The following is a 56,647-nucleotide window of genomic DNA, read 5'->3' on the forward strand; positions in this document are numbered from 1 at the left end:
GGCGGCCCATGTGCTCGACACCACCGGCGATGACGGCGTCGTACGCGCCGAACGCGATCGAACCGGCCGTGGTGGTCACGGCGGTCAGCGCGCCGGCGCACATGCGGTCGATGGAGTAGCCGGGGACCGACTGGGGCAGACCGGCGAGGATGCCGGCGGTGCGGCCCAGGGTCAGGCCCTGGTCGCCGATCTGGGTGGTCGCGGCGATGGCGACCTCGTCGATCTTCTTCGGGTCGAGCCCGGGGTTGCGGCGCAGCAGCTCCCGGATCGCCTTCACGACGAGGTCGTCGGCACGGGTCTCGTGGTAGATGCCCTTCGGGCCCGCCTTGCCGAACGGGGTGCGGACGCCGTCTACGAAGACGACGTCCCTGATGGTACGAGGCACGATGGCTCTCCTCCAGGGTGCGGGATGGCACTGCTGCGGCACGCAAGCGCTGAGCGCGCGCTCAGCCCCCATGCTACTTATGGGTAACGTAGCTGCCCAGTCCCGTCGGCCCAAGCGGCGAAGGTCACACCGACGGTGGTGCCGTCGACCCCCTCGGCGTCAGCACCGGAGTCGGGACCGGATGGTGTCCCGGACCCTCGCCCGTGATCACCCCGAACAGCGTACGGGCCGCGTCCGCGCCGAAGCCGTGCACGTCATGGCTCATCGCGGAGAGGGTGGGATGGGTCAGCCGGCACAGCTGGGAGTCGTCCCAGGCCAGCAGGGACACGTCGGCGGGCACCTTCAGGCCCATCTCGGCGGCCACCGAGAGACCGGCCACCGCCATGATGTCGTTGTCGTAGACGATCGCGGTCGGCCGGTCCGGGGGCGCGGCGGTCAGCAGCGAGCGGGTCGCCCGGGCGCCGGCCTCGCCCGAGTAGTCGGTGGTGGCCTGCCAGGCACCGGCGAGGTCCAGGGCGCGGGCCGCCTCGTCGAAGGCGGCCGTGCGCATCGCGGTGTGCCCGAGGGCCGCCGCGCCGCCGACCCGGGCGATCCGCCGGTGCCCCAGCGCGGCGAGGTAGCGCACGGCCTCCTTGACGGCGGTGGCGTCGTCCGTCCACACGGAGGTGAGCCCGCCGGTCAGCGAGGGGTGCCCGACCGCCACCACCGGCAGGCCGAGCCGCTCGGCCACCGCCGGCCTCGGGTCGTCCGCCCCGAAGTCCACCAGGATCGACCCGCCGATCTGCCGCCCCTTCCACCAGGACTCCAGCAGACCGGCCTCCTCCCGTACGTTTCGTACGAGCCTGAGCAGCAGTGAGCAGGACCGCTCGGTCAGCACGCTCTCCACGCCCGAGATGAACTCCATGTAGAAGGGCTCGAGCCCCAGCATCTGCGCCGGCCGGCAGATCGCCAGCCCCACCACGTCCACCCGGGCCCCGGCGAGCGACCGCGCGGTGAGGTTCGGCGCCCAGCCCAGTTCCCGCGCGGCGGCGAAGATCCGGTCCCGGGTGGCCTCCGACAGCCCCGGCTTGTGGTTGACGGCCAGCGACACCGCGCCCTTGGACACCCCGGCGCGCGCGGCGACGTCCTTGATGGTGACGCGGGGCGTCGGCGTCGCTGTCATCAGGATGGCTCCACGCAGTACAGGGCGGCCCGGGCGGCGGCCGCGTCAGGAGTCTTCCAGCCCCGCACGCCGATCGTGACCCGTTCCCCGGGAAGCAGCGTGACCAGCCCGCGGTCCGCCCGCGCCGCAGGGTCCAGCCGGTCGGCCTGCAGCAGCAGGTCCCGTACGAGGGTACGGGCCGTCACCGTCACCGCACCCGGCGCCACCGACACCTCGAACTCCGGCCACGGGTAAGGGATTTCGCGGTCGGGGGCCGGGAAGTACAGGGCCCGCAGCCCTCCCCCGCTCTCGACTTCGCTCGAGCGGGGGGACCCCCATGCCTCGGCGACCAGGAACTCCTTCGGCCCGGCCGGCCTGAGTTCCCTCGGTACCCCGATCTCCGCCACCGCCCGCGCCCCGGCCGCCAGCGCCATGCTCGCCCCGCCGACCACCACGCCGTCGACGGTCATCCGGCGCAGCGTCACCGACCCCGTCCACTCCTCGGCGGCCTGGTTGACGGCGGCCAGCACCAGCCCGTCCGCCCGCGGCCGCAGCGTCAGCAGCCGGTCGGCGTACAGCCGCCGCAGCTCGTGGTACAGCGGCTTCTCCCGCCCGTCGCCGTCGATCGCCGCCCAGGAGGTCACCGGCCAGCAGTCGTTGAGCTGCCAGACGACCGTGCCCGCGCACACCGGCCAGTGCGACCGCCAGTGCTCGATCCCGGCGGCCACCGCCCGCGCCTGGTTGACCTGGGTGAGGTAGTGCCAGCGGTCGAAGTCCCCTTCGGGCAGGGTGAAATGACGGGCGAGGCCGCGCTCCAGCTTGCCGTTGCCGTCGTCCGCCTTCTGGTGGTGCAGCATGCCGGGGGAGTCCGATGCGAGGTCCTCACCGGGCAGCGCGCGCCGCAGCGTCGCGTATGCCGGCGGTGCCTGCCAGCCGAACTCGGCCACGAAACGCGGCACGTTCAGCCCGTAGTCCGCGTAGTCCTCCCGGTTCCACACCTCCCACGAGTGATGCGTGCCGTGCGCCGGGTCGTTCGGGTGGTGATCCCAGGACCCCGACCACGGGCTGCCCGCCGTGTACGGCCGCGTCGGGTCCAACTCGGCGACCACACGCGGCAGCAGCCCCAGGTAGTACCCCTCGCCCCAGGAGTCCCCGGCCAGCCGCCGCTCCCAGCCCCAGTCCCTGAAGCCCCACAGGTTCTCGTTGTTGCCGTTCCACAGCACCAGCGACGGATGCGGCATCAGCCGTACGACGTTCTCCCGGGCCTCCGCCTCCACCTCCCCGCGCAGCGGCTGCTCCTCCGGATAGGCCGCGCAGGCGAACGGGAAGTCCTGCCAGACCATGAGCCCCAGCTCGTCGCAGGCGTCGTAGAAGTCCTCGCTCTCGTAGATCCCGCCGCCCCACACCCGCACCAGGTCCACGCCCGCCGCGGCGGCCTGCCCGAGCCGCTCCCGGTAGCGCTCACGGGTGACGCGGGAGGGGAGGACGTCGTCCGGGATCCAGTTCACGCCTCGCGCGAACAGCGGCTCCCCGTTGACGACGAGCGTGAAGCCGGTGCCGTGCCGGTCGGGCCGGCGGTCCAGCCCGACCGTGCGGAAGCCGATCCGGCGATGCCAGGTGTCGAGCACCCCGTCATCGTGCGCCAGCGTCAACTCCAGGTCGTACAGCGGCTGTTCCCCGTATCCCCGAGGCCACCACAGCCGCACCTCCGGTACCCGGAGCCGTACGACCCCACGCGTACCGTCGACCTCGGCGCGCGCCGTCCGCCCGCCCACCCGGGCCTGAACGGCGAGCCGTGCCTCCACCCGGGTCCGCTCGACGTCCACCCGCAACTCGACGACACCCGTGCCCTGTTCGACGGTCACCAGGGGCCGCACCCGGCTGATCCGCGCGGTGGACCAGCGCTCCAGCCGCACCGGCCGCCAGATGCCCGCCGTGACCAGCGTGGGCCCCCAGTCCCAGCCGAAGGAGCAGGCCATCTTGCGGATGTACTGGTACGGCTCGGCATAGGCGGCGGGCCGCTCGCCCAGCCGTTCGCGGACGGCCTCGGCCTCGGTGTAGGCGGAGGCGAAACGCACCGCCAGCGGACCCGTTGCCCCCGTGACGTCGAAGCGGTGGGAGCGGTGCATGTTCCGCACCCGGCCGAGGAGTTGACCGCCGAGCGTGATCTCGGCAGCGGTGTCGAGGCCGTCGAAGACGAGATCGGTCTGCTCGTGCGCGGACGCCTCCCGCAACTCCCTCTCGTACGTCCACTCCCGCCGCCCGACCCAGGCCACCTCCACCTCGTTCCGCCCGAGGAACGGGTCCGGGATCACCCCGGCCGCGAGCAGATCGGTGTGCACGCACCCCGGCACCCGGGCGGGCAGCGCCTCCCCTTCGTGCCGCAGGATCCAGCCCTCGGTGAGCGGTGTGGCCTCCAGCATGCGCACTCCCTAAACCGGTCTACACACGGGATTGGACGTACTTCTGCAGCCTTGGCGGGATTGGGACTTTACCGGTTGAGGAAAGCGCTGTCAGAGTGCCGAATCAGCCAACTCGCACGTGCTCTTCCGTCCCGAGAACGGAGTTGACGCACATGAACCGCCGTACGCACCGAAGCCCCATCCTCGCCACGGCCGCGGGAGCCGCCCTGCTGCTGGCGGGCTGCACCGGTACGGGAGGCTCGACGAAGGGCGCCGACGCCAAGGCGCCCGACGACCCGGCGAAGGTGAGCGGGACCATCACGGTCCTCACCCAGCGGACCGACCTCGTGCAGGACGGCACGATGAAGAAGTACGCCGCCGAGTTCAACAAGACGTACCCGAAGGTGCAGGTCAAGTTCCAGGCCCTCACCAACTACGAGTCCGAAGTCAAGATCCGCATGAACACGGAGAACTACGGCGACGTCCTGATGATCCCCGCGGTGATCAAGAAGAGCGACTACCCGAAGTTCTTCGCCTCGCTCGGCACCCAGGCGGAGCGTGCCAAGAAGTACCGGTTCACCGACTTCACCACCGTCGGCGGCAAGGTATACGGCCAGAGCCCGATCGGCGTTACCCCCGGCTTCGTCTACAACAAGCGGGTCTGGAAGGAGGCCGGCGTCACCAAGTGGCCCACCACCCCGGCCGAGTTCCTCGACGACCTGAAGGCGATCAGGTCGAAGACCGGCGCGACCCCGTACTACACCAACTTCGCCGCCCAATGGCCGCTGACCTCCTGGACGTTCGTCAACGGCTCGGTGCACTGCGACACCGGGGCGACCACCAAGCTCGCCGAGGGCGACCCCTGGGCGGCGGGCGCCGATCTGCGCGTCGGGGACCGGCTCCTGTACGACATCGTGCACGACGGGCTCGCCGAGAAGGACCCGACGACCACCAACTGGGAGGCGTCCAAGCCCCAGTTGGCCAAGGGCAAGATCGCCACGGAATGGCTCGGCACCTGGGCGGTCATCCAGTTCCAGGACGCAGCGAAGAAGGCGGGCACCGACCCCGGCGACATCGGCTTCATGCCCTTCCCGGCCCAGGTGGGCGGCAAGTTCTGCGCGGTCGTCGGCCCCGACTACAACCAGGCCGTCAACGTCCACTCCGCGCACAAGGAGGCGGCCCGCGCCTGGATCGACTGGTTCACCGACAAGTCCGGCTACGACAAGGACAACCTGGCGATCTCCCCGCTGAAGGACGCGCCCCTGCCCACCGTCCTGAAGCCGTACGAGGACGCCGGCGTCAAGCTGATCGAACTCGACGACTCCGCGGGCGCCAAGCTCAAGCTCGTCGACGACCAGTCGGAGGTCGGCATCTACAAGCCCGACTACCGCCAGGACCTGGTCGACCTCGCGCGCGGCGCGAAGAGCGGCAGCCTCGACGACTTCCTGAACGGCCTCACCAAGAAGTGGACCGCAGCCCAGAAGACCGTGGGATCGGGCTCCTGATGACGGACACCACCCAGAAGGCGGACCGAGAGGTGAGCACGGCTCCCGCCGGCCCGGCCCCCGTCCCGCAACCCGCGCCCCGCCGGGCGCGGGTCTGGCGGACGGTGACCCCCTGGCTGTTCCTGCTCGCCCCGCTCGCCCTCCTGATCACCTTCACCTACGCGCCGATCGCCAACATGGTCGCCTACAGCTTCACCGACTGGGACGGCGTCAGCCCGGAACTGCACTACACGGGCACCGGGAACTACACCGAACTCTTCACCCGCCCCGACCTCTTCGAGGTCTTCTTCGTCAGCGGCTACTACCTGGCCGCATCCGCCGTCCAGATCGTCGCCGCCCTCTACTTCGCGACCGTCCTGAGCTTCGACGTCCGCTTCCGGAACTTCTTCAAGGGCGTGCTCTTCTTCCCGTACCTGATCAACGGGGTGGCGATCGGCTTCGTCTTCCTCTACTTCTTCCAGGACGGCGGCACCCTGGACTCGGTGCTGAGCCTGTTCGGCGCGCACTCCCACCACGCCTGGCTGGGCACGCCCGTCTCGGCGAACCTCTCCCTCGCGGGCGTCTCCGTCTGGCGCTACCTCGGCCTGAACTTCGTCCTCTTCCTCGGCGCGATCCAGTCCATCCCGGGGGAGCTGTACGAGGCGGCCGAGCTGGACGGCGCGAACCGCTGGCAGCAGTTCCGCCACATCATCGCGCCCGGCATCAAGCCGGTGGTGACCCTGACCGTGATCCTCTCGGTCTCCGGGTCGCTGTCCGCCTTCGACATCCCGTACATCATGACCGGCGGCGCGACCGGCACCGAGACCTTCGTGATCCAGACCGTGAAGCTGGCCTTCCAGTTCAACAAGACGGGGCTCGCCTCGGCTGCCGCGATCGTCCTGCTGCTGATCGTGCTGGCGGTGACCTGGCTGCAACGGCGGCTGGTCCCGGACGACAAGGTGGACCTCGTATGACGCGCCGTATCGTCGCCCGCACCCTGGTGTACCTGTCGCTGATCACCGCGACGGTGGTCGTCCTGCTCCCGCTGGGCGCCGTCCTCCTGACGTCCCTGAAGACCCCGGACGAGATGGCGGACGACAGCGGGGCCCTCGCCGCCCCCCACGACCTGTTCAACTTCCACAACTACGTGACGGCGTTCCAGGACGGCGGAATGCTCAGGGCCCTCGGCAACACGGCCTTCATCCTGGTCTTCGCCATCGGCGGCACCGTACTGATCGGCTCGATGACGGCCTACGCCATCGACCGCTTCACCTTCCGCTTCAAGAAGCTGGTGGTGGCCCTGTTCCTGCTGGCCGCGCTGGTCCCCGGTGTGACCACCCAGGTGGCCACCTTCCAGATCGTCAACAGCTTCGGCCTCTTCGACACCCGCTGGGCGCCGATCCTGCTCTACATGGGCACGGACATCGTCTCGATCTACATCTTCCTCCAGTTCGTCAGGTCGATCCCGGTCTCCCTGGACGAGGCCGCCCGCCTGGACGGCGCCAGTGCCTTCACGATCTACCGGAAGATCATCTTCCCGCTGCTGAAACCCGCGACGGCGACCGTGGTGATCGTGAAGGGGATCACCGTCTACAACGACTTCTACATCCCCTTCCTCTACATGCCGTCCCAGGATCTTGGCGTGATCTCGACGTCCCTGTTCCGCTTCCGCGGCCCCTTCGGCGCCCACTGGGAGACGATCTCGGCCGGAGCGGTACTGGTGATCCTCCCGACCCTGATCGCCTTCCTGGCCCTGCAGCGCTTCATCTACAACGGCTTCATGAGAGGCGCGACAAGATGACGCGCCCCGAGGTGACGCGCCCCAAAGGGGCGCGGGGCTGTATCGATATGCGGCTCCGCCGCGTGGGCGCGACCAGCCACGAACAACCCGCAGCCGCCGCACAACAGAACCCTCAACGGCGACTAGGGGCTGTCTGACAATTCCCGTCGTCCGCCCGAAGGGCGGGCCCCGCGGCGGCGATGGGGGTCCCCCCGCGCGAGCGCGTTCGAGCGTGGGGGAGCGTGCGATCGCAAGGCGCCGGAGCGCCCTCGTGGCGGAGCCACGTGGGCGGTTCGGCAACGCGGCATGGGGGTCCCCCCGCGCGAGCGAAGCCGAGCGTGGGGGAGTGCGTGCCAGGCGTCGCGGGGCAGGCGGGAATTGTCAGACAGCCCCTAGGCCTCCGCAGCAGCCAGCGCAGCGACAAGCACCGGAGTCACCAGCTCCACCTGCCAAGCCCGCGCCCCGTACCCGGCCAGCGCGGCCCCCACGGACTCCTCGTCCACACTCTTCGGCGGCTCCCAGCAGAGCCGCCGCACCGTGTCAGGGGTGATCAGATTCTCTTGGGGCATATTGAGCCGCTCGGCCAGCGAGGACACCCCGGCCCGAGCCGCCGAGAGGCGCGCCGCGGCGGCCGGGTCCTTGTCCGCCCACGCCCGAGGCGGCGGCGGCCCCGCGACCGGCTGCCCCGGCTGCGGCAGCTGTGCTTCGGAGAGCGCCTTGGCCCGATCCACGGCGGTCTGCCACTGCTCCAGCTGCCGCCGCCCCATCCGGTGACCGAAACCGTTCAGCCCGGCCAGGGCGTGCACATTGGCCGGCAGGGCGAGCGCCGCCTCCACGATGGCGGAGTCACTGAGCACCTTGCCCGGCGAAACGTCCCGCCGCTGGGCGAGCCGGTCCCTGGTCTCCCACAGCTCGCGAACGACGCCGAGCTGCCGGCGCCGCCGCACCTTGTGCATGCCGGACGTACGGCGCCAGGGGTCCTTGCGCGGCTCGGCGGGCGGCGCCGAGGCGATCGCGTCGAACTCCTGCCGGGCCCACTCCAGCTTGCCCTGCCGGTCCAGCTCCTTCTCCAGGGCGTCGCGCAGGTCGACGAGCAGCTCGACGTCCAGCGCGGCATACCTCAGCCACGGCTCGGGCAGCGGCCGGGTCGACCAGTCGACGGCGGAGTGGCCCTTCTCCAGTACGAAGCCCAGGACGCCCTCGACCATCGCGCCGAGGCCGACCCGCGGGAACCCGGCGAGCCGGCCGGCCAGCTCGGTGTCGAACAGGCGGCTGGGGATCATGCCTATCTCACGCAGGCAGGGCAGGTCCTGGGTGGCCGCGTGGAGCACCCACTCGGTGCCGGACAGCGCCTCGCCGAGTCCCGACAGGTCGGGGCAGGCGACGGGGTCGATCAGCGCGGTCCCGGCTCCCTCGCGGCGCAGCTGCACCAGGTAGGCGCGCTGTCCGTAGCGGTAACCGGATGCGCGCTCGGCGTCGACGGCGACGGGGCCGGTGCCCGCGGCGAAGGCGGCGACCGCCTCGGCCAGCGCGGCCTCGTCGGCGATCACCGGGGGAATGCCCTCGCGGGGCTCGAGCAAGGGGACCGGCGCCGCCGTCTCAGAGGATCCGCCGTCATCCGGAGGGGTCCCTCCGGTGGTGCGCAGTGGCATGTCTGCTGCGGTCTCTTGGGCGTCGGTCACATGTCAAGGGTATCTGTGTGTGGACAGCGCCCGTCGACGGAACGTTCCGTCGACGGGCGTCGGAGGGTCGTAAACCAGTCAGGAATCGGTCTGGCGGGTGAAATGCCTGGTTCACATGGGCGAACCGTTATGAGGTCAGTGGATGGCGGTGAGGGGGCGACGGTCAGCGGATGACGGTGAGTCGGTCACGGTGAGTGGGAGAGGGGCAGTGAGTCAGTGGATGATCCCGGTACGCAGGGCCACCGCCACCATTCCGGCCCGGTCGCCCGTGCCGAGCTTGCGGGCGATGCGGGCGAGGTGGCTCTTGACGGTGAGGGCGGACAGGCCCATCGAGACGCCGATCGCCTTGTTCGACTGCCCCTCGGCGACCAGGCGCAGCACCTCGACCTCGCGGCCGGACAGCTCGCGGTAGCCGCCCGGGTGGCTCGGGGCGCCCGGGGGGCGGCGGTGCATACGGGCGGCGGCGCCGATGGGGGCGGCGCCCGGTCGGGTGGGGAGCCCGATGTTGGTACGGGTGCCGGTGACGACGTAGCCCTTGACACCGCCGGCCAGGGCGTTGCGTACGGCGCCGATGTCGTCGGCGGCGGACAGCGCGAGGCCGTTGGGCCAGCCCGCGGCGCGGGTCTCGGACAGCAGGGTCAGGCCGGAGCCGTCGGGAAGGTGGACGTCGGCGACGCAGATGTCGCGGGGGTTGCCGATGCGGGGACGAGCCTCCGCGATGGACGAGGCCTCGATGACATCGCGCACACCGAGCGCCCACAGGTGGCGGGTGACGGTGGAGCGGACGCGCGGGTCGGCCACGACCACCATGGCGGTCGGCTTGTTCGGGCGGTAGGCGACCAGGCTTGCGGGCTGCTCGAGGAGAACGGACACCAGGCCTCCTGGGGTGGGGGGACGGGCCGGCTCGTGGGGATGAAGCCGGGACGAACCGTGATTGCAAGGTCACAGTCGTCTTCGGCACCAAACCCGTCCGCCTTTAGGGAATGATCACGATCCAGTGAGTAACAATCCGTGCAATTCGGACACGCGGTCGATCATTGAGGGATCGGGTGGGTTCGGGCGAGTGCGATTCGGGTTCTGAAAGTGGCCGTATCGACAAAGAGATGGTCAATGAAGGGTGAGTCGCGCGACTGCCGGGTGGACGAGAACGCCCCGCCGGCGACGCCGGCGGGGCGGAGGAACTGTCGGAGGAACTGTCGGAGGAACCGCGGGGCTCAGCGGGACTGGGGCCCCCTGCGCTGCGGCAGGGACACCACGGAGGCGTCGCCGGGGGCGGCCGGCGGCAGGCCTGCGACCTGGGCCAGCAGATCGCACCAGGAGGCCAGATGGGCGGCGGTGTCCGGGACCCCGCCCAGGCCCTCGCGGGGCGTCCAGGAGGCACGGATCTCGATCTGTGAGGCGGCTGGCCGCTCGGACAGCCCGCCGAAGTAGTGCGAACTCGCCCGGGTGACGGTGCCGCTCGGGTCGCCGTACGCGAGCCCCCGCGCCTGGAGGGCGCCGGTCAGCCACGACCAGCACACCTCGGGCAGCAGCGGATCGGCCGCCATCTCCGGCTCCAGCTCGGCCCGCACCAGCGTCACCAGCCGGAACGTGCCCCGCCAGGCGTCGTGCCCGGCCGGGTCGTGCAGCAGCACCAGGCGGCCGTCGGCGAGGTCCTGGTCGCCGTCGACGACCGCGGCCTCCACGGCGTACGCGAAGGGGGCGAGCCGCTGCGGGGCGGGCGTCGGCTCCGCCTCGATCTGCGGCCGCAGCCGGGCGGTCCGCAGCGCCTCGACCGCGGCCCGGAAGGCCGGTGGAGCCGTACTGCCCGTATGCCCCTCGGCCTCCTCCGTCTCCTTCGCGTCGTCCATTCCGCCAGCGCCGTCCGACAGTCGTCCCTGAGCCGCAGCCATGCGGGGAAGAGTAAGGGGAACGAGGGCATCGTGCGGGGCAGACACCCCGCACCGGCGGTCGCCGGACCCAGGCAGAGGCCCCGGCACCGCCGTGCGAGACTTTCCCCGTGAGTGCCAACGACACCGCCCACGGGACTTCCACGGGCCAGCAACCGACGCGGCCGTCCGCGACGTACGATTCCGCCTTCCTCAAGGCGTGCAGGCGCGAGCCCGTGCCGCACACGCCGGTGTGGTTCATGCGGCAGGCCGGGCGCTCCCTGCCGGAGTACCACAAGGTGCGTGAGGGCATCGGGATGCTGGAGTCCTGCACGCGACCCGAGCTGGTCGCGGAGATCACGCTGCAGCCGGTGCGCCGGCACGGCGTGGACGCGGCGATCTACTTCAGCGACATCGTCGTCCCGCTGAAGGCCATCGGTCTCGACCTCGACATCAAGCCCGGCGTCGGCCCGGTCGTCGAGCAACCGATCCGTACCCGTGCCGACCTCGCCCGGCTGCGCGACCTCACCCCCGAGGACGTCTCCTACGTCACCGAGGCGATCGGCCTGCTCACCCGCGAGCTGGGCGGCACCCCGCTGATCGGCTTCGCCGGCGCGCCGTTCACCCTCGCCAGCTATCTCGTCGAGGGCGGCCCGTCCCGTACGTTCGAGAACGCCAAGGCGATGATGTACGGCGACCCGGAGCTGTGGGCCGACCTGCTGGACCGCCTCGCGGACATCACCACCGCGTTCCTGAAGGTGCAGATCGAGGCGGGCGCCTCGGCGGTGCAGCTGTTCGACTCCTGGGCCGGAGCGCTGGCCCCCGCCGACTACCGCCACTCGGCGATGCCCGCCTCCGCGAAGGTCTTCGAGGCCGTCGCCGGGTACGGCGTCCCGCGCATCCACTTCGGCGTCGGCACCGGCGAGCTGCTGGGGCTCATGGGCGAGGCCGGCGCGGACGTCGTCGGTGTCGACTGGCGCGTCCCGCTGGACGAGGCCGCCCGCCGGGTCGGCCCCGGCAAGGCGCTCCAGGGCAACCTCGACCCGACCGTCCTGTTCGCCGGCACCGAGGCCGTCGAGGCCAAGACCCGCGAGGTCCTCGACTCGGCCGCGAAGCTGGAGGGCCACGTCTTCAACCTCGGCCACGGAGTCATGCCGTCCACCGACCCGGACGCGCTGACCCGGCTCGTGGAGTACGTGCACACGCGGACCGCCCGCTGACCTACCAGGTCTGCCAGGCCTGCCGGGGCCGGGCCCGCCTGCCGAACAGCAGGCCGCGCGGCTCCGGCGGGGGCGGGGTGCCGGGCTTGAGCGGCCAGGCGAGCAGCATGCCCGCGAGGAAGCCGACGACGTGCGCCGAGTAGGCCACCGTGCCCGCGCCGGACACGCCGTGCCCGGAGGAGTACACCGCCTGCAGCCCGAACCAGAAGCCCAGCACCAGCCATGCGGGCAGCCGCAGCGGCAGGAAGATCAGGAACGGCACCAGCACCCACACCCTGGCCCTCGGGTAGAGCACCAGATAGGCGCCGAGGACGCCGGCGATCGCCCCGGACGCGCCGATCAGCGGGTCGCCGCTGCCGGCGTTGAGCAGCGCGAAGCCGTACCCGGCCGCGTAGCCGCAGACGACGTAGAAGAGGAAGTACCGGACGTGGCCCATCCGGTCCTCGACGTTGTTGCCGAAGATCAGCAGGAACAGCATGTTGCCCAGCAGGTGCAGCCAGCTGCCGTGCAGGAACATCGCGGTGAACACCGACAGCGGCGGTGACTTGTCGTAGCCCGGCGCCCCCACCACACAGCCCGGGCCGTGCGGGCCCACGCCCACGCCGCCCGTCGGGACCATCGTCGGCAGCTGATGGTGGATCAGCTCCCTGGGGACGGCCGCGTAGCGGTCCATGAAGGCCTGGAGGTGGCACAGCTGGGCCAGATCGCTGCCCCCGGCCACGGATCCGGCTATGCCGGGCGTGGAGAGGAACACGAGGACGTTCGCGGCGATGAGCGCGTATGTCACCCAAGGGGTACGGCGCACCGGGTTCACGTCATGCACGGGGATGACCACACAAAAGTACTGCCCGCGATGGGCCGGACGAATCGGTGAACGCCGCCGAGCAGGTGTGCGTATCTCTCCTCAACCGACGTGAGGATCAGGCGATGAACGACCGAATCACCCCTCCGATGCACGCCACACCCGACGGCGAGGCGGAGCTCTCCCTCGTCGTGCGGCTCCCCTGGGAGGACGTCGCACGGCTCGGCCAGGAGGCGGGGCGGCTGGCCTCGCAGATGCAGCGGCCGGTGACGCTGGACGAGGCGGTGAGCCATCGGCTGCGGTCCACGAGGGCGTCGGCGGCCCATGCCAAGCCGGCGGGGGAGCAGCCCGCGGCCGTGTCGTCCAACACCTCGGTCACCTCACTCCCGAGGATCAGCGGCACGGCCTGAGACCCTGTCTCACACAGCGTCACGCAGGCTCTGACCGGCGCTCGCGCGCACCTTCGCCGCCGCCTTTCTCGCCGCCACCAGTACCGGGTCCCACACCGGTGAGAACGGCGGGGCGTAGCCCAGGTCCAGGGCTGTCATCTGCTCCACCGTCATACCGGCGGTGAGGGCCACGGCGGCGATGTCGACCCGCTTGCCCGCGCCCTCCCTGCCGACGATCTGCACGCCGAGCAGCCGTCCCGTGCGGTGCTCGGCGAGCATCTTGACCGTCATGGGGGAGGCGCCGGGGTAGTAGCCCGCGCGGCTGGTCGACTCGATGGTGACCGTCTCGAACCGCAGGCCGACCCGGCGGGCGTCCTTCTCACGCAGACCGGTGCGGGCGATCTCCAGATCGCAGACCTTGCTGACGGCCGTGCCGACCACGCCGGGGAAGGTGGCGTAACCGCCGCCGGCGTTGGTGCCGATGACCTGGCCGTGCTTGTTGGCATGGGTGCCGAGCGGGACGTACTGCTCCCGGCCGGAGACCAGGTTCAGCACCTCGACGCAGTCACCGCCGGCCCAGATGTTCTCGTGGCCGCGTACCCGCATGGCGAGGTCGGTGAGCAGGCCGCCATGGGCGCCGAGGGGGAGGCCCGCCGCGGCGGCGAGCGTGGTCTCCGGGCGGACCCCGATGCCCAGGACCACGATGTCCGCCGGGTACTCGGCCTCCTCCGTCACCACCGCGCGGATCCGGCCGTCCTCGCCGGTGAGCAGCTTCGTCACCTCGGCGTCGTCGACCATGGTGATGCCGAGGCCCTCCATGGCCCGGTGCACCAGGCGGCCCATGTCCGGGTCCAGGGTCGACATGGGCTCCGTGCCGCGGTTGACGACCGTCACCTCGAAGCCGCGGTCGATCAGCGCCTCGGCCATCTCCACACCGATGTATCCGGCACCCACGACCACCGCACGGCGGCCACGCGTGCCCGCCAGCGTGTCGATGAGGGCCTGCCCGTCGTCCAGGGTCTGCACTCCGTGCACACCGGGGGCGTCCACACCCGGCATGTCCGGGCGGACCGGGCGGGCACCCGTGGCGACGACGAGTTTGTCGTACGACGTCCAGGACTCGGCGCCGGAATCGACGTCACGCGCGCGTACCCGCTGCCCGGCCACGTCGACCTCCACGACCTCGGTGCGCATGCGCAGGTCGATCCCCCGCGCGCGGTGCTCCTCGGGAGTGCGCGCGATCAGCCGGTCGCGTTCGGGCACGGCACCGCCCACCCAGTACGGGATCCCGCACGCCGAGTAGGAGCTGAAGTGGCCGCGCTCGAAGGCCACGATCTCCAGTTCCTCCGGGCCCCGCATCCGGCGTGCCTGCGACGCCGCGGACATCCCCGCGGCGTCACCGCCGATCACGACCAGTCGTTCCGTCCCGCCCCGCCCACCGTTCATGCTCATGCGAACACGCTACGGGCACGCCGGATTTCGGACTCGCTCAGCCCTGCTCGTCCGGCTCGGCGGCGGGCTGGGGCGCCGGGTGGGCCGTCGGCAGCGGACCCAGCGCGGTCGCCATGGGCGCGGCGGGGGCACGGCGCGGCAGCCGGGGGCGTACGACCCGCAGCCACAGCAGCGTCAGCAGCGCGGCCAGGGCCGCGAACGGCAGCACCGCGCCGACGGCCAGGGCGATCCAGCGCAGCAGCGTGACGAACGCGTGCCAGCCGCCCGCCAGGGCGTCCGTGAAGCCGGGGGAGTCGTCCCCGGCCGCCGCCGCCCGCACCGGCGTCCGCGACAGCGACAGGGTGATGGTGGCCAGGCTCGTGCGGTCCTTCAGGGACGCCTGCTGGGCGAGCAGCGCCTCCAGGTCCGCCTCGCGGCCGCTCAACTCCCCTTCCAGGGTGACCACGTCACCGAGTTTGGTGGCCCGGCCCATCAGCTCCCGGATCCGGGCCACGCTGGCCCGCTGCGACTTGACGCGGCTGCCGACGTCCACCACCTGGTCGGTGACGTCCCGCGCCTTGGCCGTGCGGTGGATCAGTTTGCCCGAGCCCTCCAGGTCGGTGAGGACCGCGTCGTACTTGTCCGTGGGCACACGCAGCACCACCCGGGTGCGCTCCTGGCCCGCGGAATCCCGGCTGGTGCTCTCGTCGCCGACGTAGCCGCCCGCGTTCTCGGCGGTGGCGCGGGCCTCGTCCAGCGCCTTGGGCACGTCCTTGACCTGCACGGTGAGGGAGGCGGTGCGGATGATGCTGCTCGCGGTGAGTCTGGGGGCCTTGGTGGCGGCGTCGGCGCCGCGCGCCTTCGCGCCGGACGCGCCGGACGTGCCCTCCTGCGCGATACCTGCGGAGTCGGCCTTGCTGCCGGAGGAGCCGCCGCCGCTGTCGTCCGCACCGCTGCATCCGGCGAGGGCGAGGGACGCGGCGAGCAGGACGGCGGCCAGGGCCTGAACAGGCCGTGGCAGTGATCGTGGTGTGCGCATCTGGCGGTACCCCCGAGGGTTCGTGACGGCTGGGTTCGTGACGACTGGTTTCGCGACGACTGACGTTCCTTCGACGCCCGGATGGCGCGGCGCGTTGGGGGTGGACGGTTCCGATGAGGTCACGGTCACATCGCGCTGGGGCCACATGGCCCTGGCGCCGCTGTCAGTGGTGTCTGAGAGGGTGGGGCCATGAGCGGATCACCTGCGGGCACGGGTCACGTCGTCGTCATCGGAGCGGGCATCGCCGGGCTGGCCGCCGCGCACCGGCTGCTTCAGCGCGGGGCCCGGGTGACCGTGCTGGAGGCCTCCGACCGGGTCGGCGGCAAGCTGCTGCCCGGCGAGATCGCGGGTGTGCGCGTCGACCTGGGCGCCGAGTCGATGCTCGCGCGCCGCCCCGAGGCGGTGGACCTCGCCCGTGAGGCCGGCCTGGCCGACCGCCTCCAGCCGCCGGCCACCGCGACGGCCTCGATCTGGACCCGAGGCGCCCTGCGCCCCATGCCCAAGGGCCACGTCATGGGCGTCCCCGGCACCGCCGCCGCCCTGACCGGCGTCCTGTCCGACGAGGGCCTCGCCCGCATCGAGCGCGACGCCGACCTGCCCCGCACGGAGGTCGGCGAGGACGTGGCGGTGGGGGAGTACGTGGCGGCGCGGCTGGGCCGCGAGGTCGTCGACCGCCTGGTCGAACCGCTCCTGGGCGGGGTCTACGCGGGCGACGCGTACCGCATCTCGCTGCGCTCGGCCGTCCCCCAGCTCTTCCAGGCCGCCCGCACCCACACCTCCCTGACGGAGGCGGTCCGCGAGATCCAGGCGAAGGCCGCCGCCGGCCCGCAAGCGGGGCCGGTGTTCATGGGCATCGAGGGCGGCGTGGGCCAACTGCCGCTCGCGGTCGCGGAGTCGGTGCGCCGGCGGGGCGGTGAGATCGTCACGGGGGCCCCGGTGGGCGAGCTGCGCCGGGAACCCGGCGGCGGCTGGCGGGTGGCCGCCGGTGACCGGGTGCTGCGCGCCGACGCCGTGGTCGTCGCCGTCCCCGCCCCGGCCGCCGCCGGGCTGCTGGCCGCCGAGTCCCCGGAGGCCGCCGCCGAGCTGCGGACCGTCGAGTACGCCTCCATGGCCCTGGTCACCCTCGCCTACCGCCGCGCCGATACCGCCCTGCCGGACGGCAGCGGCTTCCTCGTCCCGCCCGTCGACGGGCACACCATCAAGGCCTCCACCTTCGCCTCCCGGAAGTGGGGCTGGATCGCAGACGAGGACCCGGACGTGGTGGTCCTGCGCACCTCCGTCGGGCGGTACGCCGAGACGGAGATCCTCCAGCGCGAGGACGCCGGCCTGGTGGAGGTCTCCCGCCGCGACCTGCGCGAGGCCGTCGGTCTCGACGCCACTCCCGTCGAGACCCGTGTCACCCGCTGGACCGACGGCCTGCCCCAGTACCCCGTCGGCCACCACGCGCGCGTGGCCCGTATCCGCGAGCACGTCGCGAAGCTGCCGGGCCTCGCCGTGTGCGGCGCGCAGTACGACGGCGTCGGCATCCCCGCGTGCATCGCGAGCGCGTACGCGGCCGTGGACCAGCTGGGCGGGGATCCGCGAGGTGTGGAGGAGCTCACCGCCGCCCCGGTGCAGAGCCTGCACGGCGGAGCGGGAGAATAGCGGCATGAGTGACGACGCCCCCACCACCGCCGCCGAGCGGATCCCGAACAAGGGCAAGCTGGCCAAGGACCTCAACGAGGTCATCCGCTACACCCTGTGGTCCGTCTTCAAGCTGAAGGACGTACTGCCCGAGGACCGCGCGGGCTACGCCGACGAGGTCCAGGAGCTGTTCGACCAGCTCGCCGCGAAGGACGTGACCATCCGCGGCACGTACGACCTCTCCGGGCTGCGCGCCGACGCCGACCTCATGATCTGGTGGCACGCCGAGACCAGCGACCAGCTCCAGGAGGCGTACAACCTCTTCCGCCGCACGAAGCTGGGCCGTGCCCTCGAGCCGGTCTGGTCGAACATGGCGCTGCACCGCCCGGCCGAGTTCAACCGGTCGCACATCCCGGCGTTCCTCGCCGACGAGACGCCGCGCAACTACGTCAGCGTCTACCCGTTCGTGCGGTCCTACGACTGGTACCTGCTGCCCGACGAGGACCGCCGCCGCATGCTCGCCGACCACGGCAAGATGGCCCGCGGCTACCCGGACGTGCGCGCCAACACGGTCGCGTCGTTCTCGCTCGGCGACTACGAGTGGGTCCTGGCCTTCGAGGCCGACGAGCTGTACCGCATCGTCGACCTCATGCGCCACCTCCGCGGCTCCGAGGCCCGCATGCACGTCCGCGAGGAAGTCCCGTTCTTCACCGGGCGTCGCAAGGAGATCGGCGAGCTGGTCGCGGGCCTGGCCTGATCAGAGGCGGCCGGTCTTGCCCTTCAGCTGGTCCCTCAGGGCCTGCCTGCGGGGGGTGCCCGGCTTCGGCTCCGGGTGCGGTGCGCAGGACGCGTGCCGCACCGGGAGGCGGCCCGCGAGCAGGTAGGCCTCGACGTGGGCGTTGACGCAGGCGTTCGGCCCGCCCGCGATGCCGTGCGTACCGGCGTCCCGCTCGGTCACCAGCACCGAGCCGGCCAGCCGCCGGCGCATCTCCAGCGCCCCGTCGTAGGGCGCGGCGGCGTCCCGTTCGGCGGCCAGGATCAGTGTGGGCGGCAGCTCACCCGGGCCGGTCCGGACGTCGACGGGCCGTTGCCGGGGCGCCGGCCAGTAGGCGCACGGCAGGTTCATCCAGACGTTCTCCCAGGTCTCGAAGGGCGCCACGCGCGCGAGCCGGGTGTTGTCGCGGTCCCACACCGCCCAGTCCGTCGGCCAGGGCGCGTCGTTGCACTCGACGGCGGTGTAGACCGCGTTCAGGTTCTCCGTCTCCGCGGCCGTCCCGGCGCCCGGCGTGGCCAGCTTGACCAGCGGTTTCGGATCGCCCTTCAGATACGCCGACAGCGCCCCGGCCCGGCTCGGCCAGAAGTCGTCGTAGTACCCGGCGGACAGGAACGCGCCCTGAAGCTGCCCGGGGCCGACCTTCCCGCCCGCCGGTGCGGCGGCCAGCCGCGTCCGTGCCGTCTCGTAGCTGCGGCGCACCTTCTCGGCCGTGTCGCCGAGGCCGTACACGTCGTCGTGCCGGGCGATCCACTCCCGGAAGTCCGCCCAGCGGTCCTCGAACGCGGCGGACTGACCGAGGTTGTCGCGGTACCAGATCTGCGCGGGGTCCGGGTTCACCGGCGCGTCCAGCACCATCCGGCGCACGTGCGAGGGGAACAGCGTGGCGTACAGCGCCCCGAAGTAGGTGCCGTACGACGCGCCCATGAACGTCAGCTTCTCCTCGCCCAGCGCGGCGCGCAGCACGTCCAGGTCGCGGGCGTTGTTCAGGGAGTTGTAGTACCGCAGCGCGCTTCCGGCCCGCAGGGCGCAGCCCCGCGCGTACGCCTTCGCCCCGGCGATGCGCTGCTTCTTGTACGCCGTCGAGGGGTGCGTCGGCGCCTGCGCGGGCCCGGCGAGGAGCTGCCCCGGGTCCTGGCAGGACAGCGGTGCCGAGCGGCCCACCCCGCGCGGGGCGTAGCCGACGAGGTCGTAGGCGGCGGCGACGCGCTTCCACTCGGGCAGCAGGCCGATCACCGGGAAGTACATGCCGGAGGCGCCCGGGCCGCCCGGGTTGAAGACGAGGGCGCCCTGGCGGGGCACCTTGCGCTTGCTGTTGTGCGGGTCCTTGTGGGTCGCCTGCGCCCGGCTGACGGTCAGCCTGATCTGCTTGCCGTCGGGGTGCGCGTAGTCCAGCGGGACGGTCACCGTGCCGCACTCCATGGCGTCCGTCGCCTCCTGGCCGGCGGAGCACTTGCCGAAGTCGATGCCGGCCGCAAGCGCGCGGGCGGCGGCCACCGCGGTGCCGCGCTGTTCCGCCGTCGTGTCCGGGGCGTGGGGTGCGCCGCCGGCGGGTGCGGCGGCGAGGGTGGTCAGGAGCAAGGACCCGGCGGCCGAGTAGAGGGCGGCGGCTCTCATCGCGTATCCCTTCGGTGGGGGTGGCGGCGCACCGCCACGGCAAAAGGGATATTTCGTTCGGTCGTCGACGAAGGCAAGCACCGCCCGGCCGGTGTCGGCCCCAATGCCCCCTATGCGCCCCCTGGGGCCTCACTCCCGCCAGGGCTGGTCGCGGTGCGCGAAGGCCGCGCGCAGTTCCGGTTCGCCGATCGCGCGGATGCCGCGTACCGCGACGGAGGTGAGGTAGCTCCGGTCGTCGCCCGTGCCGGGCGCCCGCCGGTTCAGCGCGCCGAGCAGCCGCTGCCCGGCCGGCGAGGCCCAGGGTGAGTACGGATGCACCTCGACCCGCGCCATGGCCAGGCAGCTCAGGGTGAGGGTGAGGGGCAGCGCGAACCACAGGGCGACCAGGTCGCGCGGCATCTCGGTCTCCGCGGGCGTCAGCAGCGCGGCCGCGCCCAGCGCGAGGACGGCGAGCGCGGCGGCCCGCACCTGGCGGACGCCGGCCGCGACGGTCGTACGCGCCCCGGCGGGCACCGCGAGCCCCGCGCGCACCAGGTCGTCGGCGAGGCTGCGCACCGCGTCGGCGCCCGCCGCCCGGGACCGTGCCGGCTCTATGCGGGACTGCCCCTCCGGGCCGATGGCGCCTATCACCGACCGCTCCATCTCGTCCCGGCCGCGCGGGTCGACGACGGTCGCCCAGCCGGTGTGCGCGAGCAGCAGTCGCCGCTGCCGGGCCATGGAGACCATGGTCAGATCGGCGACCCGCGCGGGCCCGCCGGACAGGAACGCCGCCTCGTACAGCGTCAGATCGTGCTCCCGGCCCGTGATCGCGTCCTGCCTCTCGGTGGTCGCCGCGCGTACGGCGGCCAGGCACAGCCGGGTGCAGGCCGTGCCGGCGACGGCCCAGGCCAGCAGCAGAAGGAGTACCCAGAACATGACAAGTTTCTATGCCAGAGGTCTGGGAAACTCCATGCCCTGTTCACCATCCGGACACAGTGTTCCCGGTATGTGACGTTCCGTTTGTCTCGCAGGTCAGGAGCCGTGCGACGGCAGCGGGCTCGACGCGGCGGGCGGGAGCGAGTAGGTCGGGGCCGGTGACGGCGTGACCGGGATCGGGGAGCCGGTGCCCGCGCTCGGCAGGGCGGAGCCCGGGGGAGTGGGCGTGCCGCTCGCGGCGAGGTCACGGGCCAGCGCGGCGAAGTCCACGTACCCGGTGGCCTCCAGGACCTTGATGTGGTCCAGGACGGTCGTGTTGGCGTCGTCGGCGAGGCCGCGCACCAGCGAGTTCTGCGTGGCCGCGCGTACCTGGGCGACCAGCGAGAACACCCTGCCGTGCGCGAGCCGCACGATGTTGGCGAACTGGCGGTCGAAGTCCTCGCCCCGCGCCGACTTCAGGGTGGTGAGCCACTGCTTCTGCTGGCCGGTGGGCTCGTCGGGCAGCCCGAGGTTCATCTTGGCGGCGACGTCCCGGACGCGCTGGTCCAGGAAGGTGTGGCCGTCGACCAGGTGCTTTCCGGCCGTCCGCACGGCCGGGGTGGTGCCCTTCTCCTCCGCCAGCTGACCGGCGGGCAGCTCCCACAGCCCGGCCAGCCGGACCTTCGTGATGAAGTCCCGGTCCTGTGCGGACAGCGGGCCGTACAGCGTCAGGGTCGTGTCCGCGCTCAGCACGTCCGCGCCGGTCGTGTCCGGCCGGTCGGTGTACGACCAGATCGGGAAGGCCAGCGCCACGAACGTCGCGGCCAGGCCCGAGATGATGATCCCGGTGCCGCTGAATATGCCTCGGCCCTTGGCGGGGCGTCGCCGTCGCATGGCGCCTCCTGTTGCGGCACCGCACGCCCGTGAGTCCTGGGGTGCGGAATTGGCATATTACTGCGGCTCTCGTCCAACTGCCGTACCGCATAAGGCAGTAAATGGCGCCAATTCGGACGTGAACCGGGTAACACCGCGGCCGTCACCCCCGTCGCAGCAGCACCCGCCGCGCCGCGCGGGCGGCCCGCACCACCGGCCGGCCCGACCGCGGCACCGGCCCCGACCGCTCCAGCCACCACTCCCGCAGCGCCCGCCGCGCTCCGCCGTCCGCGCACCGCCCGGTGAACAGCAGGTGCCCCGCGAAGTCCAGCGCGTCCTGCCGGTAGCCCCCGGTCATCGGCTGCCCCTGGGCATAGTCGAGGAACGCGGCCCGGTACCCCTCCCCGAGGATCTCCGGCAGCTCGGGCGCCACCTTCGCCACCACATCGGCCCGCTTCGCCGCGAGCGCCCGGGCCTGCACCCGCATCCGCGCCCGGTCGAAGCCCTCCGGCACCGGTGTCCCGGCGACGAGCGCGGACAGCGTCGCGGCCTGCGCGAGCCCGACGCGCCGGCGGACGGCGTCGGTGGGCGCCGGCCGCGGTGCCGTGGCCCCCTCGGGCACCGGTGACGGGGCGGCGCCCCCCGCCGGCAGCTCCTTGGCCCGCCCTTTCGCCCACCCCTTCGCTCAGGGCACGCCACTCGCGCTCGCACCGCTCGCGATCCGTGTTCCGGAAGCGCTTGATCACGCTGTCGGTGCCCATCTCGATCGTGTGGGTGCTCCATCGTCCAGAACTCATGGGAGGCGATCCTGCCAGGCGTGGGGCAGGGCTGCCCTTTTCCCTGGAGTATTTGGGGCGCAACCGGACTTCGCCGATGGGTGTCACCAGGATGGTTGCCTGGTCATGAGGTGGTCAGAGGCACGGGGTCACGTGCCTGGTCCCGGGCTGGCGATCTGTGCTTCGAGATCGGCGACGCGTCGGTCCTGGAAGCGGAGGTTGGAGCGGGCGGCTTTGAGGCGCTCGTCGAGGGTGCGGTTGTCGGTCGTGAGCTGGCGGACGCGTTGCTTGAGGGTGGTGTTCTCGGTGGTGATCCGCTGGATGGCCTCCTCGGTCCACTCGGCTTCCAAGTCCCGGATCTGGCCGAGGAGTTCGCCGATGCGGGTCCGCTGGGTGAGGATCTCGGCCTGGGCGGTCTTGAGGCCTTCCTCGGCGTTCAGGGCACGTTCGCGCCAGGTCGCCTCGCGCTCGTCGTCCTGGTCGGCGAGCAACTGGGTCCGCCGGTCTCCCGCCTCGGCCATCGCGTTGGCGACCGCGGCTCGGGCCTCGGCGTTGTCGTAGAGGAAGGTGCGCGAGACGTCCGCGCGACGGGCGACGGCAGCGACGCTGACCTGGGCTTTCTCGCGCTGGAGGCGGGTGATGGCTTCGCGGACCCGCTTCAGGGCGGTCTCGGTCTTGTGGCGGCGGGCAGCCAGGGCAGCGGCCGTGCGGGGTTCTGGAATGGCAGCGGTCTTCATGCGATGTCCTGTTCGAGATCGTCGCCGTCGGTTGTGCACGTATCGCTGTACTTGCCCTCCTGGGCGCTGCCTGTGTCGGCGAGGTCGGCGGCGCGGAAGGCGGTGGACCAGACGCGGTGGAAGTAGTCCTGGGGTTTGCGCAGGTCCAGGGCGAGGGCGTCGCCGAGAAGGCCGAGTCCTGCCAGGGCCTTCTCCAGGCCGTCGATGGCGCGGGCGGTGGGCTCGAAGTAGCGGTGGAGGTAGTCGGCGGTGGCGTCGTCCGGGGCGCCTTCGGCCAGCAGCCGCCACTGCTCGCGCTTGCGTCGCCAGTAGAGAAGGTCCGCGCCGGAGAGGACGAACTTGTCACAGTTGTGGCAGTCGAGGTTCCAGGGGCAGGCGCCGCCGTCGACGACAGGCTGGAAAGTGCAGAAGCCGCCTTCGGCGGGGGTGCTGCGGCGGGCGAGGTCGACGGCGATGGCCAGGGCGTGCTCCTTGGTGAGTGCCTCGGCCGAGTCCCCCGCGAGGAGTTCTCCGGGGGTGGTGGTGCCGGGGCCGGCGACCCAGACATGCTGGAGCACGTTCTCCAGATCGGTGTTGGAGAGGTGGACGTAGTGCTCGGCCATCCGGTCCGAGACGTGTCCGAGGTAGCGGCGGATGTGGGTGAGGGTCGCGCCTTGGCGCAGGAGGCTCGTGGCCAGGGTGTGGCGGGCCTGGTGAGGGACGCAGTGGCCGATGTCCATGGCGTCGACCCAGGGCCGGAAGCGGCTGTAGAACCACGGCCTGCTAAGCGCGATCGTCCCGTCGGTGCTGCGGTAGTTGGTGGGGAACAGCGCGAGCCCGTCGCGTTCTTTGCCCGCGGGGGTGTAGCCGTGATCGTCGGCGAACCGGGTGAGCGTCTTGCGCTGCCGGTCGGCGATGCGCTCGAAGAGCGACTCGGGGATACGGATGGCCGCGTCGTAGTTGCCGACCTTGGTCTGGTCATGCCAGAGCATCGCGAGCCCGCTGAGCCGGCCGATGCAGTTCCAGCGGAGCTCGGTGACTTCCCCCAGCCGTCGTCCGGTGACCACGACGATCTCCCAGATGTCCCGGGCGCCCTCGTCATCCGGATCGTGGACGCGTGTGAACTCGGCGAGATTGTGTTCGTCGGCCAGTGCGCGGGCCACCTCGTCGGCGAAGGGGCGTCGTCGCTTCTGATAAGCGGTGCCGCCGGCGTTCGGCAAAGCGATGACGAACTCCCTGGCCAGGCCGATGGCGTCGGTCACGCCATCGTCCATCGCCTTGCGGAGGATCTTGCGGGTGTGGTTGAAGACCACCGATCGCGTGCCGGTCGTGACGGTGCTCGGCTTCCCGTCGACGCGGACCGTGGCCAGAGACGGGAGTGCATGGCGCTCGCGATGTCGCTGATCTGCGACGAAGCGGTCGGCGTGTTCCTTCGTCAGGACTGCGGGGTCGATGCCCCCGCCGGGGGCGTCGACCTCGATGAAGGCGCTCAACTCGGTCATCGCTCGACGAATATGGTCAAGCGTGTGGGCGCTGTTGGGGCAGCGCGGCGAGCGCAGGAGTTCGGCGAAGTAGTCCCATGTGATGTCCCGTAGCCATCGTTGAGAGATCGCCGTGAGGCTGACGTGCCCGAGCCGGTTCTCGTAGCTGATGCCGAAGTGCCTCGTTTCGAGGAATCCGGCCTCTTTGGCCTCCTCGGGTGTGAAATAGACCAGGCGCAACTCGTGGAGGATCTCTTTCGCGATCCCGTTGGCGGTCTTGGACAGGCAAGCAAGGTCCAGATCGACGATCGAGGTCGCGTCCTGCTCGCGGCAGGCGTTCACCACCATGCGGAGCGCGGTGACATCCCAGCGGGCCGGACGTGACCGCTGCGTGTGCGTGAACAGCCCCCACTGCATCTCTGCTCGCGGCAGGGGCCTCAGGCCGCGCAAGTTCAGCTGAGCGGGCACGGAGACGGCGATCTCCTTATCGCGCCATGCCCGGAACTGCATGCGGTCGATGTAGCTGACAGCGGCTCGGCCGTCCTTCCACGATCCGCCCGGAATGGACGCCCCGCCGGGAGAACCCGCCCTCCGGTAGGCGTGAGCGTGTCGCTGGCACAGTCCCAGCGGCGACTCCGCCAGCAGAGAACAGACCAGCACCGTGCAGGTCCCGAACCCCGAAGTGGGGCTTTGCCCGGCAGCCCACTCATCGAAGTCGGGTGTGGATTCCTGGCCCGTTCGCGTCCGGCTCCATTTCTGGAGGTGATATCTGCAGAGACGGTACTGGCCCGCCCGCGCGGGTCGCCCGGGGCAGATCAGACAGGCCAGATTCCCGTCATGCTCGGTTGTCTGGCTCAACGGCTCAGCAGCGCTGAGGAAGGCTGACCTGCTGACACCTTCTTTCGCGGCCATGAGCCACTCCTGGCGATGGGCATGGCAGAAGTCACCGAGGCCGACGGCGCGCTGGCAGTCGGTGACCCGGCAGAACCACCGGTAGGTCTGGTGCCCTGGCGGGATCTGGACGATGTCGTCGCGGAACAGAGGGTCGAAGGAGGGCGCGCTTGTCAGCGCGGTGAGGATCTCCAGGCGATCCCTGCCGATTCGCTTCTGGTTCTGGTGCGTGGCCAGCAAGGGCAGCAGAAACGCGTCCCGGCGCTTCACCGGCCCTCACCCCAGACCGTGCGCAGAGCGGCATCGAAGACCGGATCGTGGATGTCGACGTGCCCGTAGACCTCGTCGACCATCGCGGCCGAGGCCCAGCCGCCCGCGTCCCGGGCGATCAGGGTGTTGCCGCCCGCGGCATCGAGAACCGCCGAGGCGAAGGTGTGCCGGAAGGCATGTGGTTTCACCAGCCCCAGCCCAGCGCGTTCCCCGGCCCGGCCGAGCATCCGCCGGGCTCCGACCGGTGCCCACGGCCGGCCCTCATCGGCACCGTGCAGCTGGACGAGGAGCATGCCGTGCCGAGCGCCGCGCGGGTACTCGGTGGTGATGTACTCGAAGTAGGAGTGCACCATCGCCGGGCTGACCCGCTTGATCAGCCCGCCGGTGACCGTCCCGCGCACGATCTGCCACGGGTGCTTGGTCTTGGCCTCGGCCCCGTTCGGGTTGCCGGGCCGGTGGCAGACGTGCAGATGCGGGGTGCGGCACTCGCCGCAGGCAGCGTTCTCCCGCAGGTGCAGATCGACCAGGTGCAGCCCACACAGCTCGCCGATCCGCAGGCCCCCGTCGGCGAGCCAGTCCACGACCAGCCGGTCCCGGGCGGCGTTCACCGTCTCCAGCAGCCTCTCCCTCGCCCCGTCCGGCAGCATCTTCGGGTGCCGACGGTGCGGCCCCTTCGGTGCCAGCGGATTCGTTGGCAGCGGCGACTTCACGTGACCGAGGAACGAGCGACGGCGGTCCACCCGCGACGGCAGCCGGGACCTGTCGAGCTTCTTGCCGAGCTCACCGTTGATGCCGAGGGAGGCTTGATGAAGGTAGAAGCCCTTCAAACAGGCCGCCGCGGTCGACAGCGCAGAACGGCCGTAGGGGCGCTTACCAACCCGCCACGGTTCCCCGAGCGGCATGCGGACCTCGGCACCGACGATCCCCATGTACCGTTCCAGGTCTCGCAGTTGGACCGTGCCGAAGGCCAGGCACTCTCGCTCCAGCCACCGCAGGTGGTCCACCAGGTAGTACGCGTAGGTCTTCTGCGTGCCCGAACCCTCGTGCTCACGCAGGAACTGGTCCGCCTCCGTGTGCAGCGTGCCCTCGGGCCAGACGATCGTCCATGACCTCCGCCCGTCCTTCCGATCGATCCGCTGGACCCTCAAGTCCCCGATCACCACGTGCCGTACCACTTGTCCTCCGTACCGACTCCGGAACATGACTGACGTCACGCTCCCGGTCGGTAAACGAGCACGTGACGCCCAAGTCACAGGCCCAGACGGACATCACGGGCGGCACCACCCGCGGTCGGTAAAGTCGACGTCCAGGTACAGCAAAGGGCGGCTCACGGGGACAACGTACGGCACCGGACGCGGTGGACCGACAGAGATTATGTCCGCGGCGGACAGGCATAGCGGCGGGCGGCAGGCCGCGTCACAAGGGAGAGAGGGGCCGGGCGCAGGGTCCGCCCAGGGGGAAAGAGAAGGTGACGATGGATGCCGAAGCGGAGGAACGCTTCCGGGAGTTCGTGGCGAACCGGTCGTCCGCGCTGCTGAGGACAGCCGTCCTGCTGACCGGCGGGGACCGGCACGCCGCCGAGGACCTGCTGCAGAACTCGCTGGTCAAGGCGGCGGGGCGGTGGCAGCGGATCGACGAACCCGAGGCCTATGTCCGGCAGATCCTCTACCGGCAGCAGATCAGCCGCTGGCGGCTGAAGTGGCGCCGGCGGGAGCTCAGCGTCGCCGAGCCGCCGGAGACTCCCGCCGCTCCGGACGCCTCGAACGCCGCCGAGCTGCGGCTCGTCCTGCGCGCGGCCCTGTCCCGGCTCACCGCCCGCCAGCGCACCGTGCTGGTGCTCCGCTACTTCGAGGACCTGCCCGAGGCCGACGTGGCCCGCCTGCTGGGCTGCTCCGTGGGCACCGTACGGTCCACCACCCACCGCAGCCTCGCCCGGCTCCGCGTCCTCGCGCCCGAGCTGGCCGCGCTCGGCCCCGCGGAGGCCGAGCAGCCGCAGTCCCGTGACTTCTCGCCCGTGGAGGTGCGTCCGTGAACGTCGAGGACATCGTGCGCGGCTCCCTGCGCGAGATGGCGGGGGAGACGGAACCGCCGCCCGCGGCCCTGGCCGACCGGGTGCTCGCGCTGCGCCGGCGCCGCCGGACCCGCACGGTCGTGACGGTCGCCGCCTCCGCCGCGACCGTGATCGCCATCGCCGTGGGGGTGCCGCTGCTGGACGGTTCCGACGGGCGGGACGCGCGCCCGGCGCACGTGGTCGGCCCGGTCGTCGCCCACGCCGACCAGTCGCCGCCGCGTGACCTGATCGCGGCGGGAAACGCGGTGGTCGCCGGGTACAGCACCCAGAAGCAGGTGCGGCAGCCCGACAAGGACAAGATCACCACCCGGACGTACTGGCTGCTGGATCCCGCGAGCCGTACGTACAAGAAGTACGACCAGTGGTCGTTCGTGGCCGTCGCCCCGGGCGCGCGACTCGCCGCCGTGCTGGAGCGCGAGCTGCCCGTCTCACGCGTCGGGCTGCTGGATCTGAGCACCGGCAAGGTGGAGCGCTGGATCCCGGTGCCGCAGGGTGCGGGCGGGCTGGCCTTCTCACCGGACGGGACCAAGCTGGTCGCCACCACCTACGCCAAGAACCCCGACCGTGCCTTCTGGAGCAAGCGGATCCCGGTCAACGACACGATCGAACCGCAGACCGTGCCCAGCCGGACCGGCTTCACCCTGATCGACGTCGCCTCGGGCGAGGGGCAGTGGCACAAACTGCCGTACTGGAAGGACAAAATTGGACTGTCACTCAACGCACGCGCGGATCTGGAGTTCAGTCACGACGGAAAGCTCCTCTGGGAGCCCCTGTCCATGAACCCGGGCGCCCAGTACCACGCCTTCGACGGCACCAAGGTGGCCACGCCGGCCGCCGAAGCGCACGCGGACCCGTGGGTCGACGCCGGCATCTCGCCCGACGGGAAGCTGGTGGCGGGCGGCTTCGCCGGAGAGGGCAAGGAGATCGCCTCCGCGGTCAACGACGCCGCCACCGGCAAGCGGATCACCAAGGTGCCCGGTCAGCAGCTGCTGGCCTGGGCGGACGGCAAGCGGCTGATCGCCTGGGGGATCGGCGGCGACCACAACGAGTACCACCAGCGGCTGGTCCTCGTCACCGTCGGCAGCAAGAAGGTCGTCCCGCTCAGCGGCTTCCGCTCGCCCAAGGACGACACCCGCGGACGGTGGGAACCGCTGTTCACGACCCGCTGACGTCCTAGGCGTACGCCTCGGACGCCTGGTACGCCTCGTATGCCGCCAGCAGCCTGCCGACCGTCTCGCGGTCGGCGGGCCGCAGCGGTGCGCGGACCGGACCGGCGGGCAGGCCCAGCGCGTCCAGCAGTCCCTTGGCGGTGACCGTGCCGGGCAGGCCGGACGCCGTCATCAGCTCGATGAGGGGCGTGGCGCGTTGCTGGAGGCGGGCGGACACGGGGGTGCCGCCCGCCTCGAACGCGTCCAGGATCTCCGCGATCCGGCGCGGGACGACGTTCGCGACCGTGCTGACGCAGCCCGCCGCGCCCACCGCGTACAGGGCGAGGATGTGCTCGTCGCAGCCCGCGTAGTAGGCCAGGCCGGTGCGGGCCAGCACCTTCTGCGTGCCGAGAAAGTCGTACGAGCAGTCCTTGACCGCCACGATCCCGGGGTGGTCCGCGAGCCGGATCATCGTCTCGGGCTCGATGCGGGTGCCGGTGCGGCCCGGGATGTCGTACAGCATCACAGGCAGGCCGCTCGCATCGGCGACCTGGCGGAAGTGCGCCTCCAGCGCGTCCTGCGGCGGCCTGCTGTAGTACGGCGTCACCACCAACACGCCGTCCGCGCCCGCCTTCTCGGCCGCCAGGGCCAGCTCCACGGTGTGCAGGGTGTCGGAGGTGCCCACGCCCGCCACGATCGGCACCCGCTCGCCGACCGCCTCCCGGACGGCCCTGATCAGCTCCGCCTTCTCGGCGTCGCTCGTGGTCGGCGACTCGCCCGTCGTGCCGTTGAGGACCAGGCCGTCGCAGCCCTCCGCCACCAGCCGCTCGGCCAGGCGCCCCGCGCCCTCCCGGTCGAGCGCGCCGGTCCGGGTGAAGGGGGTGACCATCGCGCAGAGCATGCGGCCGAAAGGGCGGGGGGAGGGCTGCGGGGAGGGGTACGGGGTGGTCGTCATGGGAGTAGTCTCGGCATGCCGAAGGTGAAGCTCCACTTAATTCTTTTACGGTGTATTGGTAAGTGTTACTGCGATGTAGGACGCGGTGCCTGCCTCGCCCTATGTCCAACTCGGCCCTTCATGGGTCACTATGGCCAGGACGGTACCGACGGCAGTCATGGGAGGCGCCATGAAGCTCGGCAAGGCACTGGCCACCGGAGTCGCTGAGGAACAGCCGGTCGTCCACGAGGAAGAACTCGACGTCACCGAGGAGATCCGCGAACCGCAGGACTCCGTGCCCGAAGAGGTCCCGGCCGCCCGATGAGACTGCGGCTCCCCACGGAACGCCCGACGGAGCCGCCGACCGGATACAAGATCGCCCACCCGATGCTGTCCCAGGACGGCACCCGGGCCGGGTTCACCGGTGTGTCGCTCGGCGGCGCGCTGCCGTACGCCGTCCTGGACGACGCGGCCTGCGTCTACGGACGCCGGCACCGCCCGCCCGCACGGCTGTGCGACTGCGGCTTCCACTGCGTGCACGACCGTACGGCCGCGGAGGCGCTGCTCGCCACCACCGAGCACCGGGCGGCGGTCCTGCTGGAGGTCTCCGTCCTCGGCGCCTTCATCCGCTTCGAGCGCGGCTTCCGCTACGCCCGGCAACGGGTGCGCACGGCCACCGTCGGCCCCTGCGCCTGCGGCGCGTCCCCGGCGGCGCTCGCCGACGCCGGCTGGGGCAGGCCCGGCTGGCGTGCCCTGACCGCCTCCTGCCCGCTGTGCCTGCGCGGCCGTACGTCCGTCTCGCTCGCCTCCTTCGCCCGGCTGGCCGGGGACGGGCTGCGGGTGGTGGCGGGCGGGCCCGCCCCGGCACCGGGCGGCGGCCCGGCCGGGCCCGAAGGGCTCGGCGTGCCCGAACTCGTCGCGGAGGCCGCCCTGTTGCAGGCCCGCCTCGACTGGTTCCAGACCCAGCTGGCCCGCCTCGGCGAGCGCGGGGCCGGAGGAGGGCCGAAGGGCTAGATCCGCTCTCGGTTCCCCCTTGGCAGTCGTCCATAACAGTCGCCGGCCGGGGTACTCGGAACGTTCCGGACCGAGAGGAGGCGGAGCACCGTGACCGGGACCATGAACGTGCGGCCCACAACCGACGAGCATCCCCCCGTGGGCGAGCTCGTCAGCCGGGCGACCGAACAGCTCTCCCGGCTCGTGCGGCAGGAAGTGGCCCTCGCCAAGGAGGAGTTGGCACAGAAGGGGCGGAGGGCCGGGCGCGGCGGCGGGCTGCTGGGTGCGGCGGGCGCCGTCGCCTACGCCGGTCTGCTGGGCCTGGCCGCCGCGGCCATCGCCGCCCTCTCGCTGACGCTGCCCGTGTGGGCCGCGGCGCTCATCGTCACGGCGGTGCTCTTCGCCGTCGCCGCGGTGCTCGCCGCGACCGGGCGCGCCCAGCTGAAGCGCGCCGCGCCGCCCACACCCGAGGAGACGCTCGGCAGCGTCAAGGCGGACGTCGAGGAGATCAGGGAAAGGGCGCACCGATGACGAACAGGAGCGGACCCGGCGGGGGCGGCGCGAAAGGCCCCGACGAGCTGCGGCAGCAGATCAAGCACACCAGGAGCCAACTCGGCAGCACCGTGGAGGAACTGGCCGCCAGGGCGGACGTGAAGGGCCGCGCCCGGGCCCGTGCCGCCGACCTCAGGGACAAGGCGGGCGCGATGACCGTACAGCTGCGCAGCAGTGCCGCGCAGGCCGGGCACACCGTGCAGGAACGGGCGGTCAGGGCGGGGCACACCGTGCAGGAGCAGGCGCTGCGCGCCGGGCACACCGTGCAGGAGCGGGCGGGGCACGCCGGGCACCTCGCGCAGGACCGGGCGACGCACGCCGGGCACGCCGTCGAGCAGCGCGTGCCGCGCCAGGCGCGCGGCTTCGTCCAGGCGGGTGCGCGGCACCCGGTGCCGACACTGATCGTCGGCGCGGCCGGCGCGGCACTCGTCGCGGCGGGCATCTGGTGGCGCGTGCGCCGCAGCCGGCGCTGACCGGCCGACCGTGCGGCACGGCCGCGGGGGCCGCGGGATCATCCGATCCCGCGGTCCCCGCGTCGTTGGGCCCGGAGAACCCGGGGACGCTACGGACGGAACCGCAGCACCTGCGGGTCGTGGTCGCTGACCTGGTCGTTGAACTCCGCGTTGATGTGCACGCTGTCGTAGTCGAAGTCGCCGGCGCGCCGGATCGAGGGGCTCACCAGGATCTGGTCCAGGACCTGCTCGTTGCCCTGGTAGTCGTACGTGTAGCGCTCCTTCGTCGGCAGCGACTTGATCGCCGACCACAGCGCGCCGTGCCCCTCGAGGATCTTGGCGGTGCCGGAGAACTCGAAGTCGTTCATGTCGCCGAGCGCGACGACCTCCGCGTCCTTCTGCACGTCGAGGATGTTCCCGACGAACGCGTTGACCAGCGTCGCCTGCGCGTGCCGCTGGACCTCCGAGCTGCGCACCGGCGGCTGGTACTGCGCGGTCAGGCCCTGGTCGCCGCCCTTGGAGTTGAGGTGGTTGGCGATCACGAACACCGTCCTGCCGCGGAAGACGAACTCGCCGGCCAGCGGCTTGCGGCTGGAGTTCCAGGCCGCGTCGGCGGGGGCGATCCGGCCCGGGGAGGCCGTGAGCTGCGCCTTGCCGTGCACCTTGGTGACACCCACCGCGGTGGTGGAGTCGCCGCCCGCGCGGTCGGTGAAGGAGACCCGCTCCGGGTTGAAGAGGAACACCTGGCGGATGTTGCCGCCGGGCTCGCCGCCGTCCTTGTCGTTGACCGGGTCGATCGAGCGCCACTGGTACTTCGGGCCGCCCGCCGCCACGATCGCGTCGATCAGCTTGTTCACGGTCGTGCTCGCGTCGACCGTGCCGTCGTCCGTGGCGCCGTTGTTGTCCTGGATCTCCTCCAGGGACACGATGTCCGGCGACTGGAGGTTGTTCACGATCGCGGAGGCGTGCTTGTCGAAGGTGGCGTCGGACGGGTCGAGGTTCTCGACGTTGTACGTGGCCACCGCCAGCTCGCCGTGGGACTGCTTGCGGGTGGTCTCCCGCTTCAGGCCGCCGCTCTTGAGGGCGCCGAGCTTCCCGGCGACGAGGGTGTAGCCGCCGAACTGGTTGTAGTCCAGCGGGCCGGTGGTGGCGCCGGTGAGGGTGTCGCCGACGTTCGCCTTCGGGAAGTCGGCGGTGGAGCCCAGCGACTGGATCTGCAGGCGGCCGGTGTTCTGCGAGGTGTAGGAGCCGTAGATCGTGCCGCCGCGGAGGCTGCGGTGCTCGTGCGGCTTCACCGTGACCCACAGCTCGCTGTAGGGGTCGGTGGCGGTGACCACACGGGCGTCGGCGACCTGGACGTTCATGCCCTCCAGGGACTCGTAGTAGTCGAGGGCGTACTTCGCCGGGTCCAGGGTCAGACCGTTGACCGAACCGCTCGCGGCGGTGTCGCCGGCCGGGGTGTACCGGTCCGGCACCGACTTCGCGCCGATCACCGTCGGGGCCGGGACCGCGTTGCCCGTGGAGACGGTGGTGACCGTCGGCTTGGTGATCTCGGTCAGCGACTGGTTGCCGGTCGAGGTGCCGCCGGGCACGTACTCCGAGACCGTGCCGGTGACCGTGACCGAGTCACCGACGGCGGCCTTCGGGGTGGAGCTGGTGAAGACGAACACGCCTTCGCTGGTCGCCGGGTTGGCGTCCGGGGTCGGGTCCTGCATCCAGAAGCCCTTGGAGGAGCCGTAGGTGCGGGTGGCCGTGACGATGCCGGGCACGTCCGTCACCTTCTGGCCGGCGTACGGCGATATGCGGGTGGTGCCCTGGACGTCGTGGATGCGCACGGAGTCCGCGTGGGCGGGAGAGGTGAGGGCGACGGTGGACGCCGCGCTGCAGACGGCGGCGACGGTGAGCGCGGCGAGGCGCGCGGAAGACCTGCTCGGCAAGGGATCCCTCCGGGGACGTACGTGAGCGCCGGGACGAGGGTGGGACAGCGTGCCCTGAGTGGAACGACGTGACACGCGTAGAGCCGCGTGAAACAAGTGAGTAAACAGTTGTCCCCCCGTTTCTACGCGCGTCAATCTCCTGCCTGGCCAGGCCAGTTGTCAAGGTTTCGGCCATGTACGGCCGACGACGGGGAGATGAACCGGGCGGCATGGGGCCAAATCCGTCTAGGCTGAGCGGTTGAACCCCTGACAACCGCGAGGAGTCCGATGTCAGACAGCTCCCCCCTGCCGCCGGTCAGGCTGCACCCCGAAGCGGAGCTGGCGCGTGACGCGCTGTCCACGCCGTTGCTCTCCCGGGCCGCCCGGCTCGCCCGCTGGGCCGGACCCGACACCCGCGTGGACGCCGGCGGCGGGCTGGTCGACGAGCAGCTCCCGGCCGCCGCGGACGTGCTCTCGCTCGACGGGGACGACGCGGCCGCCCTCGCGAGCGAGGCCTGGCGGATCGCCGTGGACACCGGCCTGGTCGACATCCTCGACGAGGAGGCCGGCACCGTCGCCACCGGGCCGGAACTGGCACGGCTGACCGGCGGCTCCCCGCACGACGTCCTCGCGGTGTGGCTGACCGCGCTGGAGACCGCGGTCGCCGACGCGAGCGTGCCCGACCTCGACGACCTGGCCGACGCGATGGAGGCCGGCGGCGAGGTCGATTTCTCGTCACTCGACTGGGACCCCGAGGCGGAGGCCGCGTTCCTCGACGGGGTCCTCGGGAACCTGTACCTGCTCACCGTCAGCGAGAACGGCCCCGGCGACGCGGCCGTCCCGCTGCCCGCGCTGGCCGCCTCGGTGATCGCGCCCAGCGACATGGGGGAGCCCACCAACGACATACTCGAGCAGGTCTCCGACGCGATGATGCGGCTGGACGACCAGTTCCGGGTGCTGGAGCCGATCGGGCTCGTGGCGTACCAGCCGGTCGACGAGGCGCTGATGGCGGACCCCGACGGCATCGACGGTACCGATGGCGGCGACGGCCCCGCCGAGGAGACCACCGGGCAGGTCGACGACACCGACGTCACCCGCTACGGCATGGTCCGGCTCACCCCGCTCGGCGTCTACGGGCTGCGGGCGCGCCTGCTGGAGGGCGGGCTCGAGGCGCCCGCCGTGGGCGACCTCGCCGACAAGGGCGCGGACGTACTGCTCGACGGGACGTCCGCCTACCCGCCGGCCGCCGCCCAGGCCGAGACCGAGCAGTGGCTCACCCGCCGCGAACCGCTCGTCGCCGCGACCGAACTGCTCGCCGCCGCGCAGGGCTCGGACCCCGGCGCGCCGCTGCGCAGGCTCCGCTGCCAGCAGGCGCTGTCCCTGGTCGGCCCGCAGGCCGAACCGGCGCTGCGCGAGGTGCTCGACGACGCGGAACTCGGCGGGCTGGCCCGGGTGTGGCTGAGCGAGCGCGGCGCGGCCGACGTGCCGCCGCCGTCCGAGCGGATGGTCTTCTGGCTGACCATCGACACGGTCGCCGCCCAGCTCCAGGCCGAAGGCAACTCCGAGGAACTGCAGGCCCTCGTCGAGGGCCTCGCCCGCCAGCACAGCAGCTTCTTCGCGGCGGCCTGGCGCGTGGACCACCCGGCCACCGCGGACGTCCTCGAGGCCATGGGCCGCCTGCACCCCGACAAGCGGATAGCGAAGGAGGCCCGGAAGGCGGCGTTCAAGGCGAGGTCCCAGCAGGGGAGTTGACCGAGGTCCCCGCCGCGGTCGGCAACGGCCGGAAGTCGGCGGGACTTTTGGTGTCCGTGGGGGACTAATTACGGATTCATGGAAGTGGGTCCGGTGAAGTCGCCCGGTGTTCAACCGCCGTTCAGGAGCGGACGGGACTGTTTCGCCGACCCGACGTCCGCCACCCTCCACGGCACGCACACCATCACGGGAGACACCATGTCGCTCACCCGCAGGGACTTCGCCAGGAAATCCGCGATCACCGGTGCCGGAGTGGCGCTGGCGGGCAGCGTCGGCGCCCTCGCCACCGCGCCGAACGCCCTCGCGTCCACGGAGACCGACAGCGCGGACGCGGACGCGGAAGCGCACGGCGGGCACGGCTCAGTCGGCTACGGGCCGCTGCTCCCCGACCCCGACGGCATCCTCGCGCTGCCCGCCGGCTTCAAGTACCGGATCATCACCTACAGCGGCCGGACCAAGCTGGAGTCGGGTGAGTTCACCCCGTCCAACCACGACGGCACCTCCACCTTCTGCGGCCCGCGCGGCGCCACGCTCCTGGTCAACAACCACGAGCTGAAGGGCCCCCGCGCCAACTGGAAGTACCCGGTGCCGCTCACCGACGGCCTGGTCTACGACCCCGCCGCCTCCGGTGGCTGCACCGTCGTCGAGGTCCGCCGCGACCACGTCGCCGAGTGGGTCGGCATCGCGGGCACCTCCACCAACTGCGCGGGCGGCAACACCCCGTGGGACACCTGGCTGACCTGCGAGGAGACCGAGGACAAGGCCGGCCAGAACGGCATGACCAAGGACCACGGGTACGTCTTCGAGGTCGACCCCGAGGACCGCCGCGCCAACCGCGACCCCAAGCCGATCAAGGCGCTGGGCCGCTACGCCCACGAGGCCGTCGTCACCGACCCGACGCGCGGCCACCTGTACCTGACGGAGGACGCGTCGGGCCCCAACGGCCTGCTGTACCGCTGGACCCCGCCGGCGGGCTTCCGCCACGGCCGAGGCAAGCTGCGCACCCTCGCCGACGACGCCGGCGTGCTCCAGGCCTTCAAGTGCTTCGACTCGGGTGGCAAGTTCGTCGACGACCTCTCCCGGGCGAGGAAGACCGGCACGGTGTACGGGGTGGACTGGGTGGATGTCCCGGACCGCGACGCCAAGACCGTCTCCACCCGCAAGCAGTTCACCGACGGCCAGATCACCCGCGCCCGCAAGCTCGAGGGCATGTGGTGGGGCGACGGCGGCGCGTACATCGTCTCCTCGTACGCCCGCGAGGAGAGCCCCGTCCAGCACGACGGCCAGGTCTGGTTCTACGACCCCAAGCGGCGCACGCTGACGCTGAAGGTCCTGCTCGGCGTGAACCCCGACCCGTCCAAGGACGGCGCCTTCGACGGCCCGGACAACATCACCGTCTCCCCCTACGGCGGCCTCGTCATCGCCGAGGACGGCGAGGGCGTCCAGCACCTGTTCGGCGCCACCGACAGCGGACGCACCTACCCCATCGCCCGCAACGAACTCAACATCGGCACCGAAGCGGAGCCGGAATACAGCGAGTTCACCGGCGTCACCTTCTCGCCCGACGGAAGCACCCTGTTCGCCAACATCCAGGAGCCGGGCATCATGCTGGCCGTCACCGGTCCCTGGAAGCGCCAGCAGCGATAGCCGCGCAATATCACCCAAGCGGGTGAGTTTGTTCAGACTCTCCGATTTCTTCCTCACGTCGCCATAGCGTTTCAGTGTCGCGCTGATGATCGATGAAACCGAGGAGAGTCTGTGGACGCGGAATCGCAGGGAGGCGTCGCTGAGGGCTCTCGGGTGTGGCTGGGCGACGGGTCGGTGAGTGCCATCGAAGATGTCGTCGAGAGGCGCCTCCCTGTGCTTTCTTACGCCAAGGAGTGGGACACCAGTCCTGTTCGCTACGGTGCCAATCAAGGTCCACGTGAACATTCGGTTGGTGAGCTCGTTTCAGTTCCTCCGCGCCTTAGTTTCAGCGGAATTGCTCGCGAGGTACTCAGCATTGGATTTACTTCTGGGCGAGTGGTCGATGTGGGGCCTGCCCAGTTATGGGTGACGCAGCGACGAAAGGGGCGCCAGGCCTGGGAGTGGAAGCGGGCCGATGCCCTGGTTCCTGGTGATCGGATCCCGTTTCCGCTGACTGCCGCTCACTTCGGAACAGATGGCAGCGTTAGTGAGGGCTACTTCGTCGGTGCCATGCTCGGCGATGGCGGAATGACTTCATGCAGTCCAGAGTTCCATGGTGATCCACTCGACGGAGCTGTGGATTTCATGAGGGAGTTCGCTGCTGAGTACGGCTGCCGAGTGCGGGAGATTCCGGCGGGTTCGATCGTGCGTCTGCGATTCCCGTTCAGGGCGGGCCATCGCAACCCCCTGACCGAATGTCTACGTCGCTATGGTGTTTGGGGTAAGCGATGCGACCGGAAGGCGTTGCCCAGTTCCTTGCTCAGCCGAGACTTCTGGATCGGGTGCCTTTCGGGACTTGTTGATACAGATGGCTGTGTGCGCGAAAGGATCAATCCGCGAGGTACGGTGCACGGCTCCGTCGAGTACGCCACGGTGTCACCTGTGTTGGCGGCGCAGGTTTCCGATCTGCTCTTGCGCTTCGGTATTGCCAACCGGTGTCGGGTCGTCCAGAGACGCCGACGTGATGACGACGCGATCAACGGCTATCGCGTCGTGAGTCGACTACCGATCCACATAGTGGAGGTATCACGAGCCACCGCACTGGTTCGGCTTGCTGGGCTTCTGAACCTCCGCATCGGGTACAAGGCTCATAAGTTGGAGCGATTGGCTGAGGTTGTGGGGCACGTAGCCCCGGCGCGCAGCGACATGCATGGCTACGACGAGGCCGTAGCCCTGGACAGAGTAAGGAGCGTTGTGCCGGTCGGTAGTAGGCGCGTCTACGGTATTGCAACAAGCCCTTCCGGGTTGTTCGTAGTCAATGGCCTTGTGACGGGAGCCGCGTAGGGCGAGTTCCTGAGGGGGTAACCCGCTGCCGCGGCTCCCCGTTGAATCCTGCCGGTAGACTGGTCGAACACCCCCCGTAGAGCTATTCCCGGGGGGAGGGATGTTCGGTAGAGCTACTTCTTCCCGGACAGTCGTTTCCGGAGGTTCCGGCGGAGAAACTTACGCGGGCGATTAGAGGTAGCGACCGGCAGGATCAGGAAGAGAAGGTACAGCGCGTATCCCGAAGCGCTGATGTGAACGTCAAGCATGGTGACCTTCCAGGCGTGCGTAGTGAAGGCCCTCATGCCTGAGAAACAAGGTGAGCTCGCCGAAGCTCTTCACACCAGGCACTGTTGAGGTATGGTCTGCGGTAGAACATGAAGTAGGCGCAACGTGAGAATAGCATGATCCGTTCGCGCCCATCTGTTCCTGCCGCCCCCTTCGCTTGTGCTCGGTGGCCCTGTGAAGTTCCGGTGCTTCAGGCGAAGGTGGGCGTCTTTTTTGCTGCCCTCATCCTGCGCGTGATCACCGGGCCCGCAGAAAGGCGTTGCCGCCAGGGTCAGTTCGCACGGGGAGGCGGGACACGCCGCCCCCTGATCAAGAACGCCGCCACCAGCAGCGCGGCCAGCGCGATCAGTGCTCCGGTGCCGAAGGCGCGGGACGCCCCATGGGTGAGGAGGGCGGCCGGAGATCCGGTGGCGTGCCGGGTCGCCGTGCCGAACACCGTGACCAGGACGGAGAGTCCGAGGGTGCCGCCGAGCCACTGGAGGGTCTGGAGCAGGCCGGAGGCGGCACCCGCTTCCCGGGGTTCGATCCGGGCGAGGATCGTGGCGTTGAGCGGCATGAAGCTGAGGCCGACGCCCAGGCCCATCAGCAGCAGCGGGCCGAGCAGACCGGTCACGTAGCCGTCGTCCGGCCGCAGCCGCCACAGCCACGCGCACGCCACGGTGATCAGCGTCATACCGGTGAGCAGCACCGGCCTGACGCCGAACCGGGCCAGGAGCCGGGGCACCAGGCGCACGATCGTGAACATCACCAGCGTCAGCGGCAGGAAGGCGAACCCCGCGCGAAGCGGGCTGAAGCCCAGGACCTGCTGGCCGATCAGGGTGAGGAAGTAGAACGCGCCGAACAGCCCCGCGGGCAGCAGCATGATGCTCAGGTATCCGCCGGTCCGGTCCCGGTCGGCGAACAGGCGCAGCGGCATGACCGGCTGGCCGGCGCGGGCCTCGATCAGGACGAAGCCGACGAGCAGCGCTGCCGCCGCGCCGAAGCCGAGCAGCGCCTGGCCGTCGCTCCAGCCCTGCTCGGAGACGCGGATGAACGCGTACACCAGCGAGGTCATCCCGGTCGTTCCGGTCAGCGCGCCCGCCGCGTCGAACCGGCCCGCGTGGCGCGGGGTCTCGGTGACGAAGCGGGGCAGGGCGAGGGCGAGGCCGAGGCCGATGGGCACGTTGATGAGCAGGGCCCAGCGCCAGGAGGCCCAGGAGGTCAGCATGCCGCCGAGGACCAGGCCGAGGGAGCCGCCGATGCCGCCCATGGAGGCGTAGACGCTCAGGGCGTGGTGGCGGCGCGGCCCCTGGGGGAAGTTGGTGGTGATCAGGGCGAGGGTGCTCGGCGCGATGAGGGCGGCGCCGGCGCCTTGCAGCGCGCGGGCCGCGAGCAGCCAGCCGCCCTCGCCGGCGAGTCCGCCGAGCAGCGAGGACAGGGCGAAGAGCAGGACGCCGGCGGTGAGGGTGCGGCGGCGTCCGAGGATGTCGCCGACGCGTCCGCCGAGCAGCAGCAGGCCGCCGAAGGCGAGTGTGTAGGCGTTGAGGACCCAGGACAGGCCGGTGCGGCTGAAGTGCAGGCCCCGCTGGATGTCGGGGAGGGCGACATTGACGACGGTCGAGTCGACGCCGACCATCAAGTAGGCGGTCACGATCACGAGAAGGACGGTGCCGAGTCTGGCGGGATGCGGTGGTGCGGAGAGTGCGTCGGCTGTCGTGGGCGGTGCGGACGGGGTGGACATGGATTCTCCCGTTGTGGCGTCCCCGGTGAGGTGCGAAAGGGCAGGTCGGACTGCCCGCGGAGCGCACGGCATTAAGCGGGGACTGTCTCCGTTTAATGCTCGATAAGATACGGAGTGAGTCCCCGGTTTGCAAGGAGTAGCTGGATGACGCAGGTCAGGCCCATGCGTGCGGACGCTCGGCGCAACTACGAGCGGTTGCTGAAGGTGGCGGCGGAGGCCTTCGCCGAGCATGGGGAGAACGCGTCGCTCGACGACATCGCCAAGCGGGCGGGCGTCGGTTCGGGAACGCTGTACCGGCACTTCCCGACTCGGCAGGCGCTGCTGGAGGCGGTGTACGTCGACGCCATCGAGGCGCTGGCGGCGCGGGCCGACGAGCTCGCGCGGGAGCTGCCGCCCGGCGAGGCGCTGGCCGAGTGGCTGAACGAGCTCGGCGCGGGGATGATGCAGGTCCGCGGCCTGAAGGCGCTGCTGGGTTCCGCCGTCACCGACGGCAGCTCCGCCGTGGTCACGGCGTGCGGCAACTCGGTGAAGAGCGCGGCTCAGCGACTGGTGGAGGCGGCGCAGCGGGAGGGGACGCTGCGCGGGGACGTCGAGTCGATCGACATTCTGCGGCTGGCGCACGGTGTCGCCACGGCGTCCGAGCTGGCGAACGGCGAGGGCAAGCACATCCGCCGGTATCTGACTCTGCTGACGGAGGGGCTGAGGCCGTAGGCCGACGGCGGGCGCCCCCGGCCCGGGGCGCCCGCCTGTGTCGTACGGCCGCTCGCGCGACTGCTAGAGGGCCTGGGCGGCCGGCTTCACCATGTTCCGTACCGTACGGGCCTTCACGAAGTCACCCATCGCGGTCATGTCCCACTCGCCGGAGAACTGCCGGACGAGCTTGGCCATCATCACGCCCGTCTGCGGTTCGGCGCTGGTGAGGTCGAAGCGGACCAGTTCCTCGCCGGTCGCGGCGTCCAGGAGACGGCAGTAGGCCTTGGCGACCTCGGTGAACTTCTGCCCGGAGAAGGAGTTCACGGTGAAGACCAGGCCGGTGACCTCCTGCGGCAGACGCCCGAGGTCGACCATGATCACCTCGTCGTCCCCGCCGCCCTCGCCGGTGAGGTTGTCCCCGGAGTGCTTGACCGCGCCGTTCAGGATCGTGAGCTTGCCGAAGTAGCAGCTGTCGATGTGGTCGCGCTGCGGGCCGTAGGCGATGACCGAGGCGTCCAGGTCGATGTCCCTGCCGCGGAAGGCCGGTTCCCAGCCGAGGCCCATCTTGACCTGCGACAGCAGCGGGCTGCCGCCCTTGACGAGGGAGACGGTCTGGTTCTTCTGGAGGCTGACCCGGCCCTTGTCGAGGTTGACCTTCCCGGCACCGGGGGCGGGCGGGGCGGGCGGCGCGGGCGGGACCGGGGGTGCGGCGACCGGCGCCGCCGGGGTCGGCTGCGGGGTGGGTGTCGCGGCCGGGGCCGGTTCCTCGACCGTCACGCCGAAGTCGGTCGCGATGCCCGCCAGGCCGTTGGCGTACCCCTGGCCGACGGCGCGGGCCTTCCACTGGCCGCCGCGCAGATAGACCTCCACGATCACCAGCGCGGTCTCCGTGCCCAGCTGCGGCGGCGTGAACGTGGCCAGCACGGACCCGTCGTCCGCGTTGCGGACGGTCGCCGTGGGCTCGATGCCCTGGAAGGTCTGACCCGCCGTGTCCGGGCTCGCCGTGACGACGATCTTCTCGATGCCGGGCGGGACGGCGGCGGTGTCGACGATGATCGCGTCGGGGGCCGTGCCGCCGCCCGAGCGGTAGGTCACGCCGGGGCCGGCGGGCTGGTTGTAGAAGATGAAGTCGTCGTCGGAGCGCACCTTGCCGTCGGCGGTCAGCAGCAGGCCCGACACGTCGAGCCGCACCGGGGCGGCGACGTCCACCGCCACGCGGGAGACGGAGAGGGGGATGTTCGAGCCAGGGGTCATAGCTGTCATGCCGGGTGAACGAGCGAGGCCGCTTTACCGTTCCCTTACCGTGGGCGCCGGGCCCGATGGATTTCGCCCCCGCCGCCCCTACCCGTCCCGTCCTCCAGGGGCTGCACCCCTTCGACCCGCCTGGGGCTCCGCCCCGGGATGGGACGGGTAGGGGCGGCGGGGGCGAGAAAGCCCTACGGCACCACCACGATCTTGCGCCCCACCCCCGCCGCGAACTGCTCCAGTGCCTCCGGGTACCGCTCCAGCGGGATACGGTCGCTGATGAAGAGCTCCGGGTCCAGTACCCCGTTCGCGAACAGTTCGGCCGCGCGTTCGAAGCTGTGGAGCACCGCCATCGAACCGGTGATGGTGATCTCCTGGTTGTAGATGCGGTACGGGTCGATCGTCACGCGGGTCGCGTAGTCGGCGACGCCGAACTGGAGGAACGTGCCGGCCTTGGCCACCCGGTCGAGGCCGTCCTGGATCGCCGCGGCGTTGCCGGTCGCGTCGACGACGAGGTCCCAGCCCTGGGGCCGGTCCAGCTCGTCGGGGCTGCCCGCGGTCGCGGAGACGCCCAGCCGCCGCGCCGTCTCCAGCCGGGCCGGGTTGACGTCCACCACGTCCACGCTCGCCGCGCCGGTGCGCTTGGCGAGTTCCAGCATCATCAGGCCCATGGTTCCGGAGCCGTAGACGAGCACGTGGGCGCCGAGGCGGGAGCGCAGGACGTCGTAGCCCCGTACCGCGCAGGACAGGGGCTCCACGAGGGCCGCGTCCTGGGTGCGGACGTGCTCGGGGAGCCTGACGCAGTTGGCCACCGGGGCCACCGCGTACTGTGCCGCACCGCCCGCCGTGGTCACGCCGATCGCGGCCCACCGCTCGCAGAGGTTGTTGTGACCGGTGCGGCAGTAGCGGCATTCGTGGCAGTAGAGGGAGGGGTCGACCGCCACGCGGTCGCCGACCGCGACCTCGGTGACCTGGGTGCCGACCCCGACCACCTCGCCGGCGAACTCGTGCCCGGGGACGATCGGCAGCTTGGGCGCGAACTCGCCCTGGAGGATGTGCAGGTCGGTGCCGCACAGTCCGCAGGCCGCGACCTCGACGACGACTTCGCGGGGGCCGGGCGTGGGGTCGGGGACCTCGGCGACGACGGCGCGGCCCACGGACTCGATGACGGCGGCCTTCATTTGACGGCTCCCAACGACAGGCCCTGGACCAGCTTGTCCTGGGCGGCGAACCCCGCGGCGAGCACCGGCAGGGAGATGACGAGCGACGCGGCGCACACCTTGGCCAGGAACAGGCCCTGGCTGGTGATGAAGCCGGTCAGGAAGACCGGGGCGGTCTCCGCCACCACGCCCGTGAGGACCCGGGCGAACAGCAGCTCGTTCCAGCTGAAGATGAAGCAGATCAGGGCGGTGGCGGCGATCCCGGGCAGGGCGATCGGCGCCACCACGCGCGCGAGGATCGTCGGCAGGCGCGCGCCGTCCACCCGGGCGGCCTCGATGACCGCCACGGGCACCTCGGCCAGGAAGGACTGCATCATCCAGACCGCGATCGGCAGGTTCATGGAGGTGTAGAGGATGACCAGGAGCCAGATGTTGTCGAGCATCCCGGCGTTCTTGGCGAAGAGGTAGATCGGCAGCAGGCCCGCCACGGCCGGCAGCATCTTCGTGGACAGGAAGAAGAACAGTACGTCCGTCCACTTGCGCACCGGCCGGATCGACAGCGCGTACGCCGCCGGCAGGGCCAGCAGCAGGACGAAGAGGGTGGACACGACCGAGGCCACGGCGGAGTTGACCAGTGCCGGCCAGGGGCTCGCCCCGCCGCCCGAGCCGAAGAACTCGCGGTAGCCGTCGAGGGTCAGCGAGGCCGCGAAGGAGGGCGGGTTGGTGGCCGCGTCGGCTTCCGAATGGAAGGACGTCAGGGCCATCCAGGCGATGGGCAGGAAGAAGACGATGCCGGCCAGCCAGGCCACCAGGCCGAGACCCACACCCTTGCGGCGGACGCGTACGGCGATGGCGCTCATGCGCGGGACACCTCCTCGCGGAACAGGGACGACACCACGCGCAGGGCGAAGGTGGCGATGACGATCGAGCCGATGACCACCAGGACGCCGGCGGCCGAGGCGAGGCCGTTCTCGTGGGCCTGGTAGAAGCTCTGGTAGACGGTGTACGGCAGGTTGGCGGTGCCCAGGCCGCCGGACGTGATGGTGAAGACCGCGTCGAAGTTCTGGACGATGTAGATCGAGCCGAGGAGGGCGCCCAGTTCCAGGTACCGGCGCAGGTGCGGCAGCGTGAGGTGGCGGAAGATCTGCCAGTCGCTCGCGCCGTCCACCCGGGCGGCCTCGATCTGCTGCTGGTCGCGGCTCTGCAGTCCGGCGAGCAGGATCAGCATCATGAAGGGCGTCCACTGCCACACCAGGGAGGCCTCCACCGCGAGCAGCGGGGTGCGGGAGATCCAGTCGGGCTGTGGGCCGCCCACATAGTGCAGCAGCCCGTTGAGCAGACCGTATTCGGGGTTGTAGAGGACGTGCTTCCAGAGCAGGGCCGCCGCCACCGGGACCACCAGGAACGGGGCTATGAGCAGGGTGCGGACCACGCCCCGGCCGCGGAACCTGCGGTCCAGCAGCAGCGCGAGGGCCAGTCCCAGGACCAGGCTGGCCAGGACCACCGCCACCGTCAGCAGCACGGTCGTCCACACCGAGTGGCGCAGGTCGGCGTCGGTCAGCACCTGGTGGTAGTTGTCGAGGCCGGTGAAGTGGCGGGCCTTGGGGTAGAGGGCGTTCCAGTCGAAGAAGGAGATCACCAGCGTGGCCACGAACGGCAGCTGGGTCACGGCGATCATGAAGACGAGCGCGGGGAGCAGCGGGGCTCGGGTGGCCCAGGCGCGCAGCCGGGCGGAGGGCGGCCGGGTGGCACGTACGGGAGCGGCGGCCACGGGGGCCGTGGTGGTGGCGGTCATCGTCCCTCGTACTCCTTGGCGATCCGCTCGGCGAGCTGCTGGGACTTCTTCAGGGCCGAGTCGACGGACTGGCGTCCGGCGATGGCCGCGCTGATCTCCTGGGAGACCTTGGTGCCGAGGTCGGTGAACTCGGGGATGTCGACGAACTGGATGCCGGGTGCCGGGCGTGGCTGGACACCGGGGTCGTTCGGCCGGGCGTTCTCGATGGCGTCCTTCGTCATGTCCTGGAAGGCGGCGGCCTCCTTGCGGTAGGCGGCGTTGGCGTACGTCGACGAGCGCTTGCCCGCCGGGACGTTCGACCAGCCGCTCGTGTCCCCGACCAGCTGTTCGTACTGCTTGCCGGACGCCCAGGAGACGAACTTCCAGGCCTTGTCGGGGTTGCGGGAGGCCTTCTGGATGCCCCAGGCCCAGGTGTAGAGCCAGCCGGAGGACCGGGTCTTCTCGACCGGGGCGGGGGCGTAGCCCAGCTTGCCCTTGACCGGGGAGCCCTTCGCCTCCAGGGATCCGGCCGCCGAGGTGGCGTCGTACCACATGGCGACCTTGCCCTGGGTCATGTTGTTGAGGCACTCGGCGAACCCGGACTGGGCGGCGCCGGACTCGCCGTGCGCGCGGACGAGGCCGACGTAGAACCTGGTGGCCTTCTCGAACCCGGGAGAGTCGAGGCGGGCCTTCCAGCCCTTGTCGAACCAGGTGCCGCCGAAGGTGTTCACGACCGTGGTGAGGGGGGCCATCAGCTCGCCCCAGCCGGGCAGGCCGCGCAGGCAGATGCCCTTCATACCGGGTTCGGCGCCGTCCGCCTTCGCGGCCAGGTCCGCCACCTGGGTCCAGGTCGGGTGGGCGGGCATGGTGAGGCCCTTCGCCTCGAAGACGTCCTTGCGGTACATCAGGAAGGACGACTCGCCGTAGAAGGGCTGGCCGTAGAGCTTGCCGTCGTCCGCGGTGAGGGACTGGCGCATCGGCCCCAGGATGTCCTGCTCGTCGTACGCCGGGTCCTTCGCGACGTAGCCGTCCATCTGGTGCAGCCAGCCGTTGCGGGCGTAGATCGGTATCTCGTAGTTGGAGAGGGTGGCCACGTCGTACTGGCCGGCCTGGTTGGCGAAGTCCTGGCTGATCTTGTCGCGGACGTCGTTCTCGGGCAGGACGGTGAAGTTGACCTTGATGCCGGTCTCTTTGGTGAAGTGGGCGGCGGTGAGCTTCTGCAACTCGGTCATCTGGGGGTTGTTGACCATCAGGACGTTGATCGAGTCGCCGCCGGAACCGGACCCGCCCGCACCGACCCAGCAGCCGGAGAGCAGCGGGGCGAGCAGCGTCCCTGCGGCGGCCAGGGCGAGCGGGGCTCGCGACGGCCGTCGTCGGCTCTGGGTTCGCATGGATCACTCCTGGACATATGAGGAAATTAAGGGCGCATTGTGGCGTGGATGTGCCCCGGATGGGTGAGTTGGAATTACAAACTCGGAGCTCTAAACCCGGATCACCTGTGGTCCGAGCAGGGCGTAGCGATGGGCCTCGGCCGCCGGAAGGAGCGTGCTCGTCACGATCGTCTCCAGGGCGGCGATCTCGGCGAACCTGCAGAAGCTGACCGCGCCGAACTTGGTGTGCACCCCCGCGAAGACGGTGCGCCGGGCGGCGCGGATCGCCTGGGCCTTCACCTCGCTGACCGCCGGGTCGGGAGTGGTCAGGCCGTGTTCGCGGGAGATGCCGTTGGCGCCGATGTAGGCGAGGTCGAGGACGAAACCGGCGAGCATCTTCGTCGTCCAGTGGTCGACGGTCGCCAGTGTGCCGGGGCGGACCCGGCCGCCGAGCAGCAGGACGGAGACGTTCTCGGCCTCGGCGAGCGCGCCGGCGACCGGCAGGGACGCGGTGACCACGGTCAGCGGCCGGTCCCCGGGCAGGTTCTCGGCGATGAGCTGCGGAGTGAAGCCCTCGTCGACGAAGACGGTCTCCGCGTCCCCGACCAGCTCGGCCGCGGCGGCCGCGATCCGGCGTTTCTCGGGTACGTGACTGGTGGCGCGGAAGGCGAGCGTCGTCTCGAACCCGGCGCTCTCCACCGGATAGGCGCCGCCGTGTGTGCGGCGCACCAGGCCGTGGTCCTCCAGGGCGCGCAGGTCGCGCCGGATGGTCTCCTTGGCCACGCCCAGCTCGTCGGCGAGCGCGGTGACGTCGACCGCGCCGGTGGCGCGCGCCGTCAGCACGATCTCGCGCTGGCGTTCCTCCGCCGTCCTGCCGTCCATCCTCCGCACCTCCCGCCGTGTGCCCGTTCGGGCCCCGTGAGGCCCATGAGGGAATTTGTACAGCGGGGTCCGGGCGCTGAACAGGCCTGTTGCCTGCCCGATACTGCCCGGGTGTGCCCGTTCCGCGTCGGGCGTGCCCGCCGCGGACCTGCGGGGCCGTGTGCCAGGGCGTGGGATCGGGCGGGGTCCGTGCCCGAACGCGGCGGCGGGCGGGCCCGTTCGGTGCCCGCCCGCCGCCGTGCGGGTCGTTCTGAGCCGGTCAGTACGGCCAGATCGGCGGGTCGCTCACGAAGGGGCCGCCGAGGTGGGTGTGGGCCGGGTTCTCCGGGTCCAGTTCGCCGTGCTCGGCGATGAGCTTCTCCGCGTACGGCTCGGAGTCGTCCTGGGGGTCGTAGCCGAGCGCCCGCGCGGTGGTCAGGTCCCACCACAGGCGCGTGTTGGCGGAGGAGCCGTGGACGACGGTGTGGCCGACCTCCTCGGCGGTCAGGGCCGCGTGGAAGAGACGGGCGCCGTCGGCAGGGCTCATCCACACCGAGAGCATGCGCACATTGGTCGGCTCGGGGAAGCAGGAGCCGATGCGCACGGAGACGGTCTCCAGGCCGTGCTTGTCCCAGTAGAGCTGCGCGAGGTCCTCGCCGAAGGACTTGGACAGGCCGTAGAAGGTGTCCGGGCGGCGCGGGGTGTCGATCGGGATCAGCGGGTCGCCCTCGCGAGGGGCCGGGGTGAAGCCCACCGCGTGGTTGGAGGAGGCGAAGACGATGCGTGGCACGCCCTCCTGGCGGGCCGCCTCGTAGAGGTTGTAGGTGCCCTCGATGTTCGCCCGGAGGATTTTCTCGAAGGGCGCCTCCAGGGAGATGCCCGCGAGGTGCAGGATCGCGTCGACGCCCCGGACGGCCTCGCGCAGCGCCTCCTTGTCGGCGAGGTCGGCGACGATCGCCTCGGGCGCGTCCTCGATGGGGCGCATGTCGAGCAGGCGCAGCTCGTAGCCGTACTGCGGGAGCAGGCCGCGCATCAGGGTGCCGAGCCCGCCTGCGGCGCCGGTGAGCAGAACGGTGCGGGGTGCGGGCATCCTGGGTCTCCTTGGCTCGGGCGGCGCGTCCACGTCCGGTTACCTGTCCGTCATTCACATTCATGGACACGTTAGGGAGAGGCTCCGCACCGGGTCAAGTGTGCCGTGGAGTGCGGAAATCCGCTCGCGTGTTGCGCATTTGCGTGCTTGACCCGCGTTGAGTGGGGCCCTTAGCGTGGCAGTGTTCAGAAATATAGACGCCGATCAGAAGTATGCACCGACAGGGAGAGCCCGTGACGCCAGCCCCTCTCGCCGCTCGTCTCAGCGACCCCCGGGGGCCGCTGTTCTTCCCCGTCACCGCGTACGGTCCGGACGGTTCGATCGACCTCGACGTCTACCGCACGCACGTGCGCGGGGGCGTCGACGCCGGGGCCGCCGCCGTGTTCGCCTGCTGTGGCACCGGCGAGTTCCACGCCCTGCTGCCCGAGGAGTTCGAGGCCTGCGTACGGGCGGCCGTCGAGGCGGCCGAGGGGCGCGTACCGGTCATCGCGGGCGCCGGATACGGCACCGCGCTCGCCGTGCGCTACGCGGCGCTGGCCCGGGCGGCCGGGGCCGACGGCCTGCTCGCCATGCCGCCGTACCTGGTCGTCCCCGGCCAGGAGGGCCTGCTGCGCCACTACCGGCAGGTCGCCGCGGCCACCGAGCTGCCCGTGATCGTCTACCAGCGCGACAACGCGGTGTTCACCCCCGAGACCGCCGTCGAGCTGGCCCGCACCGAGGGGATCATCGGCTTCAAGGACGGCCTGGGCGACCTGGACCTGATGCAGCGGATCGTCAGCGCCGTCCGCACCGAGGCCCCCGGCGACTTCCTGTACTTCAACGGCCTGCCCACCGCCGAGCAGACCCAGCTCGCCTACCGCGGCATCGGCATCCGCCTGTACTCCTCCGCCGTGTTCTGCTTCGCGCCCGAGATCGCCCTCGCCTTCCACCGGGCCCTGGAGACGGGCGACCAGGAAACCGCCCACCGCCTGCTGGACGGTTTCTACCGCCCGTTCGTCGAGCTGCGCGCCCAGGGCCGCGGCTACGCCGTCGCCCTCGTCAAGGCGGGCGTACGGCTGCGCGGCCTGGACGTGGGTGAGGTGCGGCCCCCGCTGCACGAGCCGACCGAGGACCATGTCAAGCAGCTCGCTCAGCTGATCGAGCGCGGTTACGCACTGATCGAGGAGGACGCGTGAAGGCGTCGACGTTCGTCTACCCGTGGGACGTCAACGGGGACCCGCGGGCCCCCGCACGGATCGCCGGACTCGGCGTGGCGCAGGTGACCCTCGCCGCCGCCTACCACTCCACGCGCGCGCTGACCCCCCGCCATCCCCGCCACCGCATCGTCACCGCCGAACACGCGGCCGTGCTCTACCCGCCGGGCGACCACTGGACCGGCCGCACCCCGAGCCCCTACCCGGCCGGCGACTGGGCCCCCGGCGACGCCTTCGGCGAGGCCGCCGACGCCCTCGCGGCGGCCGGCCTGGAGGTGCACACCTGGGTGGTACTCGCGCACAACTCCCGGCTCGGCGCCGAACACCCCACCACCTCCGTCGTCAACGCCTACGGCGACCGCTACCCCTGGGCGCCCTGCATCGCCCAGCCCGCCACGCGCGCGTACCTCGTCGGCCTGGCCGCCGAGGCCGCCGTACGCCCCGGGGCACGTGGCACGGAGCTGGAGTCCCTCGGCTGGTACGGGCTGCAGCACCTGCACGCCCACGACAAGACCTCCGGCGTAGGCCTCGGGGAGGCCGGCCACTACCTGATGGCGCTGTGCTTCTGCCCCGCCTGCCGCGCGGGCTACGCCGTGGAGGGCCTGGACGCCGACGAGCTGGCGGCCTCCGTACGGGCCGCGCTGGAACCCCTGTGGCAGGGCGCCACGGACGACGCCGGGGGCTGGGCGGGCGTGGAGAAGCTCCTCGGCGAGGAGACGGCGGCCGCCACGCGCGCGTGGCGCGACCGGACCGCCCGCACGCTCCAGGAGGACGCGGTCGCCGCCGTCCGCGCCGCCGCGCCCGAGGGCTTCCAGGTGCTGCTGCACGCGGACCCCGTCTCCTACCACTGCGGCGCCAACCCGGGGGTGGACCCCGCGCACATCCTGTCCGTCGCGGACGGCGTGGTCGTCCCCTGCGCGGACGGCCCCGGCCTGCTGACCCCGTTCGCCGAACAGGGCCGCGAGGGCGCCGTGATCGCCGCCAACCTCCCCGTGGTCTCCGGCATGGGCGGCAGCCCCGGCACCCTCGCCGCGGACGCGACGCGGGCGCGGGAGCGAGGGGCGACGGAGATCCGGCTCTATCACGCCGGGTTGGCGTCGGACGGCGACCTGTCGGCGGTGCGGGAGGCACTGCGCTGAGCCACTGACCCGGCGGTGGCGAGCAGCGCGCCGCCGAGGAGCGCCAGCAGCAGCCGGTGGTCGACGAGTCCGACGAGAGCGGCCCCGGCGGTCAGGCCGACCACATTGGGTGTGAACATCAGGGTGCCGGCGGTCGCGGTCGCCCGCCCCAGCGCGTCGGCCGGGATCTCGCGCTGTACGGCGGTGTAGGCGGCGATCAGCACACAGGGCAGTCCGAGCCCGCCCGCCGCGCTGCCCGCCAGCACCACCGCGTCGTACGGCACCGCCCGCGCGGCCACCGCGACCGCCGTCAGCGCGATGCCGTACGCCGCGAACCGGCGCTCACCGAGCCGCCGCAGCGCGGGCCCGGACACCAGGCCGACCGCGACCGAGCCGACGCCCTGGACGGCGTACATCACGCCCGTGTAGGCGGGGGAGCGGCCGAGGGCGTCCACGACGGCGTAGTTCAGGCTGCTGCCGAGCGAGGTGAGGCACATGGTCGTCCCGCCGGCCAGGACGAGCGGGCGGAGCGTGGTGTGCGCCCACAGACTCCGGGCGCCTTCGGAGGTCTGCCGCCACCAGGTGCCGCCGGCCGGCGAAGGGCGTTCCTCACGGACCCGGAGCAGGGCGCACAGTCCCGCCGCCAGCACGAAGGTGCCGGCGTCCAGCATCGCCACGCTCGGCCCGCCGTACGCCGTGTACAGCGCGGCGCCGGTCAGCGGGGCGAGAAGCTTCATGCCCTCGCGGGCGGTCATCCGCAGTCCGTTGAAGTCGCCGAGCAGCGCGGGGTCGACGGCGGCGGCGACGAGGGCGGAGTTGGCCGCGTCCTCGACGACGCCTGCCGCGCCGTAGCAGACGAGGACGGTGAGGAGCAGCGGGACCCAGGCGGGGGAGTCGACCGTCCGCAGGGGGAGCAGGAGCCCGGCGAGGCCGAGGTTGACGCAGATCAGCAGGGGTTTGCGGCGGACCCGGTCGGCGAGGGTGCCGAGGGCGGGGCCGGCGAGGGTGGGGGCCCAGAGGGCGGCGGTGCACAGGGCGGCGAGGCCGTTGGATCCCGTGAGGTCCTTGACCCAGACGCCCGACACGAGCCAGAGCGCGGAACTGCCGAAGCCGGACACCACGACGCCGGTGAGGTAGAGGGCCGCGTTGCGGTCCCGGAGTAGGCGGATCACGGTCCAGGAGGTGGTCATGCCTGGTCATCGTGGGTCTAAGGCCTGCCCGGCAGCATCGGGCAGGTGCCCTAAAAAGACCTCCGGCCCACCGATGAGTTTCCCGGCGCCGCCCGGTCCACCCTCCGTACCGGTACCGCACGCCCGAAGGAGCAGGACCATGACCGACACGATCCTCGACCTCGGCCCGCAGGCCCGAGCCGTGGCGCTGCTCGCCGAGAGGGTGACCGACGAGCAGCTCCCGGCCGCCACGCCGTGCCCGGACCTCGCCGTGCGCAATCTGCTGGGTCACCTCGTGGGTCTCGCCGCCGCCTTCCGCGACGCCGCCCGAAAGGACCTGGGCGCCACCACCGACACCAGCCCGGACGCCGCCGTGCCGGACATCGGCCCCGGCTGGCGCGGGGAACTGCCCAAGGTGCTCGACGAACTCGCCGAGGCCTGGCGCGACCCGGCCGCCTGGACCGGCATGACCCGGGCGGGCGGCGTGGACCTGCCCGGCGCGGTCGCGGCGGCCGTCGCCGTCGACGAACTGGTCATCCACGGCTGGGACCTGGCCCGAGCCACCGGCCAGGAGTACAGCCCCGACCCGGCCGCGCTGGACGCCTCGTACGGCTTCCTCCGCGCGGCGGCCGACGACCCGGGCCGCGGCGCCATCTTCGGCCCGGTCGTCCCCGTCCCGGCCGACGCACCGCTGCTGGACCGGGCGGTGGGGCTGAGCGGACGCGACCCGGGGTGGACGACGAATGCCGTGAACTGAGTCAGGACGGTACGGCGGCACGTACTCTCCTGGCGTGCCCCTCACCCTCACCGTCCTCGGCACCGCCTCCCCGCACCCGGGTCCCGGCCGCCCCTGCTCCGGATACCTGCTGCGCGGCGGGGGCGCCGAGGTGTGGGTGGACGCCGGGCCCGGGACCTTCGCGGAATTGCAGCGGCACACGGACCCGGCACGGCTGACGGCGATCTGGATCTCACACCTGCACGCCGACCACAGCGCCGACCTGATCGCCGCCGCCTACGCCTTCGCCTTCGGCGGACTCACCCCGCCCGCGCCGATCCCGGTGTACGCGCCGCAGGACTGCGCCCGCCGCCTGGCGGGCTTCTTCGGCCGGTCGGATGTGAAAGGGCTGAGCCACGTCCTGGACTTCCGCCCCCTGTACGACGAGCACACCGTCCGGCACTGGAACCTCCGCCTCACCGCCCGCGCCGTCGTCCATGACACCGAGGCGTACGGGCTGCGCGCCGAGTGCCAGGGGAGCGTCCTGGCGTACTCCGGGGACAGCGGCCCCTGTGCCGCGCTGGGCGAACTCGCCGTCCACGCGGACCTGTTCCTGTGCGAGGCGGACATCGACGAGCATCGCGAAGGCGAACAGGTCCATCTGACACCGGAGGACGCGGGGCGTGTCGCCCGGGAGGCGGGTGTGGGGGAGTTGCTGATCACCCATGTCGGACCGGCGCTCGGCCGCGAGACCGCGACCGCGCGTGCCGCCGTGATCGCCGGCCGGCCCACCGACACCGCCCGCGAGGGCGAGACACGAACCGTCTGACCCTCCTGCCCTCCCGCCCTTCATCCTTCTGCCCCTCCTGCCTCGGCAACCTCAACTTCCTTTGTCAGAAGCATTGACGAAACCCATGGCCCCTCCTACCTTCATCGCGTCGTACTTCGTACGTCATATATGAGACGCGATACGCGAGATCAGATACGCGACACCCGAGAGGCGCGCATGACCTCTGTGCCCACGCCGATCCCGTCCCGCACGCAGTTCGTGCTGGAGGGGATCAAACACCGCATCCTCACCGGGCAGCTGACGCCCGGCCAGGCCCTGGTCGAGACGGAGCTCGCCGCGCAGTTCGGGGTGTCCAAGACCCCGGTGCGCGAGGCGCTCAAGACACTGGCCGGGACCGGGCTGGTGGTGATGAGCCAGTACAAGGGCGTCACCGTGCGCATGGTGGACGCGGACATGGCGAGCGAGGTCTACGACGTCCGGCTGCTGCTCGAACCGGAGGCCCTCAGGCGTGCCGTGCGCCGGGGCGCCTCCCTCGACGCCGCCCGGGACGCCCTGCGGCGGGCCGACGCGGCCGGCGACACCGCCGAACGCTCGCTGGCCAACCGGGAGTTCCACCGCGCGCTGTACCTGCCCTGCGGCAATCCGCTGCTCGGCCGGATGCTCGACGAGGTCCGCGACCAGGCCGCCCTGGTCTCGGCCGTCGCCTGGGCCGCCGACCCGTCCTGGGAGCGGGAGGCCGACGAGCACCGGGAGATCCTCCGCCTCGCCCTGGAGGGCGAGGCGGACGGTGCGGCGGCCGCCCTGCGCGCGCACATCGCGTCGTTCGTGCGGCGCGCGTTCCCCCACGCCCAGGAAGAGGAAGGTCAGGAATGAGCGCGACGTTCGAGACCCAACGGGCCGCCCTGGCCGACGTGGTGGCGATCCCGGTGACTCCGTTCACCGCGGACGGCGGCGTCGACCGGGACACCCACCGGGCCCTGCTGCGTCGCCTGCTCGACGGCGGCATCACCACACTCACCCCCAACGGCAACACCGGCGAGTTCTACGCCCTCGCCCCCGAAGAGCGCCGTCTCGTCACGGAACTGACCCTGGCGGAGGCCGGGGAGCGCGCCGTCGTCCTGGTGGGCGTCGGGCACGACGTGCCGACCGCCGTGGCCTCCGCACGGCACGCCCGCGAGCACGGCGCGGCGATGGTGATGGTCCACCAGCCGGTCCACCCGTACGTCTCCCAGTCCGGCTGGGTCGACTACCACCGCGCCATCGCCGAGGCCGTGCCCGAGCTGGGCGTGGTCCCGTACATCCGCAACGCCCAGCTCACCGGCGCCCGCCTCGCCGAACTCGCCGACGCCTGCCCGAACGTGATCGGCGTCAAGTACGCGGTGCCGGACGCGGCCCGGTTCGCCGCCTTCGCCCGTGACGCGGGCCTGGACCGCTTCGTGTGGGTGGCGGGCCTGGCCGAGCCGTACGCACCCTCGTACTTCTCCGCGGGCGCCACCGGCTTCACCTCAGGGCTGGTGAACGTCGCCCCGGCCGTTTCGCTGAACATGATTGAAGCGCTTCGATCCGGTGACTTCCCGGCCGCGATGAAGGTCTGGGAGCAGATCCGCCGCTTCGAGGAGCTGCGCGCCGCCAACGGTTCCGCCAACAACGTCACCGTCGTCAAGGAGGCGCTGGCCTCCCTCGGGCTGTGCCGCCGCGACGTCCGCCCGCCCAGCAGGCCGCTGCCCGAGGACGAACGCGCCGAGGTCGCCGCCATAGCCGCCGGGTGGGCCCTGTGAAGAAGCCGGAAGAGCTCAGAAGCCACCAGTGGTACGGCACCGACGGACTGCGCTCCTTCAGCCACCGGGCCCGCACCCGCCAGCTCGGCTATCTGCCCGAGGAGCACCTGGGCAAGCCCGTCATCGCGATCCTCAACACCTGGTCCGACATCAATCCTTGTCATGTGCATCTAAGGGATCGGGCGCAGGCCGTGAAGCGCGGCGTGTGGCAGGCGGGCGGCTTCCCCCTGGAGTTCCCGGTCTCCACCCTCAGCGAGACCTTCCAGAAGCCGACCCCCATGCTCTACCGCAACATGCTCTCCATGGAGACCGAGGAGCTGCTGCGGTCCTACCCGGTCGACGGCGCCGTCCTCATGGGCGGCTGCGACAAGTCCACCCCCGCCCTGCTCATGGGCGCCGCGAGCGTCGACCTGCCCACCGTCTTCGTGCCCGCCGGGCCCATGCTGCCGGGGCACTGGCGGGGCGAGGTGCTCGGCTCCGGCACCGACATGTGGAAGTACTGGGACGACAAGCGCGCCGGCCTCATCGGCGACTGCGAGATGACCGAGCTGGAGAGCGGCCTCGCCCGCTCGCCCGGCCACTGCATGACCATGGGCACGGCCTCCACCCTGACCGCCGCCGCCGAGGCGCTCGGTGTGACCGTGCCGGGCGCGTCCAGCATCCCCGCCGTGGACTCCGGGCACGACCGGATGGCCGCCGCCTCCGGTCTGCGCATCGTCGAACTGGTCCACAAGGACCGCAAGCTCTCCCACATCCTCACCCGTGAGGCCTTCGAGGACGCGGTGACCACGGTCCTCGGTCTCGGCGGTTCGACCAACGCCGTCATCCATCTGATCGCCATGGCCGGACGCGCCGGGATCCGCCTCACCCTCGACGACTTCGACCGCATCGCCCGCACGGTCCCGGTCCTGGCGAACGTCCGCCCCGGCGGACGGACGTACCTCATGGAGGACTTCCACTTCGCCGGCGGCCTCCCTGGATTCCTCTCCCGGATCACCGACCTGCTCCACCTCGACCGGCCGACCGTCTCCCACGATTCGCTGCGTGAGCAGCTCGCCGGCGCCCAGGTGCACGACGACGACGTCATCCGGCCCCGGCACAACCCGGTGGCCGACGAGGGCGGGGTCGCGGTACTGCGCGGCAACCTCTGCCCGGACGGCGCGGTCATCAAGCACATCGCCGCCGAACCCCATCTGCTCAAGCACACGGGGCCCGCGGTCGTCTTCGACGACTACCGGACGATGCAGCGGACCATCAACGACCCCGCCCTCGGCATCACCGCCGACAGCGTGCTCGTGCTGCGGGGCGCCGGCCCCAAGGGCGGCCCGGGCATGCCCGAGTACGGCATGCTCCCGATCCCGGACCACCTGCTCAAGCAGG

General features: G+C 71.4%; 50 protein-coding genes and 1 pseudogene (2 of these 51 only partly in view). 24 read left to right on the forward strand and 27 right to left on the reverse strand.

The window, feature by feature from the left end:
- The 3 genes from ACH45E_RS25850 to ACH45E_RS25860 form a co-directional block, all read right to left on the reverse strand.
- Positions 1-385, reverse strand: partial view of an acetyl-CoA C-acyltransferase gene (locus tag ACH45E_RS25850; protein ID WP_361440011.1) — the start only. The gene continues 836 nt to the left of window position 1, outside the view; only the first 385 of its 1,221 coding nucleotides appear in the window; it begins with the start codon at positions 383-385; its stop codon lies beyond the left edge, outside the window.
- 124 nt (positions 386-509) lie between these two features.
- Complete coding sequence (locus ACH45E_RS25855) at positions 510-1,547, reverse strand: LacI family DNA-binding transcriptional regulator (protein ID WP_361440014.1); 1,038 nt, start codon at positions 1,545-1,547, stop codon at positions 510-512.
- Entirely contained in the window at positions 1,547-3,949 is a 2,403-nt protein-coding gene (locus ACH45E_RS25860) for a glycosyl hydrolase 2 galactose-binding domain-containing protein (RefSeq protein ID WP_361440017.1), read from the reverse strand. The genes ACH45E_RS25855 and ACH45E_RS25860 overlap by 1 nt, the downstream gene beginning before the upstream one ends.
- A 152-nt stretch (positions 3,950-4,101) precedes the next feature.
- Between ACH45E_RS25860 and ACH45E_RS25865 the strand changes: the two genes are divergently transcribed.
- Genes ACH45E_RS25865 through ACH45E_RS25875 form a run of 3 tightly spaced genes read left to right on the forward strand, consistent with a single transcriptional unit; the run spans position 4,102 to position 7,213 of the window.
- Positions 4,102-5,433 carry an ABC transporter substrate-binding protein gene (locus ACH45E_RS25865; protein WP_361440020.1) on the forward strand — a complete coding sequence of 444 codons (1,332 nt, stop codon included), beginning with the start codon at positions 4,102-4,104 and terminating at the stop codon, positions 5,431-5,433.
- Positions 5,433-6,386 (forward strand): sugar ABC transporter permease, encoded by a 954-nt coding sequence (locus ACH45E_RS25870; RefSeq protein ID WP_361440023.1) that lies wholly within the window; start codon positions 5,433-5,435, stop codon positions 6,384-6,386. The genes ACH45E_RS25865 and ACH45E_RS25870 overlap by 1 nt, the downstream gene beginning before the upstream one ends.
- Positions 6,383-7,213: a carbohydrate ABC transporter permease gene (locus tag ACH45E_RS25875; RefSeq protein ID WP_361440026.1), complete on the forward strand. Its 831-nt coding sequence runs from the start codon at positions 6,383-6,385 to the stop codon at positions 7,211-7,213. The genes ACH45E_RS25870 and ACH45E_RS25875 overlap by 4 nt, the downstream gene beginning before the upstream one ends.
- A gap of 371 nt (positions 7,214-7,584) precedes the next feature.
- Here the strand turns inward: ACH45E_RS25875 and ACH45E_RS25880 are convergent, their stop codons facing one another.
- The 3 genes from ACH45E_RS25880 to ACH45E_RS25890 form a co-directional block, all read right to left on the reverse strand.
- Positions 7,585-8,874: a ribonuclease D gene (locus tag ACH45E_RS25880; protein WP_361440029.1), complete on the reverse strand. Its 1,290-nt coding sequence runs from the start codon at positions 8,872-8,874 to the stop codon at positions 7,585-7,587.
- Positions 8,875-9,087: 213 nt separating this feature from the next.
- The gene (locus ACH45E_RS25885) at positions 9,088-9,747 is read right to left on the reverse strand and encodes a response regulator transcription factor (RefSeq protein WP_181808392.1); all 660 of its coding nucleotides are present in this window, start codon (positions 9,745-9,747) and stop codon (positions 9,088-9,090) included.
- Positions 9,748-10,088: 341 nt separating this feature from the next.
- Positions 10,089-10,766, reverse strand: coding sequence for a DUF3000 domain-containing protein (locus ACH45E_RS25890; RefSeq protein ID WP_361440032.1), 678 nt, complete (start codon positions 10,764-10,766; stop codon positions 10,089-10,091).
- A 107-nt stretch (positions 10,767-10,873) separates the two neighbouring features.
- Here ACH45E_RS25890 and hemE point away from each other — a divergent pair, with 107 nt between their 5' ends.
- A complete protein-coding gene (gene hemE / locus ACH45E_RS25895) occupies positions 10,874-11,962 on the forward strand; it encodes a uroporphyrinogen decarboxylase (RefSeq protein ID WP_361440035.1) in 1,089 nt (362 codons plus the stop codon).
- 1 nt (position 11,963) lies between these two features.
- Here hemE and ACH45E_RS25900 read toward each other — a convergent pair whose 3' ends face one another.
- Positions 11,964-12,797, reverse strand: a complete 834-nt coding sequence (locus tag ACH45E_RS25900; protein WP_361440038.1) for a rhomboid family intramembrane serine protease — start codon at positions 12,795-12,797, stop codon at positions 11,964-11,966.
- 92 nt (positions 12,798-12,889) lie between these two features.
- Between ACH45E_RS25900 and ACH45E_RS25905 the strand changes: the two genes are divergently transcribed.
- Positions 12,890-13,174, forward strand: coding sequence for a hypothetical protein (locus ACH45E_RS25905; RefSeq protein WP_361440041.1), 285 nt, complete (start codon positions 12,890-12,892; stop codon positions 13,172-13,174).
- Between the two features lie 9 nt (positions 13,175-13,183).
- Here ACH45E_RS25905 and ACH45E_RS25910 read toward each other — a convergent pair whose 3' ends face one another.
- Together ACH45E_RS25910 and ACH45E_RS25915 are read right to left on the reverse strand one after the other, a co-directional pair.
- Positions 13,184-14,605, reverse strand: a complete 1,422-nt coding sequence (locus ACH45E_RS25910) for an FAD-dependent oxidoreductase (protein ID WP_361440044.1) — start codon at positions 14,603-14,605, stop codon at positions 13,184-13,186.
- 37 nt (positions 14,606-14,642) lie between these two features.
- Complete coding sequence (locus tag ACH45E_RS25915; protein ID WP_361440047.1) at positions 14,643-15,623, reverse strand: DUF4349 domain-containing protein; 981 nt, start codon at positions 15,621-15,623, stop codon at positions 14,643-14,645.
- 189 nt (positions 15,624-15,812) lie between these two features.
- Between ACH45E_RS25915 and hemG the strand changes: the two genes are divergently transcribed.
- Positions 15,813-17,267 carry a protoporphyrinogen oxidase gene (hemG, locus tag ACH45E_RS25920; RefSeq protein ID WP_361440050.1) on the forward strand — a complete coding sequence of 485 codons (1,455 nt, stop codon included), beginning with the start codon at positions 15,813-15,815 and terminating at the stop codon, positions 17,265-17,267.
- A gap of 4 nt (positions 17,268-17,271) precedes the next feature.
- Positions 17,272-18,003, forward strand: a complete 732-nt coding sequence (gene hemQ / locus ACH45E_RS25925; protein ID WP_361440053.1) for a hydrogen peroxide-dependent heme synthase — start codon at positions 17,272-17,274, stop codon at positions 18,001-18,003.
- Here hemQ and ACH45E_RS25930 read toward each other — a convergent pair whose 3' ends face one another.
- The 7 genes and pseudogenes from ACH45E_RS25930 to ACH45E_RS25960 form a co-directional block, all read right to left on the reverse strand.
- Positions 18,004-19,635, reverse strand: a complete 1,632-nt coding sequence (locus ACH45E_RS25930) for an alpha/beta hydrolase (RefSeq protein WP_361440056.1) — start codon at positions 19,633-19,635, stop codon at positions 18,004-18,006.
- A gap of 129 nt (positions 19,636-19,764) precedes the next feature.
- Positions 19,765-20,550, reverse strand: coding sequence for a TIGR04222 domain-containing membrane protein (locus ACH45E_RS25935; RefSeq protein ID WP_361440059.1), 786 nt, complete (start codon positions 20,548-20,550; stop codon positions 19,765-19,767).
- A gap of 96 nt (positions 20,551-20,646) precedes the next feature.
- Positions 20,647-21,423, reverse strand: coding sequence for a DUF4142 domain-containing protein (locus ACH45E_RS25940; RefSeq protein WP_361440062.1), 777 nt, complete (start codon positions 21,421-21,423; stop codon positions 20,647-20,649).
- Positions 21,424-21,565: 142 nt separating this feature from the next.
- Positions 21,566-22,072 (reverse strand): annotated as a pseudogene (locus tag ACH45E_RS25945) (endonuclease); the annotation flags it as partial.
- A 255-nt stretch (positions 22,073-22,327) separates the two neighbouring features.
- Positions 22,328-22,915, reverse strand: coding sequence for a DUF6262 family protein (locus ACH45E_RS25950; RefSeq protein WP_361440065.1), 588 nt, complete (start codon positions 22,913-22,915; stop codon positions 22,328-22,330).
- Positions 22,912-24,843, reverse strand: coding sequence for a site-specific integrase (locus ACH45E_RS25955; RefSeq protein WP_361440068.1), 1,932 nt, complete (start codon positions 24,841-24,843; stop codon positions 22,912-22,914). The genes ACH45E_RS25950 and ACH45E_RS25955 overlap by 4 nt, the downstream gene beginning before the upstream one ends.
- 689 nt (positions 24,844-25,532) lie before the next feature.
- On the reverse strand, positions 25,533-26,711 hold the full coding sequence (locus tag ACH45E_RS25960) for a tyrosine-type recombinase/integrase (protein ID WP_361440071.1): 1,179 nt from the start codon (positions 26,709-26,711) through the stop codon (positions 25,533-25,535).
- A 299-nt stretch (positions 26,712-27,010) separates the two neighbouring features.
- Between ACH45E_RS25960 and ACH45E_RS25965 the strand changes: the two genes are divergently transcribed.
- Both ACH45E_RS25965 and ACH45E_RS25970 read left to right on the forward strand, forming a co-directional pair.
- Positions 27,011-27,568 carry a SigE family RNA polymerase sigma factor gene (locus ACH45E_RS25965; protein ID WP_361440074.1) on the forward strand — a complete coding sequence of 186 codons (558 nt, stop codon included), beginning with the start codon at positions 27,011-27,013 and terminating at the stop codon, positions 27,566-27,568.
- The gene (locus ACH45E_RS25970) at positions 27,565-28,776 is read left to right on the forward strand and encodes a hypothetical protein (protein WP_361440077.1); all 1,212 of its coding nucleotides are present in this window, start codon (positions 27,565-27,567) and stop codon (positions 28,774-28,776) included. Before ACH45E_RS25965 ends, ACH45E_RS25970 begins: the two co-directional genes overlap by 4 nt.
- A gap of 4 nt (positions 28,777-28,780) precedes the next feature.
- Here ACH45E_RS25970 and dapA read toward each other — a convergent pair whose 3' ends face one another.
- A complete protein-coding gene (gene dapA / locus ACH45E_RS25975) occupies positions 28,781-29,710 on the reverse strand; it encodes a 4-hydroxy-tetrahydrodipicolinate synthase (protein ID WP_361440080.1) in 930 nt (309 codons plus the stop codon).
- Between the two features lie 169 nt (positions 29,711-29,879).
- Here dapA and ACH45E_RS25980 point away from each other — a divergent pair, with 169 nt between their 5' ends.
- From ACH45E_RS25980 to ACH45E_RS25995, 4 genes are all read left to right on the forward strand, one after another.
- Positions 29,880-30,014: a hypothetical protein gene (locus tag ACH45E_RS25980; RefSeq protein WP_361440083.1), complete on the forward strand. Its 135-nt coding sequence runs from the start codon at positions 29,880-29,882 to the stop codon at positions 30,012-30,014.
- The gene (locus ACH45E_RS25985; RefSeq protein ID WP_361440086.1) at positions 30,011-30,703 is read left to right on the forward strand and encodes a hypothetical protein; all 693 of its coding nucleotides are present in this window, start codon (positions 30,011-30,013) and stop codon (positions 30,701-30,703) included. The genes ACH45E_RS25980 and ACH45E_RS25985 overlap by 4 nt, the downstream gene beginning before the upstream one ends.
- Before the next feature lie 90 nt (positions 30,704-30,793).
- A complete protein-coding gene (locus ACH45E_RS25990; protein ID WP_361440089.1) occupies positions 30,794-31,213 on the forward strand; it encodes a phage holin family protein in 420 nt (139 codons plus the stop codon).
- Entirely contained in the window at positions 31,210-31,707 is a 498-nt protein-coding gene (locus tag ACH45E_RS25995; RefSeq protein ID WP_361440092.1) for a DUF3618 domain-containing protein, read from the forward strand. Before ACH45E_RS25990 ends, ACH45E_RS25995 begins: the two co-directional genes overlap by 4 nt.
- Before the next feature lie 89 nt (positions 31,708-31,796).
- Here ACH45E_RS25995 and ACH45E_RS26000 read toward each other — a convergent pair whose 3' ends face one another.
- Positions 31,797-33,623 carry an endonuclease/exonuclease/phosphatase family protein gene (locus ACH45E_RS26000; protein ID WP_361440095.1) on the reverse strand — a complete coding sequence of 609 codons (1,827 nt, stop codon included), beginning with the start codon at positions 33,621-33,623 and terminating at the stop codon, positions 31,797-31,799.
- A gap of 267 nt (positions 33,624-33,890) precedes the next feature.
- On the opposite strand from ACH45E_RS26000, the gene ACH45E_RS26005 reads away from it, so the two are divergent.
- The 3 genes from ACH45E_RS26005 to ACH45E_RS26015 all read left to right on the forward strand — a co-directional run bounded on the left by ACH45E_RS26005 (position 33,891) and on the right by ACH45E_RS26015 (position 38,324).
- Entirely contained in the window at positions 33,891-35,354 is a 1,464-nt protein-coding gene (locus ACH45E_RS26005; protein ID WP_361440098.1) for a hypothetical protein, read from the forward strand.
- Positions 35,355-35,552: 198 nt separating this feature from the next.
- The gene (locus ACH45E_RS26010; protein ID WP_361440101.1) at positions 35,553-37,001 is read left to right on the forward strand and encodes an alkaline phosphatase PhoX; all 1,449 of its coding nucleotides are present in this window, start codon (positions 35,553-35,555) and stop codon (positions 36,999-37,001) included.
- A gap of 624 nt (positions 37,002-37,625) precedes the next feature.
- Positions 37,626-38,324 carry an LAGLIDADG family homing endonuclease gene (locus ACH45E_RS26015; RefSeq protein WP_361440272.1) on the forward strand — a complete coding sequence of 233 codons (699 nt, stop codon included), beginning with the start codon at positions 37,626-37,628 and terminating at the stop codon, positions 38,322-38,324.
- 538 nt (positions 38,325-38,862) lie between these two features.
- Here the strand turns inward: ACH45E_RS26015 and ACH45E_RS26020 are convergent.
- The gene (locus tag ACH45E_RS26020; RefSeq protein ID WP_361440104.1) at positions 38,863-40,311 is read right to left on the reverse strand and encodes an MFS transporter; all 1,449 of its coding nucleotides are present in this window, start codon (positions 40,309-40,311) and stop codon (positions 38,863-38,865) included.
- 144 nt (positions 40,312-40,455) lie between these two features.
- On the opposite strand from ACH45E_RS26020, the gene ACH45E_RS26025 reads away from it, so the two are divergent.
- Positions 40,456-41,022, forward strand: coding sequence for a helix-turn-helix domain-containing protein (locus tag ACH45E_RS26025; protein WP_361440107.1), 567 nt, complete (start codon positions 40,456-40,458; stop codon positions 41,020-41,022).
- A gap of 63 nt (positions 41,023-41,085) precedes the next feature.
- On the opposite strand, the gene ACH45E_RS26030 is transcribed toward ACH45E_RS26025, so the two are convergent.
- The 7 genes from ACH45E_RS26030 to ACH45E_RS26060 form a co-directional block, all read right to left on the reverse strand.
- Complete coding sequence (locus tag ACH45E_RS26030; protein WP_361440110.1) at positions 41,086-42,258, reverse strand: TerD family protein; 1,173 nt, start codon at positions 42,256-42,258, stop codon at positions 41,086-41,088.
- A gap of 182 nt (positions 42,259-42,440) precedes the next feature.
- On the reverse strand, positions 42,441-43,430 hold the full coding sequence (locus tag ACH45E_RS26035; protein WP_361440113.1) for a zinc-dependent alcohol dehydrogenase family protein: 990 nt from the start codon (positions 43,428-43,430) through the stop codon (positions 42,441-42,443).
- Positions 43,427-44,269, reverse strand: coding sequence for a carbohydrate ABC transporter permease (locus ACH45E_RS26040; RefSeq protein WP_361440116.1), 843 nt, complete (start codon positions 44,267-44,269; stop codon positions 43,427-43,429). The genes ACH45E_RS26035 and ACH45E_RS26040 overlap by 4 nt, the downstream gene beginning before the upstream one ends.
- A complete protein-coding gene (locus ACH45E_RS26045; RefSeq protein ID WP_361440119.1) occupies positions 44,266-45,204 on the reverse strand; it encodes a sugar ABC transporter permease in 939 nt (312 codons plus the stop codon). Before ACH45E_RS26045 ends, ACH45E_RS26040 begins: the two co-directional genes overlap by 4 nt.
- On the reverse strand, positions 45,201-46,574 hold the full coding sequence (locus ACH45E_RS26050; RefSeq protein ID WP_361440121.1) for a sugar ABC transporter substrate-binding protein: 1,374 nt from the start codon (positions 46,572-46,574) through the stop codon (positions 45,201-45,203). Before ACH45E_RS26050 ends, ACH45E_RS26045 begins: the two co-directional genes overlap by 4 nt.
- A 90-nt stretch (positions 46,575-46,664) precedes the next feature.
- Positions 46,665-47,435: a DeoR/GlpR family DNA-binding transcription regulator gene (locus ACH45E_RS26055; protein ID WP_361440124.1), complete on the reverse strand. Its 771-nt coding sequence runs from the start codon at positions 47,433-47,435 to the stop codon at positions 46,665-46,667.
- 259 nt (positions 47,436-47,694) lie between these two features.
- Positions 47,695-48,504: an NAD(P)-dependent oxidoreductase gene (locus ACH45E_RS26060; protein ID WP_361440127.1), complete on the reverse strand. Its 810-nt coding sequence runs from the start codon at positions 48,502-48,504 to the stop codon at positions 47,695-47,697.
- Between the two features lie 233 nt (positions 48,505-48,737).
- On the opposite strand from ACH45E_RS26060, the gene ACH45E_RS26065 reads away from it, so the two are divergent.
- Both ACH45E_RS26065 and ACH45E_RS26070 read left to right on the forward strand, forming a co-directional pair.
- Complete coding sequence (locus tag ACH45E_RS26065; protein WP_361440130.1) at positions 48,738-49,679, forward strand: 5-dehydro-4-deoxyglucarate dehydratase; 942 nt, start codon at positions 48,738-48,740, stop codon at positions 49,677-49,679.
- Complete coding sequence (locus ACH45E_RS26070) at positions 49,676-50,836, forward strand: hypothetical protein (RefSeq protein WP_361440133.1); 1,161 nt, start codon at positions 49,676-49,678, stop codon at positions 50,834-50,836. Before ACH45E_RS26065 ends, ACH45E_RS26070 begins: the two co-directional genes overlap by 4 nt.
- Here ACH45E_RS26070 and ACH45E_RS26075 read toward each other — a convergent pair.
- Positions 50,779-52,005: an MFS transporter gene (locus ACH45E_RS26075; protein ID WP_361440136.1), complete on the reverse strand. Its 1,227-nt coding sequence runs from the start codon at positions 52,003-52,005 to the stop codon at positions 50,779-50,781. The genes ACH45E_RS26070 and ACH45E_RS26075 overlap by 58 nt on opposite strands.
- 139 nt (positions 52,006-52,144) lie before the next feature.
- Between ACH45E_RS26075 and ACH45E_RS26080 the strand changes: the two genes are divergently transcribed.
- The 5 genes from ACH45E_RS26080 to araD form a co-directional block, all read left to right on the forward strand.
- Complete coding sequence (locus ACH45E_RS26080) at positions 52,145-52,741, forward strand: TIGR03086 family metal-binding protein (RefSeq protein WP_361440139.1); 597 nt, start codon at positions 52,145-52,147, stop codon at positions 52,739-52,741.
- Positions 52,742-52,775: 34 nt separating this feature from the next.
- Entirely contained in the window at positions 52,776-53,528 is a 753-nt protein-coding gene (locus ACH45E_RS26085; protein WP_361440142.1) for an MBL fold metallo-hydrolase, read from the forward strand.
- Between the two features lie 177 nt (positions 53,529-53,705).
- Positions 53,706-54,362 (forward strand): GntR family transcriptional regulator, encoded by a 657-nt coding sequence (locus ACH45E_RS26090; protein WP_361440145.1) that lies wholly within the window; start codon positions 53,706-53,708, stop codon positions 54,360-54,362.
- Positions 54,359-55,267 (forward strand): dihydrodipicolinate synthase family protein, encoded by a 909-nt coding sequence (locus ACH45E_RS26095; protein ID WP_361440148.1) that lies wholly within the window; start codon positions 54,359-54,361, stop codon positions 55,265-55,267. Before ACH45E_RS26090 ends, ACH45E_RS26095 begins: the two co-directional genes overlap by 4 nt.
- Positions 55,255-56,647, forward strand: partial view of an L-arabinonate dehydratase gene (gene araD, locus ACH45E_RS26100; RefSeq protein WP_361440151.1) — the 5' portion only. 338 nt of this gene lie beyond the right edge of the window; the window shows 1,393 of its 1,731 coding nt (coding positions 1-1,393); its start codon is at positions 55,255-55,257; its stop codon lies off the right edge, out of view. Before ACH45E_RS26095 ends, araD begins: the two co-directional genes overlap by 13 nt.

It is taken from the genome of Streptomyces sp. NPDC020299, from assembly GCF_044387825.1.
GTDB lineage: Bacteria > Actinomycetota > Actinomycetes > Streptomycetales > Streptomycetaceae > Streptomyces.

Bases quoted from the DNA above. Each gene is read 5' to 3' on its own strand.
- ACH45E_RS25870 (WP_361440023.1), top strand. From the start codon at position 5,433: ATGACGGACACCACCCAGAAGGCGGACCGAGAGGTGAGCACGGCTCCC.
- ACH45E_RS25860 (WP_361440017.1), bottom strand. From the start codon at position 3,949: ATGCTGGAGGCCACACCGCTCACCGAGGGCTGGATCCTGCGGCACGAA.
- ACH45E_RS25940 (WP_361440062.1), bottom strand. From the start codon at position 21,423: ATGCGACGGCGACGCCCCGCCAAGGGCCGAGGCATATTCAGCGGCACC.
- ACH45E_RS26040 (WP_361440116.1), bottom strand. From the start codon at position 44,269: ATGAGCGCCATCGCCGTACGCGTCCGCCGCAAGGGTGTGGGTCTCGGC.
- ACH45E_RS25995 (WP_361440092.1), top strand. From the start codon at position 31,210: ATGACGAACAGGAGCGGACCCGGCGGGGGCGGCGCGAAAGGCCCCGAC.
- hemQ (WP_361440053.1), top strand. From the start codon at position 17,272: ATGAGTGACGACGCCCCCACCACCGCCGCCGAGCGGATCCCGAACAAG.
- ACH45E_RS26030 (WP_361440110.1), bottom strand. From the start codon at position 42,258: ATGACCCCTGGCTCGAACATCCCCCTCTCCGTCTCCCGCGTGGCGGTG.
- ACH45E_RS25950 (WP_361440065.1), bottom strand. From the start codon at position 22,915: ATGAAGACCGCTGCCATTCCAGAACCCCGCACGGCCGCTGCCCTGGCT.
- ACH45E_RS26005 (WP_361440098.1), top strand. From the start codon at position 33,891: ATGTCAGACAGCTCCCCCCTGCCGCCGGTCAGGCTGCACCCCGAAGCG.
- ACH45E_RS26050 (WP_361440121.1), bottom strand. From the start codon at position 46,574: ATGCGAACCCAGAGCCGACGACGGCCGTCGCGAGCCCCGCTCGCCCTG.
- ACH45E_RS25930 (WP_361440056.1), bottom strand. From the start codon at position 19,635: ATGAGAGCCGCCGCCCTCTACTCGGCCGCCGGGTCCTTGCTCCTGACC.
- ACH45E_RS26025 (WP_361440107.1), top strand. From the start codon at position 40,456: ATGACGCAGGTCAGGCCCATGCGTGCGGACGCTCGGCGCAACTACGAG.
- ACH45E_RS26075 (WP_361440136.1), bottom strand. From the start codon at position 52,005: ATGACCACCTCCTGGACCGTGATCCGCCTACTCCGGGACCGCAACGCG.
- ACH45E_RS26095 (WP_361440148.1), top strand. From the start codon at position 54,359: ATGAGCGCGACGTTCGAGACCCAACGGGCCGCCCTGGCCGACGTGGTG.
- ACH45E_RS25865 (WP_361440020.1), top strand. From the start codon at position 4,102: ATGAACCGCCGTACGCACCGAAGCCCCATCCTCGCCACGGCCGCGGGA.
- ACH45E_RS26055 (WP_361440124.1), bottom strand. From the start codon at position 47,435: ATGGACGGCAGGACGGCGGAGGAACGCCAGCGCGAGATCGTGCTGACG.
- ACH45E_RS25915 (WP_361440047.1), bottom strand. From the start codon at position 15,623: ATGCGCACACCACGATCACTGCCACGGCCTGTTCAGGCCCTGGCCGCC.
- ACH45E_RS25890 (WP_361440032.1), bottom strand. From the start codon at position 10,766: ATGGCTGCGGCTCAGGGACGACTGTCGGACGGCGCTGGCGGAATGGAC.
- ACH45E_RS26080 (WP_361440139.1), top strand. From the start codon at position 52,145: ATGACCGACACGATCCTCGACCTCGGCCCGCAGGCCCGAGCCGTGGCG.
- ACH45E_RS25875 (WP_361440026.1), top strand. From the start codon at position 6,383: ATGACGCGCCGTATCGTCGCCCGCACCCTGGTGTACCTGTCGCTGATC.
- hemG (WP_361440050.1), top strand. From the start codon at position 15,813: ATGAGCGGATCACCTGCGGGCACGGGTCACGTCGTCGTCATCGGAGCG.
- ACH45E_RS26045 (WP_361440119.1), bottom strand. From the start codon at position 45,204: ATGACCGCCACCACCACGGCCCCCGTGGCCGCCGCTCCCGTACGTGCC.
- ACH45E_RS25910 (WP_361440044.1), bottom strand. From the start codon at position 14,605: ATGAGCATGAACGGTGGGCGGGGCGGGACGGAACGACTGGTCGTGATC.
- ACH45E_RS26010 (WP_361440101.1), top strand. From the start codon at position 35,553: ATGTCGCTCACCCGCAGGGACTTCGCCAGGAAATCCGCGATCACCGGT.
- ACH45E_RS25855 (WP_361440014.1), bottom strand. From the start codon at position 1,547: ATGACAGCGACGCCGACGCCCCGCGTCACCATCAAGGACGTCGCCGCG.
- ACH45E_RS26090 (WP_361440145.1), top strand. From the start codon at position 53,706: ATGACCTCTGTGCCCACGCCGATCCCGTCCCGCACGCAGTTCGTGCTG.
- ACH45E_RS25980 (WP_361440083.1), top strand. From the start codon at position 29,880: ATGAAGCTCGGCAAGGCACTGGCCACCGGAGTCGCTGAGGAACAGCCG.
- ACH45E_RS26020 (WP_361440104.1), bottom strand. From the start codon at position 40,311: ATGTCCACCCCGTCCGCACCGCCCACGACAGCCGACGCACTCTCCGCA.
- ACH45E_RS25965 (WP_361440074.1), top strand. From the start codon at position 27,011: ATGGATGCCGAAGCGGAGGAACGCTTCCGGGAGTTCGTGGCGAACCGG.
- ACH45E_RS25905 (WP_361440041.1), top strand. From the start codon at position 12,890: ATGAACGACCGAATCACCCCTCCGATGCACGCCACACCCGACGGCGAG.
- ACH45E_RS25935 (WP_361440059.1), bottom strand. From the start codon at position 20,550: ATGTTCTGGGTACTCCTTCTGCTGCTGGCCTGGGCCGTCGCCGGCACG.
- dapA (WP_361440080.1), bottom strand. From the start codon at position 29,710: ATGACGACCACCCCGTACCCCTCCCCGCAGCCCTCCCCCCGCCCTTTC.
- ACH45E_RS25985 (WP_361440086.1), top strand. From the start codon at position 30,011: ATGAGACTGCGGCTCCCCACGGAACGCCCGACGGAGCCGCCGACCGGA.
- ACH45E_RS26035 (WP_361440113.1), bottom strand. From the start codon at position 43,430: ATGAAGGCCGCCGTCATCGAGTCCGTGGGCCGCGCCGTCGTCGCCGAG.
- ACH45E_RS26015 (WP_361440272.1), top strand. From the start codon at position 37,626: ATGAGGGAGTTCGCTGCTGAGTACGGCTGCCGAGTGCGGGAGATTCCG.
- ACH45E_RS26060 (WP_361440127.1), bottom strand. From the start codon at position 48,504: ATGCCCGCACCCCGCACCGTTCTGCTCACCGGCGCCGCAGGCGGGCTC.